The organism is Hyphomonas polymorpha PS728, assembly GCF_000685315.1.
Lineage (GTDB): Bacteria > Pseudomonadota > Alphaproteobacteria > Caulobacterales > Hyphomonadaceae > Hyphomonas > Hyphomonas polymorpha.
The window spans coordinates 1-48,425 of sequence record NZ_ARYM01000025.1; the positions used below are offsets into that span (position 1 = coordinate 1).

Annotated in this window: 38 protein-coding genes and 2 pseudogenes; 24 read left to right on the plus strand and 16 right to left on the minus strand. The window is 59.9% G+C overall.

What is annotated here, in order from left to right; all coding sequences use genetic code 11:
• Window positions 1-439: 439 nt before the first annotated feature.
• The 3 genes from HPO_RS16540 to HPO_RS16550 all read right to left on the minus strand — a co-directional run bounded on the left by HPO_RS16540 (window position 440) and on the right by HPO_RS16550 (window position 2,566).
• Complete coding sequence (locus HPO_RS16540) at window positions 440-1,144, minus strand: IS6 family transposase (protein ID WP_035601287.1); 705 nt, start codon at window positions 1,142-1,144, stop codon at window positions 440-442.
• A 167-nt stretch (window positions 1,145-1,311) separates the two neighbouring features.
• On the minus strand, window positions 1,312-1,686 hold the full coding sequence (locus HPO_RS19965; protein ID WP_051612711.1) for a YdhR family protein: 375 nt from the start codon (window positions 1,684-1,686) through the stop codon (window positions 1,312-1,314).
• Window positions 1,687-2,002: 316 nt separating this feature from the next.
• Window positions 2,003-2,566 carry a TetR/AcrR family transcriptional regulator gene (locus HPO_RS16550; protein WP_035601289.1) on the minus strand — a complete coding sequence of 188 codons (564 nt, stop codon included), beginning with the start codon at window positions 2,564-2,566 and terminating at the stop codon, window positions 2,003-2,005.
• A 28-nt stretch (window positions 2,567-2,594) separates the two neighbouring features.
• Here HPO_RS16550 and HPO_RS16555 point away from each other — a divergent pair, with 28 nt between their 5' ends.
• The 6 genes from HPO_RS16555 to HPO_RS16580 all read left to right on the plus strand — a co-directional run bounded on the left by HPO_RS16555 (window position 2,595) and on the right by HPO_RS16580 (window position 8,846).
• Window positions 2,595-3,116 carry a tautomerase family protein gene (locus HPO_RS16555; protein ID WP_206742179.1) on the plus strand — a complete coding sequence of 174 codons (522 nt, stop codon included), beginning with the start codon at window positions 2,595-2,597 and terminating at the stop codon, window positions 3,114-3,116.
• Between the two features lie 378 nt (window positions 3,117-3,494).
• The gene (locus HPO_RS19970) at window positions 3,495-4,076 is read left to right on the plus strand and encodes a TetR/AcrR family transcriptional regulator (RefSeq protein WP_051612713.1); all 582 of its coding nucleotides are present in this window, start codon (window positions 3,495-3,497) and stop codon (window positions 4,074-4,076) included.
• Entirely contained in the window at window positions 4,073-5,497 is a 1,425-nt protein-coding gene (locus HPO_RS16565; protein ID WP_084324392.1) for a TolC family protein, read from the plus strand. The genes HPO_RS19970 and HPO_RS16565 overlap by 4 nt, the downstream gene beginning before the upstream one ends.
• Window positions 5,494-6,549 (plus strand): HlyD family secretion protein, encoded by a 1,056-nt coding sequence (locus tag HPO_RS16570; RefSeq protein ID WP_084324393.1) that lies wholly within the window; start codon window positions 5,494-5,496, stop codon window positions 6,547-6,549. Before HPO_RS16565 ends, HPO_RS16570 begins: the two co-directional genes overlap by 4 nt.
• 9 nt (window positions 6,550-6,558) lie before the next feature.
• Window positions 6,559-7,713, plus strand: a complete 1,155-nt coding sequence (locus HPO_RS16575; RefSeq protein WP_035601291.1) for an ABC transporter permease — start codon at window positions 6,559-6,561, stop codon at window positions 7,711-7,713.
• Window positions 7,710-8,846, plus strand: a complete 1,137-nt coding sequence (locus HPO_RS16580; RefSeq protein ID WP_035601293.1) for an ABC transporter permease — start codon at window positions 7,710-7,712, stop codon at window positions 8,844-8,846. Before HPO_RS16575 ends, HPO_RS16580 begins: the two co-directional genes overlap by 4 nt.
• A gap of 49 nt (window positions 8,847-8,895) precedes the next feature.
• Here the strand turns inward: HPO_RS16580 and HPO_RS16585 are convergent, their stop codons facing one another.
• Entirely contained in the window at window positions 8,896-9,402 is a 507-nt protein-coding gene (locus HPO_RS16585; RefSeq protein WP_084324394.1) for a GNAT family acetyltransferase, read from the minus strand.
• Here HPO_RS16585 and HPO_RS21270 point away from each other — a divergent pair.
• Window positions 9,396-9,542 (plus strand): annotated as a pseudogene (locus tag HPO_RS21270) (helix-turn-helix domain-containing protein); the annotation flags it as partial. The gene HPO_RS16585 and the pseudogene HPO_RS21270 overlap by 7 nt on opposite strands.
• A 7-nt stretch (window positions 9,543-9,549) precedes the next feature.
• On the opposite strand, the gene HPO_RS16590 reads toward HPO_RS21270, so the two are convergent.
• Complete coding sequence (locus HPO_RS16590; protein ID WP_035601294.1) at window positions 9,550-10,254, minus strand: IS6 family transposase; 705 nt, start codon at window positions 10,252-10,254, stop codon at window positions 9,550-9,552.
• A 14-nt stretch (window positions 10,255-10,268) separates the two neighbouring features.
• Window positions 10,269-10,784 carry a hypothetical protein gene (locus HPO_RS16595; protein WP_157532897.1) on the minus strand — a complete coding sequence of 172 codons (516 nt, stop codon included), beginning with the start codon at window positions 10,782-10,784 and terminating at the stop codon, window positions 10,269-10,271.
• Window positions 10,785-11,610: 826 nt separating this feature from the next.
• On the opposite strand from HPO_RS16595, the gene HPO_RS16600 reads away from it, so the two are divergent.
• The 7 genes from HPO_RS16600 to HPO_RS16630 all read left to right on the plus strand — a co-directional run bounded on the left by HPO_RS16600 (window position 11,611) and on the right by HPO_RS16630 (window position 20,764).
• Window positions 11,611-12,150, plus strand: a complete 540-nt coding sequence (locus HPO_RS16600) for an RNA polymerase sigma factor (RefSeq protein WP_051612714.1) — start codon at window positions 11,611-11,613, stop codon at window positions 12,148-12,150.
• 2 nt (window positions 12,151-12,152) lie between these two features.
• Window positions 12,153-13,169, plus strand: coding sequence for a FecR family protein (locus HPO_RS19975; protein ID WP_051612715.1), 1,017 nt, complete (start codon window positions 12,153-12,155; stop codon window positions 13,167-13,169).
• A gap of 202 nt (window positions 13,170-13,371) precedes the next feature.
• Complete coding sequence (locus tag HPO_RS16610; RefSeq protein WP_162174060.1) at window positions 13,372-16,221, plus strand: TonB-dependent receptor; 2,850 nt, start codon at window positions 13,372-13,374, stop codon at window positions 16,219-16,221.
• On the plus strand, window positions 16,221-17,930 hold the full coding sequence (locus HPO_RS16615) for a calcineurin-like phosphoesterase C-terminal domain-containing protein (RefSeq protein WP_051612717.1): 1,710 nt from the start codon (window positions 16,221-16,223) through the stop codon (window positions 17,928-17,930). Before HPO_RS16610 ends, HPO_RS16615 begins: the two co-directional genes overlap by 1 nt.
• On the plus strand, window positions 17,927-18,751 hold the full coding sequence (locus HPO_RS16620) for a hypothetical protein (protein WP_084324397.1): 825 nt from the start codon (window positions 17,927-17,929) through the stop codon (window positions 18,749-18,751). The genes HPO_RS16615 and HPO_RS16620 overlap by 4 nt, the downstream gene beginning before the upstream one ends.
• Window positions 18,752-19,212: 461 nt before the next feature.
• On the plus strand, window positions 19,213-19,545 hold the full coding sequence (locus HPO_RS16625; protein WP_035601300.1) for a helix-turn-helix domain-containing protein: 333 nt from the start codon (window positions 19,213-19,215) through the stop codon (window positions 19,543-19,545).
• Complete coding sequence (locus HPO_RS16630; protein ID WP_035601302.1) at window positions 19,538-20,764, plus strand: type II toxin-antitoxin system HipA family toxin; 1,227 nt, start codon at window positions 19,538-19,540, stop codon at window positions 20,762-20,764. The genes HPO_RS16625 and HPO_RS16630 overlap by 8 nt, the downstream gene beginning before the upstream one ends.
• An 834-nt stretch (window positions 20,765-21,598) precedes the next feature.
• Here HPO_RS16630 and HPO_RS16640 read toward each other — a convergent pair.
• From HPO_RS16640 to HPO_RS16660, 4 genes are all read right to left on the minus strand, one after another.
• Window positions 21,599-22,785, minus strand: a protein-coding gene (locus tag HPO_RS16640) for an IS3 family transposase (RefSeq protein WP_157532898.1) whose coding sequence is annotated in 2 segments (ribosomal slippage) — window positions 21,599-22,533 and window positions 22,533-22,785 — 1,188 coding nt in all. Because the reading frame shifts where the segments join, the coding sequence is not laid out codon by codon here.
• A gap of 362 nt (window positions 22,786-23,147) precedes the next feature.
• Window positions 23,148-24,983, minus strand: coding sequence for a PepSY domain-containing protein (locus HPO_RS16650; RefSeq protein ID WP_035601311.1), 1,836 nt, complete (start codon window positions 24,981-24,983; stop codon window positions 23,148-23,150).
• The gene (locus HPO_RS16655; protein WP_051612719.1) at window positions 24,980-25,687 is read right to left on the minus strand and encodes a hypothetical protein; all 708 of its coding nucleotides are present in this window, start codon (window positions 25,685-25,687) and stop codon (window positions 24,980-24,982) included. Before HPO_RS16655 ends, HPO_RS16650 begins: the two co-directional genes overlap by 4 nt.
• Before the next feature lie 49 nt (window positions 25,688-25,736).
• On the minus strand, window positions 25,737-28,400 hold the full coding sequence (locus HPO_RS16660) for a TonB-dependent receptor (protein ID WP_051612723.1): 2,664 nt from the start codon (window positions 28,398-28,400) through the stop codon (window positions 25,737-25,739).
• Between the two features lie 319 nt (window positions 28,401-28,719).
• Here HPO_RS16660 and HPO_RS16665 point away from each other — a divergent pair, with 319 nt between their 5' ends.
• Genes HPO_RS16665 through HPO_RS16675 form a run of 3 tightly spaced genes read left to right on the plus strand, consistent with a single transcriptional unit; the run spans window position 28,720 to window position 30,019 of the window.
• A complete protein-coding gene (locus tag HPO_RS16665; RefSeq protein ID WP_035601318.1) occupies window positions 28,720-29,004 on the plus strand; it encodes a hypothetical protein in 285 nt (94 codons plus the stop codon).
• Window positions 29,001-29,444 (plus strand): Spy/CpxP family protein refolding chaperone, encoded by a 444-nt coding sequence (locus tag HPO_RS16670; protein ID WP_035601319.1) that lies wholly within the window; start codon window positions 29,001-29,003, stop codon window positions 29,442-29,444. Before HPO_RS16665 ends, HPO_RS16670 begins: the two co-directional genes overlap by 4 nt.
• Window positions 29,441-30,019: an RNA polymerase sigma factor gene (locus tag HPO_RS16675; protein ID WP_051612725.1), complete on the plus strand. Its 579-nt coding sequence runs from the start codon at window positions 29,441-29,443 to the stop codon at window positions 30,017-30,019. Before HPO_RS16670 ends, HPO_RS16675 begins: the two co-directional genes overlap by 4 nt.
• A gap of 36 nt (window positions 30,020-30,055) precedes the next feature.
• On the opposite strand, the gene HPO_RS16680 is transcribed toward HPO_RS16675, so the two are convergent.
• The 4 genes from HPO_RS16680 to HPO_RS16695 all read right to left on the minus strand — a co-directional run bounded on the left by HPO_RS16680 (window position 30,056) and on the right by HPO_RS16695 (window position 36,380).
• Window positions 30,056-30,451 (minus strand): copper resistance CopC family protein, encoded by a 396-nt coding sequence (locus HPO_RS16680; protein WP_162174061.1) that lies wholly within the window; start codon window positions 30,449-30,451, stop codon window positions 30,056-30,058.
• A 20-nt stretch (window positions 30,452-30,471) separates the two neighbouring features.
• Window positions 30,472-31,809: a multicopper oxidase family protein gene (locus HPO_RS21025; RefSeq protein WP_035601325.1), complete on the minus strand. Its 1,338-nt coding sequence runs from the start codon at window positions 31,807-31,809 to the stop codon at window positions 30,472-30,474.
• Window positions 31,806-33,260, minus strand: a complete 1,455-nt coding sequence (locus tag HPO_RS16690) for a TolC family protein (RefSeq protein ID WP_157532899.1) — start codon at window positions 33,258-33,260, stop codon at window positions 31,806-31,808. The genes HPO_RS21025 and HPO_RS16690 overlap by 4 nt, the downstream gene beginning before the upstream one ends.
• 390 nt (window positions 33,261-33,650) lie before the next feature.
• A complete protein-coding gene (locus HPO_RS16695) occupies window positions 33,651-36,380 on the minus strand; it encodes a protein kinase domain-containing protein (RefSeq protein WP_051612727.1) in 2,730 nt (909 codons plus the stop codon).
• A gap of 187 nt (window positions 36,381-36,567) precedes the next feature.
• On the opposite strand from HPO_RS16695, the gene HPO_RS16700 reads away from it, so the two are divergent.
• The 3 genes and pseudogenes from HPO_RS16700 to HPO_RS16715 all read left to right on the plus strand — a co-directional run bounded on the left by HPO_RS16700 (window position 36,568) and on the right by HPO_RS16715 (window position 39,581).
• Window positions 36,568-37,533 (plus strand): hypothetical protein, encoded by a 966-nt coding sequence (locus HPO_RS16700; RefSeq protein WP_035601328.1) that lies wholly within the window; start codon window positions 36,568-36,570, stop codon window positions 37,531-37,533.
• Window positions 37,534-37,535: 2 nt separating this feature from the next.
• Complete coding sequence (locus HPO_RS16705) at window positions 37,536-38,342, plus strand: hypothetical protein (RefSeq protein ID WP_035601330.1); 807 nt, start codon at window positions 37,536-37,538, stop codon at window positions 38,340-38,342.
• A gap of 77 nt (window positions 38,343-38,419) precedes the next feature.
• Window positions 38,420-39,581, plus strand: a pseudogene (locus tag HPO_RS16715) (IS3 family transposase).
• 293 nt (window positions 39,582-39,874) lie between these two features.
• On the opposite strand, the gene HPO_RS16725 reads toward HPO_RS16715, so the two are convergent.
• Window positions 39,875-44,278 carry an RHS repeat domain-containing protein gene (locus tag HPO_RS16725; RefSeq protein WP_162174062.1) on the minus strand — a complete coding sequence of 1,468 codons (4,404 nt, stop codon included), beginning with the start codon at window positions 44,276-44,278 and terminating at the stop codon, window positions 39,875-39,877.
• 100 nt (window positions 44,279-44,378) lie between these two features.
• Window positions 44,379-44,546: an RHS repeat domain-containing protein gene (locus HPO_RS20755; RefSeq protein WP_162174063.1), complete on the minus strand. Its 168-nt coding sequence runs from the start codon at window positions 44,544-44,546 to the stop codon at window positions 44,379-44,381.
• An 804-nt stretch (window positions 44,547-45,350) separates the two neighbouring features.
• Here HPO_RS20755 and HPO_RS16735 point away from each other — a divergent pair.
• The 4 genes from HPO_RS16735 to HPO_RS16750 all read left to right on the plus strand — a co-directional run bounded on the left by HPO_RS16735 (window position 45,351) and on the right by HPO_RS16750 (window position 48,174).
• Window positions 45,351-46,814, plus strand: a complete 1,464-nt coding sequence (locus HPO_RS16735) for a secretin N-terminal domain-containing protein (protein ID WP_035601336.1) — start codon at window positions 45,351-45,353, stop codon at window positions 46,812-46,814.
• Between the two features lie 145 nt (window positions 46,815-46,959).
• Window positions 46,960-47,373 (plus strand): hypothetical protein, encoded by a 414-nt coding sequence (locus tag HPO_RS16740; protein ID WP_157532900.1) that lies wholly within the window; start codon window positions 46,960-46,962, stop codon window positions 47,371-47,373.
• Window positions 47,374-47,530: 157 nt separating this feature from the next.
• Window positions 47,531-47,950, plus strand: coding sequence for a putative toxin-antitoxin system toxin component, PIN family (locus HPO_RS16745; RefSeq protein WP_206742182.1), 420 nt, complete (start codon window positions 47,531-47,533; stop codon window positions 47,948-47,950).
• Window positions 47,947-48,174 carry a toxin-antitoxin system HicB family antitoxin gene (locus HPO_RS16750; RefSeq protein ID WP_035601342.1) on the plus strand — a complete coding sequence of 76 codons (228 nt, stop codon included), beginning with the start codon at window positions 47,947-47,949 and terminating at the stop codon, window positions 48,172-48,174. Before HPO_RS16745 ends, HPO_RS16750 begins: the two co-directional genes overlap by 4 nt.
• Window positions 48,175-48,425: the final 251 nt, after the last annotated feature.

Genomic DNA, 48,425 nt, shown 5'->3' on the forward strand with positions numbered 1-48,425 from the left:
CACCCGGTACTTCCTGAAGCTGGGCTAAAACCGCTTACGCAAAGAGCGTGACGGTTCAGAAAATTTGGCAGCTAGGCGGCTGAAAGCACAACTACCTGTAAACATTCAATTTATGGCTCGAGTGATGTGCGCCAAGATGAACAAAGGCAATAATATTTTTCAATATGTCATCTGCCCCCCTGCCCATCTGCATCCCCTTGATATCTCAATGCCCGTTGTTGGTCCCGCACCCTCGGCGGGCGCCAATACTCCGCCATATTCCGCACGGACTCAGACAAGCCGGATGTGCAGCAAAATGTGTAGCGAAGTGACATCAGCGCAAGAAGAAAGCATCAGATTAGCAAAAAATATCCAATGATTTCAATGTGTTATGAGAAAAATCTGGCGGTGGTGTCAGGCTAATGCGAACCCGTCTCCGAAATTCGCGCACACGCAGGTGCTAGGCTACAAGAAGGTCGCGCCATTCGCGAAGAGCGGCGTTCCTGTTAACTTTGAAGGTTGATCGCGAGTAGAGATGCCTCTCCAGGTTAAAATGATTGTGTACAGACGAATGGGCTGAGGCGAACTTCTGCAAACTTCGCATTCGCCTGAAGCGCGACATCGCGCGCTCTCGTCGCCGGAATGGCTGGTGTGAATTTTCAGCTCGATTGTTGAGATGGCGGCCCGTCTCGCGACGGCGTACATTGCCAATCTCTTTCATCGCGGCACCGTAGGAGCGGAGCTTGTCCGTGACGACTACCACTGGATTACCATACCGTTTCATCGCTTTTCTGAGGAATTTCAGGGCTGCAGCTTTGTCGCGTTTCTTCGTGACGTACGCTTCAAGCACCTCCCCTTCGTGATCGACCGCACGCCACAGATAATGCGTCTCGCCGCGGATCTTCACAAAGACCTCGTCCAGATGCCAGCGCCACTGCGGCACCTGGCGCATCGCCTCCGACCTCCGCTTACGGATCTTGTTCGCGAAATAGGTGCCGAAACGGTCGGCCCATTGCCTGATCGTTTCGTGACAGATATCGATACCTCGCTCATGAAGGAGGTCTTCGACATTGCGAAGCGACAACGGAAAGCGGATGTACATCATCACGCCAAGCTGGATGATTTCAGGCGAGGTCTTGAAGTAGCGAAACGGATTTTGGGCCATTTACCGAGGTTACGCCTCTGGAATTGCCTTCTCAAGGCCGTTTGCCCTGACACTACCTCGCTGATGCCTGCGAGCCGTGTTCGCCGTCGAGGCCGGTGTAGAAACGCCGCGCCCAGGGGGGCGCGGCGTTTCACTGCCACAAGGGATCTGCGTGCGATCAGGACTGATCAGGCAGCAACATTGTCGATCAGTGCCCGGATCTCCTGCGGCAGTTCACCACGAACCATCTCCGCATTCAGAGGACCGCCGGTCACAGCCGTCTGGTCTTCGCGAATTTCGAAAATGTTGAACGAGTGATTGCTCGACTTCGGGAACTTCTTGATCTGAGCGGCGATCGGTCCGTCGCAATAGGCTTGAGCCGATGCACGGTCCTTGAAGAGGTAAATCCCGCCGCTCAGCCGGGTTTCCGGATTGCGGACCCAGATTTTCCAGAGCAGACCCGGGACCGCCCAGAACACTTTCGCCTTTTCAGCCGTCGAGAACTGGCCAAGCTCTTCCTCGCTGAGATCCCAACCGAAATTCACTTGCAAAACAACCGGCATTTCATCCTCCTTCATCAAGATACGACGTCCCCCACCCAACATTGAGCGCGAGCCTTCTCCGGCCCCAGCCTGTCGGGACTGGCGCAACCGGCAACTTGGAAAAAGTTACCAGCGCACGGTCCCGGGAACGAATGAAAAAATATCCGTTCAGTTGAGTGTGAGTGAATCCTGTATGCATTCTGTTCTTGGAAATATGCCGTCTCCGAGTGGAACAGTCCGGCATTCGATGTCGATATTGATTGGTGCATGGTGCACCGAAAGAACGACGTTAGCGGCGTCCCTCCCATAAGTGACAGAATCTGAAGCGGGGCCGGCGCTACAGTCTGGATCTTCCAAGTGCCGAAGTCAGAGTCGCCTCCAGCATTTCATCGGCAAGCGGGGAGCTGTCCGGCACGGCTCGGGAAAGGATCAGGGCACCAACCATGCTGGCTACGAGGGACGCAGCACGGGTTCTCGAGTCCGGGCCCGGCGCTTCCGGAAGCAGCTTTTGAACAGATCCAATCATTTCTTCGAGGCCGTCTGCGAAGACGTCACGGACGCCGTCCGGCTGCCTGGCAACATCTCCGGCCAGCGCGGCAGCCGGGCAACTCGATCCGGGCGCTTTCCGGGTTTCCCGCGAAAGGTAGGCTTTCATAAGACGCGGCAGGCCGCGCGCTTTTGCGCGTTCAGCCGCCATCTCGGTCCATGCCTGCGCCAGCGCCTCGGATACAAGCGCATCCTTCGTGGCGAAGTGATTATAGAAGCCGCCATGAGTAAAGCCCGCAGCGCTCATCAGGTCCGATACGCCAACGCCATCAAAGCCACGCTCCCGGAACAATCTGGCGGCTGTCTCAACGACGATCTCACGGTTTTTGCGGGCTTGTTCCTTGCTGATACGCATGCGGGTGATCCTCTTCTGAAACGCAATTATGATGACGAATAACATTATTGACAAGGCGGGATTCGAACCATTAATGATGACAATCATAATTATTAATGGTTTGGAAGAAGGAACCAAGCTCATGCCCCTCTGGAACATCTTTCACCCGCCCGGCGCTTTCACACGGGAAGAAAAGCAGCAGCTCTCTGCGGACATCACGGAACTCTACAAACCTCTGCCAAAATTCTATGTCGGCGTGGTGTTCCAGGAAATCGCAGCGGACTCCTTCTTCGTCGGGGGCAGAGGGGCCGTGAGCAATTTTGTGCGGATCTGGGTCGATCATATCGCACGCACCATGCCGAACGCCGAATATCGCAAGCGTTTCATGGACAAGTGCAATGCCGTATTCACGCCATTCATGAACACACGCGGACTCGACTGGGAGCTACACATCGACGAAACCGCCTTTGATCTCTGGTCGCTAAACGGACTGGCCCCTCCTTTACCGAATACGGACGAAGAAGCGCGATGGCGCGATGCGAACCGGCCACTTCCTCCGATCGCCGGATAGCTCGCTGCCTGTTCGAGTATTTTCAGGCTCGACCAAGTCGTGATTATCCTCCACCGGACCGTCTTCTCCCCCCGGCCCGCTTTGCGGGGCTGTCCAGTCGGCGAGAGCCCGAGAGAGTCCTGAAAGCATCTGCCTGGCCCGGCCCGTCTCCGGTCACCGGCCCGCCCGTATGGGCGGACCGGCGCTGCGGGGGCTCGCCGGCCGGGGCCGCGCCGCGCGCTTCCCACTGGCCATTCGGCCAGAGGGGTCGCGGGCGCGTGGCATGTGATCTGAATTTCCTGGCAGGCCGCACTTGCGAGCCATTGTTGCTCACACAACTATTTGACAATTGTAAATTAGATGACTATCTGCAGCCTGACCTCAGCAGGCTGCAAAGACATGAGTCCCCCTCCTTCCGATCCCCGATTCACACGGAGCCGCGCATCCCTCATTGCGGCGGTCATTGATCTTGTCGGGGAGCGCCCCGTCGAGGCAGTGTCCATCATGGAGGTTGCAAAGGCAGCCGGTGTGACACGGCCGACCTTCTACCAGCACTTTCCGGATGTTCCTTCCGCCGCGCGGGCGGCAGCGCTGTACCAGCTTTCCGGCGCCTATCCGTATCTGGATGCCGATCTGGAGGGGATATCACCGGACGAACTCCGGAAAACGCTTGAAGACCGCACCGCGTCTGTCCTCCGGCATTTGCGGCAGAACCGGACCTTCTATCTCAATGTATTCGAAGGGGCCGGGAATATAGACCTCTTCGACGGCCTCGTAGCGATCGTGGCCGACCGGATGATGCTGCCTGGTGCTTCGGCACGCCCGGCAGCGAGCGTGGCAGAGCGGGACCGGAAACTGCTGCTCGCCGGCGGAATCATGTGGCTTTCAGTCAAATGGTTACGGACTGAGACGGGCGCATCGCCGCCCCGCGCCATGGCGCGCCGGATCGTGGAAATCTCCCTGAAGACAGGTGACTCATGACGCTCGCGAACAAGTTCGGCCAAAAGAAAATTCCTGCGCTTCTTCACCCTGCCCGCCTTTTCCGAGCGGGACTTGCAAGTGCCGCCTTCGCCTGGTGCGCACAAAATGGCGCCGCGCAGGCGGCGGATCCCGCCTCTCTAGATTATCTGTCTGCGGAGCAGCAATTCCTGTCGCGTTCTGATGCAATCGATGCGGCAGGAGAAAATGTCCGGGCCAAGCAGGCCCAGGAAAAATCGACCCGAACCCTGCACCGGCCCGATCTCGATTTCGAGCTCCAGCTCCTCGAATACCAGAAAACACTCTACCTCCCGCTCGGACCATTGGAGCCCCTTGCCGCCGATTACGGCATCGCAGATCCGCTTGAGTTCCGCCAGGAATTGCGCAGCATCCGTCCGATCCTGACAGCTTCGGTCCCCCTCTATACCGGAGGCCGGATCGATGCGACCCGGGACGGCGCGCAGGCAGAGCTCGACGCCGCGCTTGCCGAGCGGGACCTCACGACAGATGAAGGCCTCGTCCAGCTGGTCCAGGCCTATTTCGGACAGCAGCTCGCCGAACGCGCCCTCGGTGTCCGGCGCGATGTGCTGATGGGCCTGGAAGCCCATTTTGATGAAGTCCGCCACCTCGAGGAGGTTGGCCTTGCCACTAAGGCACAGCGCCTGCAGGCGGAAGTTGCGCGCGATGATGCGAGCCGGGAATACCAGGAAGCAATTGCCCGGCTTGCGACGGCCAATGTCGTCCTCGCCGGTTTGCTGAGAGCTCCGGCAGGCATTCGCCCCCTCAGCCCTCTCTTCGTGATTTCCGCCCCGCTCGCTCCGGTCGAAGCGTTCAGCCAATCGGCCATGGACAATCATCCCGAGATCAAGCGTCTCGATGCCCTTGCCGGCAAGGCCGAAGCCGGGATCGATATTGAGGAATCCAAGCGCAAACCCACCGTCTTCGGCTTCGCCCAGTACAATCTCGACCGTGAGGATGCCCTGCTGACGGATCCGGACTGGGCGGTCGGGATCGGCATGCGCTACAAATTCTTCTCAGGCGCCGATCGCAAGCAAGGTGTCGCCGCCGCCCGGTTTACGGCCGAACAGGTCCGGGCTGGCCGCCGGGAAGCAAGGACCCGGATCGGCATCGGTGTTGCCAAAGCCTGGTACGAGGTCGAAGCGGCCCGGAAGCGGTTTCTCCTGCTCGATACCGCGATTGTCTCTGCCGAAGAGAGCCTCCGCCTGCAGAAGCTCGCCTACCGCGAACAGCAGGCGACATCACTCGATGTCGTCGATGCCGAACTCGGCCTCGGGCGCGCCCGGATCCGGCAGGACCAGGCAGCATATGACTATGTGATCGCCCTTGCCGAATTGCTCTCGGCCAGCGGCCAGATGAGCGAATTCTCCGAGTACCAGACCCGCGCCGACAGAATCGTCCCATGACCGACCCACATATCACCGAAGACAATCAGGAGCAGACGGCCTCCGAACAGGAGACCGGGACGCGCCGCGCCCCGAAGCTGAAAAACCTCCTTCCATCCCTTGCCGGTCTCGCGGTCCTGTCGCTGCTCGCAACCGGACTGTGGCTGAGCTACCGCCCCATCCCCGACCAGCTCCAGGGCATGGTGGACGCCCGGGAGGTTCGTGCCGCCAGCAAGGTCACCGGACGCATCGAAACTTTTCATGTGGCCGAAGGGGACAGGGTTGCTGCCGGACAGCTCCTCTTCACAGTCGACAGTCCTGAAGTCGCTGCCCGCTCGAAACAGGCTGGCGGCGCCGTCACGGCAGCGCAGGCTGCCGAGGCAAAGGCACAGGATGGCACCCGTCCTGAAGATATAAGGGCCGCAGAGGCCCAATGGCGCCGGGCAGAATCGGTTGCCGAACTCGCCGATGCGACCTATGCCCGGATCCAGCGCCTTTTCGACGAAGGCGTCACCACCGGCCAGCAGCGCGACGAGGCTGAAGCCAATGCCATCGCCTCACGTCAAACTGCACGCGCAGCAAGGGCCCAATATGACCAGGCCCTGGCCGGTGCGCGCGCCGAGGACAAGATCGCTGCAAGCGGCCAACTCGAACAGGCCCTCGGCGCGTACGCTGAAGTGGAGGCCGCCGCTGCCGAAACAAGGGTTGTCTCCCCCGTCGATGGCGAGGTCGGAAAGCGCCTCGCCCAGACCGGAGAACTCGTGCCACAGGGATTTCCTGTCTTCATGGTCACCGAGGTCCAGGATCCCTGGGTTACCGTGTTCATCCGGGAAGACCAGTTCAATGACCTGAAACAGGGCGCGGTCTACACAGGTCATGTTCCGGCGCTCGGCAATCTGGCTGCCGCTTTCCGCGTGACATTCATTGCACCCGCCGGAGATTTTGCGACCTGGCGCGCCACACGCCAGTCGACAGGCTATGACATCAAGAGTTTTGAAGTCAGGCTTGCCCCGACAGAGCCCATCGACCGGCTCCGCCCCGGCATGACCGTGCTTTTCGACTGGCCGCAATGAGTCATGGCGATGCGGGCATTCCTTTCCGCCTTCTGCCGGGAAATCCTTTTCCTGAGGCATAGTTTCTGGGACCGCGTGGTCATCCTCTGGATGCCACTCCTGTTGCTCGGACTGCCAGCCATGCAATTCTCTTCCGGCGTTATCCGGAACCTTCCCATCATTATCGTCGACCAGGACCAGACGCAGGCGTCGAGAGAGCTCGCGCACCGGATCGATGCGGCGCCCGAAGTCCGCGTCCTGGCAAGAATCCCGGACTTCGGCGAAGCAGAAGAACACGTCCGTACACGCAAGGCCTATGCGCTGGTCATGATCCCCGACGGGGCAGAGTCCGACATCCTGCAAGGCGGGTCAGCAGCGATCAGCATCTTCTACAATGCAAGCTACTCCACAGCCTCCGGATCGGCATTGCGCGCGGTCCGGGCGGCCGTACAGGATTATTCGGCCAAGCTTGCCATCGAGCGCGTTGCGGCGTTCGGGACCAGCCAGGCTCGACCTGCCCCCGTCACCGTCCAGACGACGATCCTTTTCAATCCGCAACGCAGCTACGAATTCCAGCTTGTTTCCCTGCTGCACCCGGCGCTCCTGCACCTTGCTTTCATGATTGCCGTGACAGGCGCCCTCGGCCGCGAACTCCGGGACGGGACGATCGGCGACTGGCTGGCAGGACGCCCAGGTGCTGCCAGCGCCATTGCAGGCAAGCTCGCCCCTTATGGCCTGGTCTTCATGGTCTGGAGCGGACTTGCCACGTCCTATCTCGCTGTCCTTCGCGGCTGGCCAATCCATGGCAGCCTGCCGCTGATCATGTCAGGCTACCTGGCGATGTATGCCGCCTATGCCGGGATTGCGCTCTTCATCGTCGGTCTGACCCGCTCCATGCTGCAATCCCTCTCCATGAGCGGGCTTTATGCCGGCGCCTCCTTTGCCTTTGCAGGCGCAATCTTCCCGATCCAGTCCGCATCCTCCTTTGCCCAGTTCTGGAGCGCCATCCTGCCCTATACCTGGTTTGCAAAACTCCTGTCCGAACAATGGAGCATGGCAAGCCCGCCCTCGGTCTCGCTGGGGCATATCGGTATCATGATGTTCATGGCGCTCGCCGGAGGAGTGATAGGTTTGCCGTCTTACATCCGTTCGGCCAGCCAGCCAGCCAGCTGGGGGCGCCGATGATCTGGCGCGCTTTCCTGACGACTTTCAAAACGATTTTCTCTGACCGGCCTGCCATGATGCTGCTGGTCGGATCGACTGTCCTCTATTCGTTTTTTTATCCGTCGGCCTATTCCGGCCAGGTCGCGACGCAGATCCCGATCGCGGTCGCAGATCTCGACAACAGCGCACCCAGCCGGGCGCTCGCCGTCAAGATCGAGGCCGTCCAGCAATCGCTTGTGGTCGCCCGGGTCCATTCCGTACGCGAGGCAGAGCGCCTGATAGAAGACGGGACGGTCACGGCCTTTGTTCTGATCCCGGAAGGATTTGGCGACGACATCCGGCGCGGGCGCCAGGGCAAGGTCTCCCTTTATGGCAACGGCGCATATCTCTTACGCAGCAGTGCCGGACTCTCCGGTATAGCAAACTCCCTTGGCTCGATCGCATTTGAATCGGCCGTCGACCAGTCACGCCTTCTTGGCCGGCCCGCAGCAAGTCCCCTGACGGTCATAGAGCGCCCCTTGTTCAACACGCGCGAAGGCTATGGCAGCACAGTTGTTCCAGGGGTCGTCTTCCTGATCCTGCACCAAACCCTGTTCATGGGTCTCGCCCTGCTGGCGGCAACATTGCGCGAAAAGCAGGGCTGGCTCGGCTTTGAGCTGAAGTCACTCCTTGGCATCGCCCTCGCCTTCTTTGTTCTGGGCGCTGCGGAAATTGCCTATTTTTCCGGCTTTGTCTTCTGGTTCCAGGATTATCCGAGAGCCCAGGCCGAACCGGCGGTTCTTCTCATTGCTGGCGGCCTGTTCGTGTCGGCTACGGTTTGCGGCGCGCTCGCGCTTGGCAGCTTTTTCCGGACACGGGAAAGACCCGTCCAGATATGGATCGTGACCTCCCTGCCAATCTACTTCCTGTCAGGCCTGTCCTGGCCCGTGCAGGCCATGCCGTCCTGGCTCGCTTGGTTCAGCCAGCTCTTTCCGACAACGGCAGGTATTCATGTCATGGTCGGTGTCAACCAGATGGGCGCGAGCCTTAAGGACATCGCTCCGGACCTCATCAACCTTGCGGTCCTGACCCTGGCCTATGGCGGGATTGCCATCTACCGGCTTTCCCTGCGCCCTTCCGGCGAGCCGGTACCCGCCTCGACCGGCCACGGATAAGTCCCTGGCAGCTCGGGTCCGTGTTCCATGGCAGTTTTCATGGGCCGTTTCAGGATGCCTTGCGGGATTCGGCCGCGTCCGGGACCTTCAGCCATTTGCCATAGACCTTGACGTCCTGGCGTTCGAAACCCAGCGCTTCGTAGAATTTCTCCGCGCGGTCATTTCCATCCCGCACCATAAGCTCGATCTTCGGAGCGCCGCGCGATGCAAGCCAGAGGCCTGCTTCTTCCATCAGCTCCCGGCCTGCCCCGCGCCCCTGGTGCGCTGGTTCGACCGCGAGGTAGTAGACCCACCCGCGGTGGCCATCATGCCCTGCCATCACGCTTCCAATCATCTGGTCTCCGCAATAGCCTACAAGAATGGTCGCTTCCCGGGCAGCAACAGCCCGGTCGATATCATCGTTCGGGTCGTTCCAGGGACGGGTCAGCCCGCAGGCTGTTGATTGCCGTTGAGAATTGACCCTGGGAGGGCAGAAATTTCCACTGAGAAGTGACCCATGTTTGAACCGGTCCCGAGCTTTGGCGAGCGGGGGACCATGGAGTGTTGGACATGGCATTATTGAGCGTTATCCGGCGGTGGTATCACCGCGACCAGATGTCGATCCGGGAGATTTCCCGGCGGACGGGCCTTTCTCGAAACACGCTGCGCAAGGTGCTGTCAGACGAATTCGAACCAGTCTCCGTTTTTCCCAGACGAGCAGGTCTCAGGCGGCGAGAAGCTCGCGCCATTCGAGAAGAGCGGCGTCACGCAACGATTTGAACCTGGCCCTGCTCTCGATATTCCTTTGATGATTGAAGTGATTGTACACAGACGAATGGATTGAAGCAAATTTCTGGAGACTTCGCATGCGCCGAAAGCGGGACATAGCTCGCTCCCGCCGTCGAAATGGCAAGTGTGAATTCTCAGCGCGATTGTTGAAATGTCGGCCAGTCTCCTGGCGGCCCTCGTTCCCGATCACTTTCATGGCGGCCCGATATGAAGGACATTTATCCGTCACGACCACCTTGGGATTGCCATATCGCTTCATGGCTTTTCGCATAAATTTCAATGCTGAAGCCTTGTCGCGAGTCTTCGTGACAAATGACTCCAGCACCTCTCCTTCATGATCAACCGCTCGCCAGAGGTAATGAGTCTGACCACGGATCTTCACAAAGACCTCGTCCAGGTGCCATTGCCACTGCGGACTTTGCTTCATCCCCTCCGATCGACGTTTGCGGATCTTGTGCGCGAAGTAAGTGCCGAAGCGATCAACCCAGTGCCGGACTGTTTCATGGCAAATGTCGATGCCGCGCTCGTGAAGCAGGTCTTCCACGTTGCGCAAGGACAGCGGAAATCGAACATACATCATGACCGCAAGCTGGATGATCTCGGGCGACGTCTTGAAGTAGCGGAAGGGTGATTTCGTCATTTCTGGAGCCTAAGCTACTGAATGCGCCGCCTCAAGGTCGGTTCCTTTGACAATCCCCCCGGTAATGCGCCGACCGGCTTGAACGCATCACCGGCGGCCTTCTTCCACGCCCGCCATTCTTCCAGATTGGATTTGGCGATTCCACTGCTCATCAGCTCGATCTTGGCATAAGGGCTCTCATAAGCCTTGTCCGAGAGATAGCCGATGGCGAAGTCTATATTGTCCGCATCAGGATACCACATGATCAGGGGCAGAAAATCAGCAGGCGGGTTCTGAAAAGTCTCGCCATCGATTTTGACCGGCCACCACATCTGCGCGTCACACACGTCCGGCGTGCGTACACCGATCAATTCCCCCGATTCTGTCGGCACCAGCATGACATGCGGTGCCATGCCATAAGTCACGGAAGACGTTGTGAAGCTCCAGCTGCTGACAATCGCGCCGCAGCTGGCCACATAGTCGATCTTCACGATCTCGCCGGTTTCTTTGACCCGGACATCTGCATGCACACGGAAGAATCCGTCTGGCACTACAGATTGTTCGTCGGATTTCGGCACTGCGGCGCCACACGCGGCGACCAAGACCAGCAGACCAGACAGAGCTCCAAAGAAGAGCAACCTACGAGAGAGATTTCTCGCCTTCATGATTACCCTCCGATCAGGATCAGAATTGCGCAAACGCGCCCGGATTTCAACCTAAATTATTGAAGATCGGAACCACAGCGCAGCACAGGTGTCCCCCGAGCGTATAGTAACTCAGCTGCATCTGCTCATTAGCTCCGGATAAAATTCAGAAATTTCATTTCCCTAACCAGGTGACCCTCAGTTCCTCAAGGAACGATTTGGGGATCGACTTCTACACACGTCAAGCCGGCCGCATATCAACTTAATAAAAAATCATTATCGATAAGACTGTAATGCTACTTTTGGAGGCGCATATATATTTGCGCATTCTTACGCTCATGCACTTCCGCGAGACTGAACGTATCCCGGGGCGCAAGAATGATTCAACTTCATCTGTGGACGTACTATAGCCTTCCCGCTCGCGCACGGATCGCAAGCAAGATGCGTCACGCCTAACACTCTACTGTGCTTTTAAGTGTTTGCGCAATTATAGATTGTACAGAGTAGGGTGTATTTTAGGTGAAACCGATTAGCCGGCCCGACCTGTATCGCCTTGTTTGGAGCAGGCCGATCTCTCACGTCGCCAAAGAACCTCTATTTCTCCGACAGAGGACTGACGAAGATTGGCATCCGGCACGACATCCCAGTTCCTTCGCGGGAGGGGGGAGCTAAACTGCACATCGGCTTAAGGATCGTCGCGAGAGTGTCATCAAGTATGTGCAGATAGGCCCGGATGCAGGATCTCGGCGTTTCACCCCGTTCCGACAGAGAAGTCGCGAAGAGAGCGAGCGAAGATTTCGCGGCGCTCTTCGTGCGCCTGCGTCCCGCCATCGTGAAATTCTTCGCCCGGCGCACCCATGACGAGGCGGCGGCCGAGGAACTGGCGCAAGAATTATTTCTCCGGTTGCTGAGGCATCCTGAACTCTTCACGTTAGACAATGTTGATGGGTACGTTTTTCGATCTGCAGTCAATCTTGTGCGCGACCGGGCGCGGCGCGATGTGTCGCGTGGCCCTGTCCTGCATGTTGATATCGAACAACTTCAGCTCGTCTCCGACGCCCCGGATGCGGAACAGGCACTCAACTCCCGCCAGAAGCTTGATGCCCTCCTTCGTGCAATCGAACACCTGCCGCGCAGGACGCGAACCGTGCTGATCCTCAGCCGCTTCGAAAACATGTCTTATGCGCAGATCAGCCAGCGGCTGGGCATTTCTGTAAGCGCCGTCGAGAAGCAGATCAGCAAGGCGCTGCGAGATCTGCAGGCGTGGAGATGAAAATGGGTTCGCCTGACGAGAAAGCCCGGGCAGAGGCTGCCGACTGGTTCGCCAGGATGAACAGCGATGCTGCCAATGCCGGCACTGCTGCTGCGCTGCGCGACTGGCTGGGGCAGAACCGCGCCAATGCTGAGGCCTATCTGGAGCAGGAAATGCTCTGGGCCGAGATGGCCCAACTTGCGGATGATCCGCGCCTCGCGGCCCATCGGCGCGCAGCGCTGGACGAGGAGGCGCCGCAACGTCCCACATTTTGGTCCGTTGGGCGCCTCGCTGCCGCCACAACGGCGCTCGCAGCCTGCCTCGCCATTTCGGTTGCGGTGATACTTCTGCAGTTGCCAGAGCCTGTCGCCATTGTTGATGACTATATCCTGGTGCGACACGAAACCCAGACAGGAGAACGCCTGACCGTCGCCCTCCCCGACCGATCCGAGATCACACTGGCGCCGGCCAGCCAAGTGGAAGTTCTGTACAGAGAACAGACACGCGATATCCGGCTGGTATCAGGACGCGCTTTCTTTTCTGTGGCGCGGGACTTGAACCGGCCTTTCAGGGTTGAAGCTGAGGACCGGGTCGTCACTGCGCTGGGCACACGGTTTCAGGTTGCGCTGGACGAGGCGGCCCCGGAGGTCCTTTTGGTCGACGGCCTAGTGGAAGTGTCCGGCCTATCCGCAGACGGAACCGGGCCGGTTTATCGTCTCCAGCCCGGGCAGCGCCTCAGCGGCGCCATGTCCTCTGCCCTCGTGGAGCAGGTGGATGCTGACGAGGAAACGGCTTGGCGTTCAGGACAACTGGTTTTCCGCAATCAGCCTCTGCGAGATGTTGCTGCCGAGTTCAGCCGCTATGCGCCCGTGAATGTCCGGGTTGCCGACACCTCCATTGGTGATCTGCGGGTATCGGGCGTCTTTCACTATGAGCAGGTCGGGGCATTTGCGTCCGCCCTGCAGCGCACGTTCGATATCGAAGTGGAGCGCGCGGAGGATGGCTCCTATCTGCTGCATGACGCTTCGGAGACACGCTGATCGCGTGAACTTTTAATGAATTTCTGAGGGGTGTGGGAATGGCTGCGTTGAGCCCGTGTGAAGCTGCCGCGATTGGGGCGGGGCTGCAAATCGGGGTACCAACGTGACTGCTCGACCAGACAATTTCACAACTCGCAAATCATTTCGTCGCCGCGCAAACTGTATGGCATCGGCCTGCGTCATCGCACTGCTGAGCGCCGGGATGACCGCGCCTGCTGCGCAGGCCGAGCAGGCAAGGCAGACGGCTTTCGCAATTGCCGCTCAGCCGCTCGATGAAGCCCTTATAGAGTTTGCGCGGGTATCAGGCGCCCAGGTACTTTACTCGCCGGACCTTGTGCGCGGACGCTCAGCGAACGCCGTTGATGGTATTCTGCCACCTGCAGACGCGCTGCGGCGGATTCTTGAAGGTAGCGGCGTGATCATCGCCGACCATGAGCAGGGAAGCTTCACGCTTCGCGCGGCACCCGCGCCGGCGAGCACGCCTGTGCGCACCCAACCGCCGCAACCTGCGCCACCCCGCCGCAGCACCGTGCCCGAACCGGATCAGGCGACGATGGATACCGTTGTTGTCATCGGTGAGCGGTTGATCCTGGAGCGGTCGCTCGATCTCAAGCGCAATGCTGAATATCTGAGCGAAGTTGTCACCAGTGATGGCATCGCCGCGCTGCCGGATGATACTCCCGCTGAAGCCCTGCGCCGCATGCCCGGCCTGTTTTCGCTGGATGACCAGGGTGAGGGCCGGTATGCCGGTATCCGCGGGATTGATCCTGAACTGATGAATATTACGTTCAATGGCCAACCGATCGGCGCTCCGGAAGGTGGCGGATCGGGAGGCAATTCGGGCCGCGCTGTGCGCATGGACAGCATCCCGTCCGATCTCATCGGCACGATTGAAGTCGTCAAGGCCGTGACCCCGGACATGGATCACAATGCCATTGGCGGCGGGATCAATATCACAACGGCCAGCCCGTTCCTGCGGAAGGGAACCTTTCACAGCGGCAACGCTCAGGTCGGCTACAACGACGCGAGCGGCAACACGCTGTGGAGCGGCAGCGCCACCCTCGGCACCAAGCTGGGGAGTGATGAACGCTGGGGCCTGCTGATGTCCGGCAGCTTCTCCCAACGCACCATTGGTTCACATCGCATGAGCACGGATGGATGGCAGAACGTCAATGGCGCTTTCCTGCCTTCGACACGGGATCTGTTCGACTACAACGTTGATCGCCGCCGTTGGGGCGTGACCATGGCCCTTGAGCACCGGCCGAATGACAACCATTCAATCCGGCTGAATGCAAACTTCAACAGCCATCGCGATGATGAAGAACGCCAGAAGACGGCCTATAACTTTGCTCGCAACACGCTGAGCGAGCAGACCGAGGATGGCGGACGTTTTGCCGGCGGCCAGATCACGCGTGAGTTTCGCTGGTACCTGCAGGAAGACACCATCTATGCAGCCTCTCTGACGGGCGAGCACAAGCTGGACGACCGGTCTACACTGGACTGGTCAGCGGGCTATTCCTCTGCAGAGAAAGCAACACCGCGGCGCGTCGACTGGGAGTTCCGGACGACTGGAAACCGCTTTCCCAACACCTACGATACGTCCGGTCGCCTGATCGTTGTCACACCGAACAATATCGAAGCCTATCTCGACCCGGACAACTACCCCTTCCGGCGCGTTCGCCGCCGCACTGACACTGAGCGCGAGGAGATTTTCTCTGGGCGCCTGAATTTCCGCCAGGATATCGAACTGGCGGGGCATCCTTCCTATTGGAAAACCGGCGCCAGCTATCTGCGCCGGGACAAGCTTCAGGACCGGGAGAACGAAAACTATCTGCCGGCCCAAGCCTTTACGCTCGGCGACTTCGATTTTGCCGGGCCGGATATCGATAGCTATTTCGACGGGCGCTACATCTATGGCCCCAGGCTGAACATCCAGAATCTGGAGCGGTTCCTGAACGACCGGCCTGAGTACTTCGTCTACAATGATGAGAACTCCATCCTGGCTTCGACCGGCGGTGACTATGACGGCCGGGAGGAGATTACATCCGCCTACGGTTTGCTGAGCATCAATATGGGGAAGCTGAACGTCCTGGGCGGCGTGCGGATTGAGCACACGCAAGGCAAGTACAGCGCCAATGAAACATTCTTCGAGGCTGGGTCGTTCACAGGCGATATCCGCACCATCAGCGGCGGCGAGAGCTATACGGACTTTTTTCCGAGCCTCCACCTGCGCTGGGAGCCCGCGGAAGATTTGCTCCTGCGGGCAAGCTGGACCAACACGATCGGTCGCCAGCCCTTCATGGACCTGCGCCCGGTACGCTCATTCAACGTGTTCCAGAATGAGGAAAGTGGCGGCCTCGTCGGCAGCGTTTCAGAAGGCAATCCCAACCTGAAGCCCTACCGGTCGACCAATTACGACCTCAGCCTCGAATATTACCCGGCCAGCGGTGGCATCATGTCTGCTGCGCTCTTCCACAAGAAGATCGAAAACGCTGTTTTCCAGCGGAGCTTCGAGGACCTGAATGTCGATTTTGAGGGTTTTTTCTTTGAGCAGCTCAACTTCTCACGGCCAGAGAACGCCGATGCCGGCAGCATCACCGGCCTGGAGCTCAACTATCAGCGCTTCTTCGACTTCCTGCCCGCCCCGTTCGACGGGCTGGGGGCGAGCGTGAACTACACCTATGCGGACTCCTCGCTCGAGGTTTTCTCCCGCCCGGGCGAAACGCTGAACTATATCCGCCAGCCGAACCATATAGGCAACGTCGCGGCGATGTATGAGAAGGGACCGCTCTCTGCCCGCATCGCGGTCAGCTATACCGGCGACTTCCTCACAAGTATTGGCCGGAATGATGACCTTGATCGCTACCGCGCCCGGCGCGCGCCGCTGGACGCGCGGATCAGCTATCAGATGAACAGTAGGCTGAATTTCTTCGTCAATGCGCGCAATCTCAACAATGCCTCTGAATCCGCCTTCAGCGGGCAGCGTGATCGGCTCACGGCGGAGGAAATCTATTCCTGGACGGGCTGGGCAGGTGTGAAATGGCGCCTGTAATGCCGCACATATCTGCCCCGGTGCGGGCCATGCGCTTCGGCGCATGGCTCTGCATAGCCGCATGTCTTTCTGGCTGCGTCAGTGCGGCTCAGGCCTCCGCCCCAACCCTGGCGACCGGCATCGTATTCGAGGATCTCGACGGCAACCGGCAGCGCGATGCCGGTGAGCCAGGGATCGCCGGCGTCATGGTCTCGAATGGCGTGCAGGTTACCGTTACCGACGCGCAAGGGGGCTGGACGCTCCCTGCCAGTCAGGACGAGACGATCTTCGTCATTGCGCCGGGCGGCTGGGCTTCACCTGTTTCCGGTCAGCAGGTCCCGCAATTCTATTATCTGCACCGGCAACATGGATCGCCCGACCTGAAATATCCGGGCATCGACGCAACCGGGCCTTTGCCGCAAAGCATCGACTTCCCGCTTCGCCGTCAGGCCGAGGCCGAGGAGGCCCGCATCCTGCTGATCGCGGACCCGCAGCCGCACCATAGCGTGCATATCGACTATTATCGCCAGCGCTTCGTGGAACCGCTGGCAGGGCGCCGCGATTTCGAGTTCGGCCTGGTGCTGGGCGATGTCGTGCGCAACGATCTCGGCCTGTTCGAGCCTTATCTTGAGGCGAATGCCGGCATGCCCGGCGCAATGTTCCATGTCGCGGGCAATCACGACCTGAACTTCGACACCGCAGAAGCCTATTCCACGGAAACCTATCAGCGGTATTTTGGCCCAACCAATTACGGCTTCTTTCATGGGGCAAGTCAGACCTTCTTTCTTGTCCTGAACAATATCCGTACACCCCTGGAGGATGGGTCCGGCCAGGCGTATCGAGGCGGGCTCAGTGAGGATACGCTGGCTTTTGCACGCAATGTGCTCGCACATGTTCCGCAGGATCAACGCGTCATCGTTGCCGCCCATATTCCCTTCTTTCCCGAAAACGGAGACATTGAACCGGAAGCCGAGCAGGAGCGCGCCGCACTGTTCGAAACACTGAAGCCGTTCCGGCAGGTCCTCATCCTCTCAGGGCATACGCATATGCAGCGCCATTTCCGTGTTAGCGATCCGCACATCTGGCAGGGCAAAGCGCCCTTGCATCAATGGGTCGTGGGCACCGCCTCCGGCGCCTGGTGGACCGGCGCGCCGGATGCGGATGGATTGCCCGAAAGCCTTATGCGGGACGGGACACCGCCGGGCTACGGAATCCTGATCCTGACCAATGCGGATTACCGCATGGACTATCAGGTGGCTGGCGCGCCGGCAGACTTCCAGATGCGCCTGCATGCACCTCGCCACATGACCACACATGAGCGGGATGTGCCGCTCTATGTGAATGTCTTCAATGGCGACGCGGACACAACTGTCCAGGTCCGCTATCTTCCGGATGGGGACTGGCGCTCACTAAGCCCGGTGGTAAGTGTGGACCCGTTTTACAAAAGCCAGACCCTGCTGCGCGATCTGAGCCCCGAGCGGCTTCCCGGCAGCCGCCCACCACCCGCCGCGCTGTCTCACCACCTCTGGTATGCCCGCCTGCCAACCACTCTGCCGCCGGGCAGGCACGCCTTCGAAGTCAGGGCGATTGATGCATGGGGACGTGAGTGGACCGAGCGCTTCGAGATCGAAGCGCACGCGCCGGACTATCCCTATGGCCGGATTACGCCTGAACAGGTTTCCGCCTATCGCCAGATTGAAAGCAAGCCGCAGGAGCGTTCCGAACCATGATCCGGCCACTGATGGGGGTGACAACCCTTTGCCTGATACTTTCCGCGCCGCTTGCCTCCGCTGAACCGGCTGATCCTGCCGCTGTTACACGCCAAGCGTTTGAGCTGCGCCGTTTTCCGGCCGCGGAGGCCCGTCAGGCGGTGGCGGCAGATGCCGGGTCGATCTTTGCGATCAACAACCATGCCATCGGCCGCTATGACAAGGAGACCGGCGCGCCCATCCTAGGCTGGGAGGGCGCTGAGGGCGGCCCCTTCATTCACCTCAATAGCGGGATTGTTCTGGACGGCCGGCTCTATAGTGCGCACTCCAATTATCCTGCCCTGCCCCAGCAAAGTTCACTGGAATGGTTCGATCCGGAAACGCTGGGACATCTGGGATCGGTCAGCTTCGGCCAGTCAGTCGGCTCATTCGTCTGGGCAGACCGGCATGACGGCTATTGGTGGCTGGGCTTCGTGCATTATGCGGGCCGCGGTTCGCCGCCTGATCGCGGGCCGGAATGGTCACAGCTCGTCAAAGCCGATGATGAATTCCGCACACTCGAAAGTTTCGCATTTCCGCCAGCACTCATCGATGCGTTCCACGGTTATAGCGCCTCTGGCGGTGCCTGGGGTCCGGATGGGCGGCTCTATGTCACCGGCCATGATGAGCCGCGCCTCTATGCGCTGAGCCTGCCGGTGGCGGGCTCGGAACTGGTCTGGGAAGAAACCATTGCCATTCCTGCAGAGGGCCAGGGCTTCGCCTGGGATCCCGAAGAGCCCTGGGTGATCTACACGCTGGAGCGCAGCCGGCAGGAAATCGTCGTGAGCCGCATCCCCCATTAAAGCCTGGCATGGGACATTCTTGACCTTCCGGGATTTCGTTGGCGGAACGTGGGATCACCAGCTTGCTGGGATGCAGGTCCGTCGGCCGCAGCCTCGGTGCCCCCCCCCGCGATCACGCTGCATCCCAGCTGGCCCCTCAATGTGATCGTCAAACTTCCGGCCAGACATCTGCTGCGACAGGCAGCAATGACCTGATCTTTAAGGCGCTTTGAGGTGCCGTGAACCGGCCATTTATGCGACCAAACCCGCCCTCATTTTCACTACTCAAACGATCCCAAAGGATCGTTTTATGATCGATAGATCATATTTTCGATTCATGATCTGGAGATCGTAGTTTGATATATCTGAACATATCAAAAGCTTAGAACGATATAAAATTTTATATCACCGCTTGCTTTTTAAGATCATAATTGATATTCTAAAATATATCAATTAATGACTTTGATATAGAAAAAGCTATCATGCCCTACCAATTGGAAGACATCGGCACCAAACTCAAGGCTGCGCGCACGCGCAAGGGCCTGAGCCAGCGCGCGCTGGCCGCGAAGACGGGCTTGTTACAGGCCCAGATTTCCAAAATCGAGAATGGCGCAAGCGACCTCCGGCTCTCCAGCCTGATCGCGCTGTCCCGCGCGCTTGATCTTGAATTGGAGCTGATCCCCCGCAAAGCGCTTCCGGCGGTTGAGGCGCTGGTGCGCGATGTGGAGACGTTCGCGGATCGGAGTGGCAGCATGAAGACCGATGTTCGCCCTGCCTATAGCCTTGATGACGACGAGGAGGACGAAGATGAGTAACGTCACCGTTCTCAACGTTCTGCTCTACGGCAACCCCGTCGGCACTCTGACGCTGCTCTCCGGAGACCGCATCATCTTCGCTTTCAACAAGGAATACATAAACGATCCCAGACGGCCGACGCTCAGCCTGAGCTTCAAGGACAGCCAGGGCAATCTCATCACCTCCTTGCGGCCGACCCAGACCAAGGCGCCACCATTCTTTTCCAATCTGCTGCCCGAAGGGCATATGCGCCGCTATCTGGCAGAGCGCGCAGACCTCAGTGAGGAACGCGAGTTTTTCCTGCTCTGGGTGCTCGGGCGGGATTTGCCCGGCGCCATCACTATCGAGCCTGCAGAAGATGATGCCTGGCCCGATGAAGCATCTGAGAGAAACAGCGAGGAGGCAAGGAAGGCAGCAAAGACGAATGCGCTGCGGTTCTCGCTCGCGGGCGTCCAGCTCAAGTTCTCCGCAATCAACGAGACGCGCGGCGGCCTGACAATCCCGGCATCGGGCGTGGGGGGCTCATGGATTGTTAAGCTCCCTTCCCGCGAATTTGAAGGTGTGCCTGAAAACGAATTCGCCATGATGGATCTGGCACGGCGTGTCGGCATCAACGTCCCGCAAATCCAGCTCATTGACGTGGACGCGATACGCAATCTCCCGGAAGGTATCGGGAAGATCGGCGGAAAAGCATTTATCATTGAGCGCTTTGACAGAGCGCCGGGTTCGCCGATCCATATTGAAGATTTTGCGCAGGTCTTTGGCGTCTATCCCCACAGCAAATACAAGAAAGCCAGCCACCGAAACATTGCAGAGGTTCTGGCGGCAGAAACCGGCGAAGCAGATATCGCCGAATTTATCCGGCGGCTGACCTTCAACACGCTGATCGGCAATGCCGACATGCATCTGAAGAACTGGTCACTGATTTACCCGGATCAGCGTAGCGCGAGGCTTGCGCCTGCATATGATTTTGTTTCGACAATCCCCTACATACAGGATGACTATGCGGCGCTGAAATTCAGCCGCACAAAACGGTTTGACGAGTTTACCCTCGATGAACTGTCTCATCTTGCGGCGAAAGCCAGGCTTCCTGAGAAGGCGGTCCTCGAAGTGGCCAAAGAAACGGTTGAGCGGTTTCAGCAAAGCTGGGCCGCCGAGAAGAACAATCTGCCCCAGCCCAAAGCTGTCACCGAGGCGATTGATGCTCACCTCAAGAAACTGCCTATTGCAAAAGAGTAGCGCTGGATAATTTTGACAGTATACTGAATAAAAAATCCCAACACTCTCATAACGAGAAAAGGTCATTGAGGCTGACTTGCCACTGCACTATCAGGCGAACAGGATGAGGGCATCGACAGTTTGTAAGCCTGCGGGTACGGGGCGCCAAGCAGCCATTTAACCGGCTCCTCAGAGCGCGATCCCCATCATGAGCTTCTGAACCTGGTCCAGCGTTGCGCCCTTCCCATAGCGTTCCCGGTCAAGGCCGTAACCGAAGAGGTCCCGCCGAATCCGGCACATCCTACCGTCCTTTCCACGAGCCATTTCTGGAAGCTGGGCTCCGGAATACAGCGTCGCAAGCTGTGCAAACCTGACCATCTCATTCTGGACGTCGGCGCAGAATTTGGCACCAAAGGCGATGATGAAAGTGCCCGGGCCACTTTCACTCAGTCGCGCAAAAAATGGCGGACAGGGTGTCATCGGCTCCAGGCCAATACCACTCCCCATTGGTCCCGCACCCTCGGCGGGCGCCAATACTCCGCCACACACCGCTCGGCCTCAGATGCAGTGGGTGTGCAGCAAAATGACATCAGCGCAAGAAGCAAGCATCGAATTATCAAGAAAATATTTAATAATTTCAAGGTGTTACAAGAAAAACCTGGCGGAGAGGAAGGGCTTCTCCGCCAACGCAGCAACGCCACACATCATTGTTTTGATTTAATTATTTTGAATCGATGTGTAGCAGCTTGTGCAGCAAAATGTGCAGCACTTCTCAATTCGCGCGACCGTGAGTTTGAATGTGGATCCCTAGATTAAGGTTGGTCAGCCACCATCTGGTGACCTGCCACTGAACTTTCATCCGGACGGGATTAGAGCCTCGGCGGTTTGTACGCCTTCCGGCGCGGGGTTAGCAACGAACGATTGGCGGAGCTTTTCCATATCGCGCAGCCGATCGTTCGTTGCGGGGAACCGGGCCGCATAACTGGCCGGTGTGCTGTATCCGAGCGCCGAATGCGGGCGCCGATGGTTGTAATCCTCGACCCATTCCGCGATGCGTTCGCGGGCGTGTTTGAGGCCATGGAACAGAGTCTCGTTGAGAAGCTCATCCCGCATCCGGCCGTTGAACGACTCGCAGAATCCGTTCTGCATCGGCTTGCCGGGTGCGATGAAGTGCCAGGCGATGCCGTGATCTTCGGCCCAGGCCAGCATCGTGTTCGAAGTGAACTCGGTGCCATGGTCCGAGACGATCATGCCGGGGCGTCCTCGCCGCGCGATCACGGTGCTAAGCTCGCGTGCTACGCGTCGTCCTGAAATCGATGTGTCAGGGATTGCGGCAAGGCATTCGCGGGTCACGTCATCGACGAGGTTGAGGATCCTGAACCTTCGTCCGCAAGCGAACTGATCATGCACGAAGTCGATGGACCACCGCGCATTGGGCCGGGCCTCATCGAGAATGGGCGCCCGCGTGCCGGTGGCGCGCCGCCTGGCTTTGCGCTTGCGCACGGACAGGCCTTCTTCGCGATAGAGCCTGTAGATGCGGTTCACACCTGAAGCCTCCCCTTCGTTGCGCAGCAGGATGAACAGGCGGCGATAGCCGAACCGACGCCGCTCATTGGCAAGATCGCGCAGCCGTGTGCGCAGCTCCGTCTCAGGCGGACGGCGTGAGCGATACCGAACCATCGTCCGGTCTGCTCCGACAATCTGGCAGGCCCGCCGCTCTGATAAATCCATGACGGTCTGCAGATGCGCGACTGCGGCGCGCTCGGCAGCGGGCCCTACCACTTTTTTGACAAGAGCTCGCGGAGCGCCGCGACATCCAGCATCGACTCTGCAAGCAGCTTCTTCAGCTTCGCGTTCTCGTCTTCCAGTGCCTTAAGGCGCCGGGCCTCGGAAACATCCATGCCGCCATAGCGAGACTTCCAGTTGTAGAGGGTCGCCTCCGAGACACCGTGCTTGCGGGAAAGATCCGCCGCCTTCGCGCCGGCTTCCATCTCCTTCAACACCGCAATGATCTGCTCTTCACTGAAACGGGATCGCTTCATCTGTCCGTCCTTCCTGAGGGCCGGACTCTAACTCAATCTGGAGGAAAATCTCAGTGGCAGGTCACTGGGCGAATACTAACGCTGAGTTCCGAAAGCTGGGGCTGCTCACCCTTTTCCCTTTAGAGCGTCGCGCGGTCACGCAGAATCAAAGATTCCCAGTTTGAGCGGATTGTGATTCACTCCTTTCAGGAGGTGGCTCATGGCTGAGGCATATTCGAAGGATCTTCGTCGCCGAGCGGTGGCGTTTGTTGAGCGGGGCAACTCACAGCAACCCGTCGCGCCTCCCGGTGTTTCTGGCACCAACGCCTCCCGTCCGGATTTGAACGCTGCCAACCCGGGACATGGCAGACGGTGGATGCCCGCTAAACACCAAAATCTTCGCATCGGATCCTGTTCCGTGGGACCCCCAGCGCTAACAGCATCTCTCTGGAAGCCTCAATCAGGGCGGGAGGACCACAGATCAGGAATTCTGTGTCCCCCAGGCTTCCCACGACGTTCGAAAGCTCCTCTCTGGCAACTTCGTGAATAAAACCGCGCGGCCCCTTCCAGACGTCCGCATCATCGGGCCCGTCGGATACGGCGACAACCCAGTCAAACCCGGCCGCAGTCTCCCGGAGCTGGTCGAACTCTTCCCGATAGAGAATACCCTTCTCTTCCCGCGCACCGTAAAAGAAGCGCACCGGACGTTTCTGTCCGTGTGCGGAATATTCATGCCGGATGATGGAGCGCAGCGGCGCCATTCCTGAACCGCCTCCGATCAGAACAAGCGAGCTGGCGTCTGCGGAGGGGGCAAACCGCCCGAACGGCCCGCACAATCTTACGGCATCTCCGACAAGCAAGGAGAAGACATAGCTCGATCCGCGCCCCCAAGGAGTCTGTACGCGGCAAGGGGGCACAAGGCGAACGTTTAGCACCAGATCCCGGCTATGTTCATGCGGGGCGATCGCAATGGAATAAATTCTGCGTATCTCCTGTGCCCCGGAGGTAGTGATTTCTTCCGGCAGTTTCGACCAGCTGCAGTGCCATGCGTCTGGCAAGCCGGTTCGATCCACCCGGATATCTCCGGGCGGCACAAGCAGCTGGACATACTGGCCGGCAACGAACGGCCGGCGCAGCGGCTGATCAAGCCGGATGCGGATCTCCTTGATGAAGGGCGCCAGAAACCGCACGCCACTGATCTGCCCACTGATTACTTCATTGTCGATTACCCCGGCAGGTACTTCGACTTGTGCGTCCGGCCGGACACGGTGCCGGCATGCCAGCCGCCACCCCTGTTCCAGGTCAACTGCGGATATATGTTTCAACTCATCCTTCCCTGCCCTGAACTCTGAGCCAAGCCGGATGACGCATTGTCCGCAGCTTCCCGCGCCGCCACAACTCGATGGCAGGTCCAAACCATTTCTGGCGAAGGCATCGAAGTACGAAAGTCCCGGGGCGAAAGCGAGATTACTCACCTCCCTGCCCGGCGCCCCAACGGCGCCGACGACCGTATCCCCTCGAAGCCGCCGGAGAGCAGACCAGACGTCGAAATCACCCCTGCGGAAGCTCGAAAAGAGTAGTATGAAGCCACTCACGGAAAGCCAGAGCGCTGCAAGTCCGGCAACAATCACCAGAGGATTGTTGAAGTTGTCCCGGCCCACATAGTCCATCGTGTGGAGCATCCAGAATACATCGAACACGCGCCAGATATCGTTGCGGCGCTCCAGCACGATGCCGGTGACGGCGTCAATGTAAAGCGTGGTATTGCGGTCATCATCAAAGTTCACACGCCACACTGGCCCGGCATGCTTGCGCAGTTCTGTGAAGGGGGCGGTAAGCGGCTCTGCCGAAACCGGCTTGCCGGGACCGAAATAGTCTGTGGCAGCGGACGCCCGCGCCCGCTCTGCCGTAATTTCATAAGGAGCGCCGGTATATGCATCGAGCAGGGTAATGCCTGCGGGTGTCACGATATGATAGACGGGCCCGTCAGGACCATCGCGCAGCTCAACCGACTGCGCTCCTTCCACAGAGGTCCGGATGGCAGCCAGGGGCTGCACCTTGCGATCGAGCGCCGGGCGCGCGGCTTCGCTGCGACGGTCGCTGCCTTTGACCTGATGCATGCTCATGGCCGCCATGGCGAAACCGCTGAGCATCCATAGCGTCATCTGAACCCCGACAATGAGACCCAGCCATTTGTGGAGCCACCGGAGGAAGATCATCGGGCTGCCTCCGGCCGCTTGCGGCCTCCTAACCGGTAAATCAACAGGCCGATGCCTGCCAGGGCACTGAAGAGGCCGATGGCGGTCATTATCCTCAGCAGCCAGTTGTCCATATCCGTGCGGTCTTTGTAGTCCATTATGTGGAACATCCAGGCGATGTCGAAGCCGCGCCAGAGATTGTGGCGCCGAGACACGAACTGGCCGGTCTCAGCGGAATAGAAGAAGCTCGGCTGGTTCCAGCCTGCGAAATCTACGCGCCAAAGCGGCGGGGTCGCGTTCTGAATTTCCAGAGGTACGTCGTCCTCAATCAGCGAGACAGCGATGATTTCTGCGTCTCCGGCGAAATCTGTTCGCGCGACCCGGCGAACGGACTCCTCGGAAACGGGCGAAACCACCTTCCCCGTTTCAGCACTGATGAGCGAATGGCGTTCACCCATCACCTGATAGACAGGTTCGCCATCAAACATCGTGAGGCGGACATGATGGGCATCAGGATTTGCGAGCAGAACCAGCCCAGGATCGATGTCGACCCGTGCCCAGTCAATTTCCGCTGGCTGAACATCTGACATCATATGCTTGCCATGAATGATGGGAAGCGGGATCACAGTCATGTAGACCCCGCCCAGTGTCCACAAAACTGCCTGCACACCAATGATCAGTGTCGCCCATCTATGCATTTTACGGAACAGGGTTACCGGCTTCATTCCCACCTCCCAAGTGGCGGCCGGGCGGGTTTTCCCGCCCGGCGATCCCTCAGAACCAGCGATAGTTGAGACGCATGTAGAAGCGGCGCCCCATCAGATCGTACGTCATGGTATCGGTATTGGCGTCCGTCCAGCTCGCGATGAACGGAGCGCTTTCGTCGAACAGGTTGTCCACACCGAGCGATAGCGAGGCTTTCTCGGTCAGACGGTAAGTACCCTGGACGTTGTGGTAGAACACGTTTGGCGTGCTATGGCCAATTGCGCCGGGCGCGGCATTGAAGTCGGTCGCTTCGCCGATCCACTGCATCGTGTAGGCTGTCGACCATTTGTCTCCTGACAGGCTGAAGCTGCCGGAACCGCGCCACTCCGGGAAGCCACCATTGCCCCCACCAATATATCCGTCGAACACGAGCGGGGCAGCGCCCGGGAAAGGCGTAACTTCATACGTGTCGAGGTAGGTGATGTTGGCGTTAAGACTGGCATCGAGGCCGCGAAGATCGAAACCGTATATTGCGGCCAGATCGACTCCCGAGACCGTTTCGCTGCCGGTGTTAACCGGCTGGGCGGAGAGGTAGTTGACCTCGCCGGTTACCGGATTGCGCGTGAAATGACTTGCATTGCAGAACGGATGGCTCAGGTTTTGGGAATTGTAGCAGACCGAAAGTTTGGTCGAGCCGGGGATAGAGCGGATCGCATCCTCGATTTCTATGTTGAAATAGTCCGCCGTCAATGTAAGGCCATTCGCGAACGCGGGCTGCCAGACCACGCCTATGGTGTGAGACTCGGCGCTTTCCGGCTTCAGGTTCGGATTGGCTCCCGTCTGCGTAAGGATCGTATTTCCGAGCTGTACATAACCTGCCGGAACGCCCGAGGCTGCACAGTTTACCGCAATGACCGAACCTCCCGGCAGAGATGAATAACCGCTGCACGGATCAGTGGTCGTCAGATTGCCCTCGCCAACCCCTCCGAAAAGCTGGGGAACGCTGGGCACGCGGAACGCCGTGCCGAAGGTTGCCCGCGCGCGAACAGCGGGAGTGACCTGCCAATCCAGTCCCAGCTTGTAGTTGGTGTCGCCGCCGAAGACATCGTAATCCGAATAGCGAATGGCGGCGTCCAGGGTGAGCTTCTCGACCAGGGGCAGATCGGCGAGTAGCGGGGCGGAGACTTCAAGATAGACCTCGCTGGCGGCGATCTCGCCGGAAATCGGTTCCTGCTGGTTGGTGTTGGCAATGCCAAGTACCGTCAGCGGGTCGGGATCACGCCAGCCCTTTTCTTTGCGGTAAACGCCGCCCAGCGCAAAGGCCAGCGCGCCGGCGGGAAGCTCGAACAGGTCGCCCGTGATATCTGCCGTCAGGCTGGTCTGCTCGTTGCCGCCCGTGCCGCGCATCGTGAAGAAGATGTAGTCGAGCACTTCGGGCGTGAGATCGCCATAGCCGAGATAGTCGCCGCAGGGGATCGCTGCGCCGGGCGTGTTGCTGCAGCGCGAAGTGTCAAGTGTTTCGGCGACACGCTGCCTGTTGGCAATGTTCGTTGATCCGTCCACGCCCGTATTTCGGCCGTAATTGGCAGCAACCTCCCAGGCCCAGCCATTCGGCAGAGTGCCATCAAGACCGGCAACGAAGCGCCACGTATTGACATCCTGAAAGAAGTACCGCGGGCCCTGCTCCAGCAGGCGGCGGCTTTCCAGAATAAGATTCTGCCCCGTCGGGTTCGTCGGATGGTCTGCTGCGATGGCAATGTTGGTCAGGCTGCCGGGGCTCGCGAGCTGTTCAGACTGGCGGTTGGTGTAAAGGAATTCGGTGAACAGCCCGATCTCGTCGGTGAGGTTCAGCCGGCCGAACGAGGTGAAAGAGACACGCTCGATCGGGTTGACGGCGTTCAGATACGGAAAGGAGGCGAAGTTGTGCGCGCCTGCTGAATAAGGCTCATAGAAATCGCCGTCACCGCCGGGAACCTGATTGAAGTTGACCCGGGAGCCGTCCGCCAGAAGCGCGCGCCCTCCGATCGTTGCCGAGCTGCCATAGCATTCCAGGCTGCCACTGGCTTCCCGCAGGGAGCAGGCTGCACGGTCGGCCATGTTGACAGCTTCAGTCTTCTGGTAGCTGATCGAGGCGTTCAGGCTGCCGCGATCTGAGACGATACCCCAGATGGCGTCGGCGTTGTATTCGGCGCCATCCCCCTCTCCAGTAATTCCGTATCGTGCGCTGGTGTTGAAGCCTTCGAATTCCCGCGTGATGATGTTGACCACACCGGCAACGGCATCGGCGCCGTAAATCGCCGACGCACCATCCTTCAATACCTCGATACGCTCAATAACTGACACCGGGATAACAGACAGGTCGACCGAACTGTTTGCCCCCGTACCCCCGCTGACGACGCGGCGGCCATTCAGGAGGACCAGCGTGCGGTTAACCCCCAGTCCGCGCAGGTTCACCTGCGTCGTCCCGTAGCCATTGGACGTCCAGTAGGCATTTGTCTGGTTACCCGCAAATCCGGCCGTCGCAGGAAGACGCTCAAGCAGCTGCTCGATGGCCACCACTCCGGTCATCTCGATCTGCGAACGGTCCATGACCGTTGCCGGCCCGAGTCCGGTAATGTCTTGTCTCTGGATGCGGCTCCCCGTGACCCGGACGGCCTCCATGGAGAGCGCGGATGTGTCAGCCTCAGCTTCCTGAGCGAAAGCCAAACCTGTTCCTCCACTTCCCGCAAGCATTGTTGCGGCAAGCAGTCTGGCAGTAATGCAATGCAATGTTTCTATCCTTCTTGAAGGATCCGCCAATCCTTATACGGACTCATGGCAGGATGAATTTGCATGTTTTCATGCGTCAAAAGATGGAATGACCCCTCCCAGGCGGCCACGGCTCACGCAGCACTGAATGTCCGCGTCAATAGGTGTACGTCCGGGTATGAGGCTTCCCTCACGCTTTTGTTACAAAATTGTCGGGTTTGACCACAGGGCCCTACTCGCTGCACAATTTTTGAGGGGGCCGCGCTCCGGCAGCGTACTAATTGAACGAACACAGGATATTCGCATGACTGAGGTTGATCGCCTTCTGACCCGCCTTTCCGAAACACCGGCAAGCACTGATCTTTCTCAACTGGAGGCGGATGTATGGAACCGCATCGACGCACAGCGCGAAAATTTCGCCTTTAGCCTGGTGCGTACACTACCGCTGACGGCGACTTTCTTCGCCTTGCTGATGGGCTTTGCGACCGCCGTGGTCAGCACACCTTCCCAGCAGGACTTCCATGATATGGCCGTTTTCTCCGCTAACACGCCGCTGGCCCCCTCGACGCTGCTTGCGAAACACTCATGATTCAGTCTGCCCGAACTTATCTCCTTGTTAGCTTCCTGCTGGCCACCCTGGCAGGCACTGTTGCCGCCTGGTCTACAACCACCTATTTCGCCTCGCGCGTTCAGGAACCTTCTCTGCACCAGATGATCCACCGGGATCTGCGGCTCACGAGCCAGCAAAGTGCTCAGGTGGCGGAAATCGAAGCGCGTTATTCAGCTCAGCGGCAGCGTCGGGAAAATGAGATGCGGGCCGCCAACGCCCGCCTCGCCGCCAGCATTGAGACAGATCGCCAGCTCAGCGCCGAAGTCCAGGCCGCCATCGAGGATTTCCACCTTGCCATGGGGGAGCTTCAGATGGAAACCATCCGATATGTCTTCGAAATCCGCGAGACACTTACCCCAGAGCAGCAGACGAGGTTTGACGCCACCGTCACGGCCTATCTGACTGAACAGGAATTGTGAGTCCCGAACCCGCCGGGCAGGATGCGGATCTCGTCCGCAGGGCGCGCGCCGGAGAGGAGCGTGCCTATACCCTGCTGATGCGGCGGCACAAGGAAAGCCTCTATCGCTTCGCGCGCCGCTACACCGGTGACAGCGACGAAGCATATGAGGTCGTCCAGCTGACCTTCATTTCTGCCTGGAAAGCTCTTGCCCGCTTCGACACGAACAGATCCTTCGACATCTGGCTGAGAGCAATTGCCCTGAACAAGTGCCGGGATACGGCCCGGCGGGCGAAAATCCGCAGCCTTGTTTTTGGACCGCGCACCAGCCGGCTGGATGAACCCGTTGATCCTGCATCCCCTCTTCCAGGTCCAGAGATCATCGCAGCAGAACGTGATGAGCTGCGCGCTGTGGAAGCCGCGATATTGCAGCTGCCGGACGGGCTCAAGGCGCCCCTCATCCTGACTGCGATGGAGGGCCTTTCAATGTCGGAAACTGCCGCAATTCTCGGGATGACGGCCAAGGCGGTCGAGAACCGCCTCTACCGCGCGCGGAAAGTTCTGGCGGACGCTCTGAAAACAGACCGGCGCCGTTAGAAAGCCGGGGCGATCCCGCAGAACCGCCCCTGCCAGTCATCGAACCGCAAAGGTGAAGGAGCCGGTCATTTCGTGGTCGTCCGCGCCTGCGCGCCAGCTGACCTGGTAACCGCCCGGTTCCAGCGTTTCGCTGAGTGGGATCTCGACACGCTCCACCGGCTTTACCGGCAGCTGAGCGTCGATCTCAATACGCTCCATCCCCTCAGTCATCAGTTGCACGGATTTGGGAACCATGGGGTGTTCGAATTCGAGGACGAGTTTTTCCACCCTGCCTTTGACGATCTCTCCTTTAGCCGGCACCGAGGCGGAAACGCCCTTCATGCCGCCGTGCGACGTATGTGAACTGCCATGCCCATGCCCCTGGGCGATTGCGGGAACAGAAGTAAAGGCTACTGCCGCAAGGCTGATCGCAATAATACGTGTACTAATCATCTGGTGTCTCCTGATTGTGATCATATATCGATACCGTCCTTTTGGATCTCATCGGCGCGTGCGAGGCGCGCAGTTGTATCTTCGGGTGCCTGATACCAGCCCGGATCTTCGTAGCTGGTAATTCCGGGGCGCACCTTCAGCAAAGTGAACATTCCGCCCATACCAATGTGATCGAAGGGGCCCTGCGCGCCCACCATCGGGATAGCATTGTCCGGGATACGCATATGGCCCATTTCGACGTGCTTGCCATGGGCGGCCATGTCATTGCCGTCCATCGCCATATAGCCCGGGACCAGGTCGCCCACGAGGCCGGAGAAAACGGACTGATCCACGCCCACCATATTCTCAAGGTCATGCCCCATCTGGTTCATCACATGGTGGGTCATATGGCAGTGAACCGCCCAGTCTCCGGGATTGTCCGCTACGAATTCGATCGTCCGTGCAGAGCCGACAGGTATGAGGATCGTTGCTTCCGGCCAGCGGGCAGTCTCAGGGATCTCCCCCCCATCGGTACCGACGACCTGAAACGTGTGGCCATGCAGGTGGAACGGGTGATGGTCCATCGCCGAGAGGTTGGCCACACGCATGCGTACCCGTTGATTTTGACGCACCACCATAGGCTCCGTGCCCGGAAATGCCCTGGCGTTGAAGGTCAGAATGTTAAAGTCAGTCATCTCGTTGGGATCAGGCCTGCGCGCACCGGGGCGAATCTTCCAGGTCGACAGCATGATGGCAAAGTCCCTGTCCACGCGGCGCTTCGGACGCCGCGGATGAATGACGAACATACCCATCATCCCCAGCGCCATCTGGGTCATCTCATCATGATGAGAATGATACATGTGGGTGCCGTGCTGCACGAGAGGAAACTCGTAGCGGAAGGTTTCCCCGGGCTGAATCAGGGGCTGGGAAAGCCCCCCAACACCGTCCATCCCTGAAGGCAGGATCAGGCCATGCCAGTGTATGGAGGTAGGCGCCCGCAGCCGGTTTGTCACATAGATGCGCACCCGGTCGCCTTCGACGGCCTCGATGGTGGGGCCGTGCACCCGTCCATTGAACCCCCAGCAGGTCGCCGTAAGACCGGGCGCGAACTCATGTTGCACTTCTTCAGCAATCAGATGGAACACCTTCACCCCGCCAGCGACCTTATAGGGCAACGTCACCCCATTTGGTGTGATCACCGGCGTGTAGTCCTCGCCTGGCGCGCCCGGGGGGTAATTGCCCGGCTCAACTGTCCGGGCATGGTGGAACTGGTTGCCTGCGGTCTGCGCGGATGCCTTGCCCGCTGCCATGCCAGCGCCAGCCACGGCGAGTCCGGCGACTGTCAGGGCATCGCGCCTGCTGAGTTTGATCTTGCTCATCCGTGGTCGTGCCCCTGATGTTGATTGGGATCGGGCGGGCTATGTTCCACTGGCTTCTCCTCCGACTGCGGATGATCATCCTCGTTCCCGGTATCCGCGCCGGACTCGAAGTCGCTGACGCGCACATGACGCTCCAGTTCCGCCCGTGCGCGCCAGTAATCAGTCACGGCTTCAAGATAGTCGCGCCCCGCATCCACACGGTCACGGCGGGACTGCAACAGTTCGAACATGCCGATCTGCATCGCGTTGAAGTCGCGCACCACGCCATCAAAAACCTCTGCGGAAACTGGCAGGGAAACATCACGGTGGAACAGGGCCAGAGCGCGCGCACTTTCTGCGGTCTGGGCTGATGAACGGATATCTGCCAGACTGTCGAGCCGCGCCTGGTGCAGCCTCTGAAAAGCCTGGCGCATCTCAGATGCCACCCGCTGACGGCCCGCCACTCCCAGATCAACCGGCAAAGCCAGGCCGAGGCTGTAGGACTCGTCAGACCAGCTGCCATCGCGCTCAAATTCCGCACCGAACTCCGCATCCCTCATCAGCGCTTCGATATTGCGCAGGCCGCGACCCGCTGCCATCTGTCGCATATCCGCTTCGGCGGCTGCGACCTGAAGGCTGTCATCCATCGCCGCCCCGATCAGCCGCCCGGTATCCAGCGCCGCTTCTGCGGGTGCTGGCAGACGTGAGACCAGCTGCAGCTTTTCCGCGCGTTCCTGCGTCAGGCCCAGTATGGCGATCAGCCGTTCCCGCGTAGGTCCGACCTGCCCCTCGGCGCGCATTCGCTCAGCTGTCATCTGCGCGGCGAATTGTCTCTGACGGTCATAATCCACCCGCGCGATATTACCTGCCTCAAACATGGCTTCAGCCGCCAGCTGCGCCGCCTGCCCGGCCGCCTCGGCCTGCCTGTAAAGGTCGAGTGCCTGCACCGCAGCCGTATGCTCTATGAACGCAATGCGCACGTCTGCCGCGGCGTCTGCCAGGACGGCCGCAGCGCGCGCCTGCGCAGCCTCCATCGCGGCCTTGCCTGCCTGCGCGCGTTGCGGCCAGAAGATCAGATCGAGAAGGGACGCAGATACGTCAAGGCTCAGGATGTTCCCGCTGGTTGGCCTTGAAATTTCAAGAAAAGGCGCAGTAGGAAGCACAGAAGATATCAGATCGGCGCGCGCTATCCCCAGCACTTCGAGTTCCGCCTGCAGACGGGGACTGGTAAGGAAGGCCAATGCCACCGCTTCATCCATCCCGACACGTTCTGCCAGTAACCGGTCCGCTGCGGCGTCAGCCTCTGCCTGACTGGCCTGGCTCCGTGTCCATACAGGCGCTGCCCCTGTCCGCGCCTCAACCACCTTACTTATGTCAGTGAAGCCTGCATCAGGCTGCACACTCGCGCAGGCCGAAGCCGTAAGCAGGAGCAAACCAGGTCCGAGAACCCGTCGCTGACGGAGCGTCTTCATGGGCTGTCCTTCACGTCGTATAGGGCCTTGTTTACTGAGGATACGCGCCCCGACGCCCCCTCCCTCAACTTATATGCAGCAACCGCGCAGTGCCATTCCGGGCGACAAAGGGCTATCAGGCAGACACATATGCGCCGAGCGGAGAGCGCTCGACGGATCGGCAATGCTGACTTGTCAGGAAACCACCACGCGCCGGGGCTTGTCGGGAGAACCAACTCTGCGGCAAACACGCGACACTAATCCTGACCCTTGCACTGCGGATTTCGTTATCAACTTTCTAACGGCTCCATTCAGATCAGTCCCATGCACTCGACGTCGTTGGGGAATCCCGTAGTTTGCTTGATAAAATGTGGAGATTCCGGCCCGGCCATAGCCGGGACATAACCGACCTCAGCCTCCACACGGCGCCGCCGCCAACGCCGCCTCGTAATCCTCCAGTATCCATGGTTGCATCCCGCCCACCTTCATCGCGTCCACCGCCGGCGCCAGCATCGCTCGCCCTGCCGCGCAGTTACCCAGCCGGATCAACGCGATGCCTCTCAGCCCCGCCACCCGCGTATCCCAGCCATCCCCCGGGCTGCCCGCTGCCAGCTTGCCTGCGTCCAGCCCCTCTGCCAGCGCCATCGCCTTGCTTGCCTGCCCCAGCTCAAGCTGCGCCATGGCCAGATAATACGCCATCACATGCACCGCCGGAGAGTCCGGCCCCAGCTGTGCCCGGAACGTGTCCACCACCGGCCCAAGATTTGCTACCGCCCCTTCCGCGTCGCCCAGGAACCACTGGAACACCGCTTCATTGCCCCGTGTCATAAGACAGGTGAGATGGTCTTCGCCATGCAGCGCGCACATTTTGGCGCGCACATCCGTCACCAGCGGCAACGCCGGCTCCCAATTGCCGGACGTGGCATAGAGATTGGCCAGCGCGCTCTGTGCCTCCACCACCTGCGCCGCGTCCGCCCCGAACACATCCGTCAGACGGCGGATCGCATCCTGAAGCACAGGCTCGGCGTCGTCATACCGCCCCGCGTAGAACAGCGACGCGCCAAGGAACATCGTCGCCCGCGCCCGCGTTGCCTCACTCACGCCGGCCGCCGCATGAGAGGGATCTTGCAACCCCGCCAGCAGATCCACCGCGTCCTCATGCCGCCCCACCCGGCTGTAGATCTGCGAAAGATCCATCTTCAGGCGATAGGCCGTCTCCGGATCATCCGGCATTGCTTCTGGCAGCAGGCGAACGGCCTCCTCCAGCAACGGGGCAGACCGCTCCATATCCGCCTGCACCAGATAATACCGCCCCCGCGTCTGCGCCGCCGCAAAGGCCAGCTGCGCGTCGCCCTCGCGGCGCAGCATCAGCGTCTTGTCCGCCATGTCCAGCACGGCGCCCGCTTCTGAAATCCTGGACGCATTCGCCAGCGCTTCGGCCTGCCGGTAGCGTGCCAGCAGCGTGCGCCGGTCGCCCTCCCCGTAAAATTCCGCCAGCAGGTCTGCCGCCCGCCCCTTGCGCTCGGCAGCGGCGTCATACACCGCCAGGCTCGAATAGATCTCCCCCGCCGTTTGCTGAATCGAAGCCTCCGTAAGCGGATCATCTGCAAACCGGGGCCCAATCCCGCCCACCGCCTTGTCCAGCGCCGCGCGCACGGTCACGTCCCCCGCTCCACCCGGCCGGTAAGGATCGGCATTCACCAGCAGATCACGGAGGAACCCGCCGGTCGCTTCGGCCCGCGCCGCTTCCATCTCCGCCACCGCCCTGGCATCGGCTGCCTGCAGGTAGAGCCACACGCTCGCCGCAAAGCCTGCCACCAGCGCCGCAAAGGTCGCCGTCACCCAGGGCCGCCGCGTCTTCACCCGCTCCAACTCGGCTCGCGCCGCGTCCGCCTCCGCCGCCAGCGCCGCTTCCCGCGCGCGCGCCGCCCGCCGTGCCTCCAGCGCCCGCAGCCGCGCCGCCAGTTCCCCCGCCGACGCTATCCGGCGCAGCGGATCGCCATGCGTCGCCTCGGCAATATCCTCCCGTAGCAGCGGGTCGCCGATGTCCTGCTCCCAGCCCGTCGCCAGCGGCTTCCTCATGTTCCCGGTGAGGATCTGATACAGCATCACCCCCAGCGCATAGACATCACACCGCGCCGACGGCGCCTGCCCATCAAGTATCTCCGGCGCGATGTATAGCGGCGTCCCCATGCTCGAACTGCCCGATCCGCCCTCACCGATTGTCATGCCCATCGGCGTGATGCCCAGGTCTTCCAGCCGCCCCTGCTCAACCAGCCCACCCGCGCCGAAATCGGTCACGCGCACCTGCCAGCCCCCGCCCTTGCGGGGCGCCACCAGGAAGTTGGCCGGCTTCAGATCCTTGTGCAGTACGCCGGCCTCATGCGCGGCGGCCACCACATCAATCGTCTGCAGCGCCAGCCCCAGCCGCTCCTCCGCCGGCATCGCCGCGAGCCGCCCCTCCTGCTCGGCCCAGGCCAGCAGGTTCTCCCCGCCATATTCGCATTCCAGGAAGAAGGGCGGGGTCTCGAAGTTCCAGTCGATCACGCGGGCAATGTCGTCCCGCTCGCCCAGGCTCTCGCGCAGCACGCGGGCCAGCGTCGCCTCCCGCTTCAGCGAGGCCAGCCGCGCCCCGTCCGGGCTGAACTTGTAGACGCGCAGCTCCCCGGTCTTGTCATGCCGCGCCAGCCACACTTCGCTGCCCCGCGTGCCCGATAGCTGTTCGCGCAGCATGAAATGACTACGCCCCGGCACCGGCTGCCCGGCTCTCAGGTCCAGCCGGTTGACCAGCCGCCGCCCGGCCGCCACCCGCTCCACCTGACCGGTAAACCGGTAGCCGATGCGCGCCTGTGTCCGGATTTGTCCGGAAAGTGTCTCGCCCAGCCCCTTGCGCAACTTGGTGATGGCATTGGCCAGCACATTCTCGACCGTGATCCGCCCCTGCCAGACCGTGTCGAGCAGTTCCTCCTTGGTGACGACCTCGCCCGCATGGCGCAGCAGCAGGCTCAGCACTTCCAGCGGGCGCCGCTCCAGCTCCACCACCAGCCCGCCCACGCGCAACTCGAAACTCGCCTCGTCAAATTCCGCCGCGCCAAACCGGTAGCGGTAGAGCGGGACTTCTTCACGCTTCAGATCGTCCATCATCCGCCCCGCGTACCCACGCCGCACGCCACCAGAAAAACCAGTGAAATCAAAGATCCTATCGCGGCGTTAGAAATCCGTGATGCCTCCGTGAAGATTATTGCCCGCGCGCGCCTCAGATTTCAAACGAATCTCAAGGTTCCCGCACCGGCCGCTTCCGGGCGGTCGATTGAAAGGCATCACAGTCATGAAATTCGGAAAGCTCGGCCTCGCCCTGGCAATCTCCTCAGCCCTCCTCCTTGCCGCATGCGGGGGTGGCAGCGAAGCCTCAGGCGGCTTTGACGAGAACGGGTATGATGGCGGCGGCGACCTGAGCGCCCCGGCCGCCGCTTCAGCCGATGGCGGCAAGGCCAAAAAGCCCAAATGCCCTGTCAAGCTCAACAAGGACCTCCCCGGCCCGGACATCGCCGGCTTCAGGCTCGGCATGACCTTCGCCGAGGCCGAAAACGCTATCGCCTGTCAGATGCCCGATGGCCTCGTCACCTATGACAACGAGTTCTTCAGCCCCTACAGCCTCAAAACCGGCACGATGCGTCTCGAAAAGCAGAGGATTACCGCCCAGACCGGCGAGAACAAGGAATGCAGCTATGGCTCGTATGACGCCATGCAGAAATGCGGCGCGGGCAATCGCCAGTGGGATTTCATCTCCGAGAAGATCACCCTCGCCACCCCCGGCGTGCCGGGCAACCAGAAAGTCCACGGCGTCTGGCGCACCCAGAACTGGAAGGAAGGCGAAATGCCGGCCAAGGCCGCCGTCCTGGCCGCCCTCACCGAAAAATACGGCCCTTACCAGCAATATGAAGGCCGCGACGCGAACTATTTCGGCTACGTCAATGAATACAACTGGGTCGCCGATTCTGCCGGCAACGTCCTCAGCGAAGCCCACCCCATGCTGAACCAGTGCGCCAATGGCGTGAATGGCCGGGGCGATGAACACCAGTCCTGGAGCAGTGGCTGCGGCATGTCCGTCACTGCCATGATCCGCACCTTCCGCTCAAACCCGGACGTGGTGGAAGAACTCAGCGTCGGCATGTTCGACCAGACCGCCCTCTACGAGTTTGGCGACCAGTTCCAGAACGAGCTCAACGAGATCGAGAACAAGCGCCGCACCGACGAGCTTGAGAAAGCCCAGAACACCAAGGTGGATCTCTGATCATGCGCTGGATCAACACTCGATCATTCTGTCTTCCGGCATTGGCCGCTCTGGCTGCTGCCGTCCTGATCGCAGGCTGTGGGGGCCCGGCCGGAGGTTCCGGCGAAGAAGGCGCGGAGGCTGGCGCGGCCAGCGCCCCCGCTGCCGTCTCTGAGACCGGCGTCACGCCCGCCAAGCCCGCTTGGGCGCCCAAGGAAGATGCCAAGGCAAAGGGCGATACCCCGAAAGCCGCTGCCGCGCCGGGCCCCAGCCCCTTTGGCACGGCCACGCTCGCCTATCCCGATGACTTCCAGATGACACTGCTGGCCTATCGCCTCACAGACCGGGAGCCCCCGCTCGCGGCCTGGGCCAGTGAAGTCTACGAAGTGAAGTATGCGGACGAATTCAGCAAGGCGGCAAAACTCGAAGCGGAAACCGCGCGCCTGGCCGACATCTACGCCTCCACCGAAGGCGTCGGCGTCCTTCAGATCCGCCTCAATTCCCAGCTCAGCCAGTATGACAGCGGCCGGGGCGGCTACTACCTCACCGCCTTCTCCCCCGGCAATCAGGTGAATTTCGGTGGCAGGGAACAGGTCAGCCTGCAGCTCGACAATATGGCCAGCGCCTTCTTCTGGCCGGTGGAGGCAAGCCGCGCCCAGGAAATCCTCCAGCACACAAGCCGCCAGGTGGACCTCGACACAAAGATCGAGCTCACCGGCATCCAGCGGCGCAGCAACGGTCTCGTTATCCAGGGCCGCATCACCGAATACGGCATCTACAGCAAACGCTATAACGACGAACGCCAGTTCGAGTTCATTCAGCTCGACTAACCCCTCAGGCGCTGACTGGACTTGGACTTCCCCCGGTTTGATGGACAATTTTTTCTTCATCGAACAGGATGTTTCTCATACCGAGAACAAGGAGCCCGTACCCGACGGAATTTCGGGAACATATCATTGCGCTGGCCCGGTCTGGGCGCAGTGTCGAGAGCCTCGCGCGGGAGTTTGAGCCGTGTGCAGCGACCATCCACCTTTGGTTTAAGGAAGCCCAGCAGGACAGCGGTGAACGCGATGATGGCGTGACGAGCGCCGAACGCGAGGAGCTGAAGCGCCTTCGCCGGGAGAACAAGGTGCTGCGTCAGGAGCGCGACATACTCTCAAAGGCCGCGGCCTGGTTTGCACAGGGCGAGATACCTTCGTCGAGATCTTCCGGTTCATGACCGCAAACCAGGCCCTTTACCCGATCGAGATGATGGCCCGGGTCCTTGGTGTATCGCGCAGTGGCTTCTATGCCTGGCGGGACCGGGAGCCGAGCCGCCGGGCGCAAGCCGACGCGGTGCTGACGGAAAAGATCGGCGCGTTCCACAATCGCTCGAAGATGACCTATGGCGCGCCGAGGATCCACGCTGATCTTCTCGATGAAGGTATCCGAGTATGTCGCAAGCGGGTCGAGCGGCTGATGAAAGCCGCTGCGCTAGCAAGCGGAAATACGTCACCACCACGATCCGGGACAAACGTCATCGACCAGCAGCTGACCTGGTGGACCGGAACTTCTATGCCGATGCGCCGAATGTGCTCTGGGTCGCCGACATCACCTTCGTCCCGACCTGGGCAGGCTTCATCTACCTGTCGGTCGTCCTTGATACCTTCAGTAGACGGATCGTAGGCTGGGCGATCGGTTACGAGCAGAAAGCCGAGCTTGTTCTGCAGGCCCTCAACATGGCGGTCACGCAGCGAAAGCCCCGGGATGTTATCCATCACTCGGACCAGGGATCGCAATACACATCAGTCGCCTTCGGTCTGCGGTGCAAGGAGGCAGGTGTACGTCCTTCGATGGGATCGGTCGGCGATGCCTATGACAATGCGATGTGCGAGAGCTTCTTCTCGACGCTCGAAGCCGAACTTCTGAACCGCCGGACCTTCACGACGAAAGCTGAGGCTAGGATGGCCGTCTTCGAGTTCATCGAAGGCTGGTATAATCCCGGCCGCCGCCACTCCGCCCTTGGCTACATGTCACCCATCAACTACGAAAGGAGCCGACTGGAGACACTGGAATCCGCTAGCCTGTAACCGTCCACGAAACCGGGGGAAGTCCACATCGCAACGATACTTCTACTTCAATGACTTCCGCAAATGAAATATGACGATTGATTTAATAATCCCAACAAACCAATAGAATAGGGCAACAAATACCAATGAAATCAAACAAAACTGAAACAGATCATCTTTCAAATAGGATGTATTTCCTGCGGCGAAATTGACCATCGCAAAAACAACATACATCACGAGCAACAAAGTGACAATGCAGAGAGGGACAATTACCTGACGCCACATTCGATTCACAAAGCGGATTTTTTCTTCAATCATCCTCTGCATCCTATAGGATCAAAATGATAGTTTATGCTGTACTGGCGGCCGATAGCTCCGTAAGCACCATACGCTCCTCTGGGCCCCATAGACACACCATAGGGTCCGTCGAAGTTCGCTGTGACTTCCACGCCCCCACCATCCCCCCCACCACCTTGCATCACAACGCTTTCGGTGAAAGTAAGCCCGCTTGTTGAGGCCGACTGCGCGTTACCGAACAATACATTGGGCCCCAATCCTGCGAAACCGCCAAAGCCAGCTAGGGGAGTAACTGATCCGGAGGCTCCGAATTGAGTGCCACGAAAACTACCATCACCAATCAACGGCAATGACTCCCACGGGACGGAACCGCTCGTATTCCAACCTGCTGAGCCACCAACAACGCCCCCAAAAAGCGTTCCGCCCGCACCATAGCCAAGATGAAGTCGAGCTCCCGTAGGACACTGCGTTTTATCATCTTGAGAGGTGCTACCGGCAGCCGCCCCGCCGGGTAAGAAGTTTACTCTATACCACAGCGATGCATAGTCAGAGTTCCACAGCAACATCAGCCGGGTGCTTACCTGCCGGGGTGGCGGCTCTAGCTTTGGTGAAGTGACTGTGACTCCCCCGCAAACCAAAACTCCCTCTACATTTTCGCATTCCCTAGGATTGAAACCTTTCAATCCCCACGGATCGATCCGATTCACCGGATCGTTCCCAACATACGCATACAGATTAAGCCCGCCGGCCTGCCCGATCGGATCGGTCTGCAGGAACCTCCCCAGCCTCGGATGATAGACACGATTGCGGTAGGAGTAGAGCTGAACCTCCGCGATCCAGATCTGACCTGTGTATCCGAACCTGCCGGCATTGCCCGACTTCGGGATGCCATACTCATCATACGCATTGATCTGCGTGGCCGCGCCCGTGCCGTTGGTTTCCGCGATCACCGAGCCCCGCTCATCCGTGATCAACCAGTGCTTCGTGCCCGTGCCGCTGCCTGTATAGGCCACCAGTGGTGTGTCGAGACCCGGACCCGGGATGTAGCGCTTCTGAAGCACGTTCGAGCCATTGTACTCAGCTGCAAGATTGGCTCCGTCATACAGAAACCGCGTCGTCGCCCCGCTCACCTGCGCCGTCTGATAGAGACGCCCTGCAGGGTCATAGTTCAGAGTTACCGCCCCGCCTACACCCGTGACGCCGGTGAGGCGGTTGTCAAAGTCATACGCATAGGTCCGCGTACCATCCGAGGTCAGGCTGCCCCGCGTGTCATAGGTGTAGGACGCCGGCCCCGTCAGGTACTGATCCAGCCCGTTGACCGTGAAGTTGTGATCCAGATTGGTCAGCCCGCTCATCTGGTAGATGTTGTTCGTCATCCCCCGCGTCAGGATCTGACCCGCCATGTTGTAGGTGAAGCTCAGCGTCTGATCCTGCGCCGTGCCAGCAAGGTCATGCGCCATGGAGTCCAGCTGAGAGGCAGAGTTGAATACGTTCATGGTGTTCACGCCATTGCCGCGAGCAGTGTAAGCTAGGCGCCCGAGATTGTCATAGGTGTAAGTGACCAGCGCCGCTAATCCGTTCTCGCGGATGCTTGTTACCGCATTGGCGAGGTCATAGTCGTAGGTGACGTAGAAAGCATCCGGCCAGGTTGCCTGCGTGCGGCGGCCTGCGGCATCATACTGATACGACATCATCCCCTGAGGCGACACCTCAGTCAGCTGACGGCCGAGCGCGTCATAGGTAAAGGATACCGTGTGGCCCGTCTGAACGGCTGATGTCATCCGCCCGAAATTGTCGTAAGCATACGTCACGGCTGCCTGGGGGCTCGGCGGCGTGCGCGTCGTCATCCGCCCGAGATTATCATAGGCGAACGAGATCGTCTGGCCGGAGCGCAAACGATGGCCTGTCATCCGGCCGACCGTGTTAAAGCTGTATTCCTCATAGTCAGTCGTTGAGCTGGATCCCAGCGTACTGGGATCGGGATAGCGCAACCGGGAGACGCGATCGAAACCGTCATACACGTAAGTGGTCAGGTTGCCCTTCTCATCCTTCACCGTCGCTTGACGACCATTGTCCGTATACGTGTAGCGGACATCCGGTCCTGCCTCCGCCGTTCCGTATGCACCGGTGATTTCCGTGAGCTGGCTCGCATTGTTGTAGGTGTATTTGCTGATCCGGTCCGGACCATGCGCGCCCGTCGTTCCCAGTGTACAGGCCGCTGGTGCCGAGCCAAACGCCGCCGCATTCATCCGCAGGACTTCGCAGTCGAGACGTCCCCGGCTGTCATAGCTCACCTGACGCAGGCTAAGCGTTGTCGCGCCGGACTTAAGCCGGCTGGCCGAGGGGCGCAGCAGCGTGTCAAAATCCGTCTCGGTCCGCAGCAATGCAGACATGCCGGTCAGATCAGCGAGCGTCGTACCCGTGGCCGTCCCCCGCTCCACTGCGGAGACGAGGCCCGACGCATTATAACTCAGCTTTACTGCGCGGCGCAGCAGCGGCCCGCCGGCATCGGGGTCCGGTGAGATCACTCCAAGGGGATTGCGCATCACATCGTAGAAATAATAGCTCGTGTCCGCCGCGCCCGAGAGCGGCCCGTCAATCGTTGCAACATCACTCACTGTTGTCAGTGTCCGCGTGGTCGTCGAAGAAGTACTCCCGGTTCCATCCGCAATGGTGGTACTCAGTAGAACGCGATTGTTGCCGACGCCGGTCGCGCCATAACCAAGGGTCGTGCGCGTTTCATTCGCTGTTCCGATGCAGCCGGGCGAGGCGCCGCTCGAGCAGGCGGAGGTCTGCGTCAGCCGCCAGACTTGGCTGGGCGCCTGCGCAACCGCTCCCGCCGGGGTGAGTTTATACCAGGCATACATCTGCGTGTAGCTGAATCGCTGCTGCGGGCGCGTTCCGCCGCCTGTTGCTGCAGGCGCTGTAACCGTCAGGATCCCGCCATGGGCGGTGTCATAGGTATAGTCCGTCCGCTGACCGGCCGTATCTTCCGTCCATTCGGGCTGATTACAGGTCTTGGGGTTCGAACACGACGCGGGATAGAAGGCTGTCTGCACGAGATCCGCGAGCCCCGAACCCGCCTTCGCTACCTGTTTGAGTTCTGTAATGTTTCCGCGGCTGTCATACGCGTACTGAACCTTGTTGCCTTCCGGATAGGATATCTGGGTAAGGCGGCCATTTGTGTCATGGGTCAGACTGGTCGTCTTGCCGAGCTCATTGGTCTGCGACACCGGCAGTCCGGTTGTCAGACTTGACACGAGGCTACGGGTCGAACCACCCGGGTTCATTGTTGTGGTCGTGCGCTGCGCGCCGACATCCGCGTATGTGTAGGACCAGCTTGAGCCACCGATGGTCACCAGACTGGCGCGCCAGGACGCATCCAGGGTTACACTGACGGTCGGGGAAGCCGCGCCCGGCGGCCGGTAGGTAAACACGCGTGGTGGCGGGGACAGCGTAGACTGCGTCACACGTCCTAGCGCATCGGTCACTTCGAACCAAAATGGATCGGTCGTGGCAAAGGTCAGCTTCGGCCAATCCCCTGTCGGGCTGCAGGCAGCAGCGATGTTGAGAGGGCAGGCAAATTCCGTCCTGTTGAACGCGGTGACGCTCTGCGGAAGAAAGAAACCGGAATAGTCTTCTCCGAGGAAGTACCGGGGCTGGCTGGATCGGTAATCAAACTGAAGCTGATAACCCAGATTGTTGGTGACCGACTGGAGACGCACCAGGTTTTCCACGACGATCACCGGGCGGCTGCAGGGCTCGCCGGGGCATTGAACCACCTCGCTGGTTCTGTAGCCGAAAGAGACGATCTCACCATCCGGTTTGGTGAGTGAGGTGATCAATCCCTCGCTGGCGCTGTACAACCCTGATCGCTGCCCGAGCGTCCGTGAGAACTTTGCTACGGATCCATCCGCCGCCGTATATGTCCACTCCTGGCTGCCAGTATCAAAGCTGAGCGTCGCCCCGGTTCCCTGGCTGGATACCCACGCGCCTCCCGAAGGTGCGAAACTCTCTGCTGAAAAGCCAATAGAAACAGTCCTCGACGTCCCGCCGCTTCCACTCGTGGTGATGGTGCCCGTTACATTATCCCTGTAGTCTGACGGACCATAGCTGCCGACGTAACTCAGGCCGCCCTGACCAGGCTGGCCTATGGAAATGGACGGCGTTGAAAAACGCACGCTTCCTCCAAGAAGATCGACCCCCCGCTCATCTACTGCAGAGAAAATCGGCGGAGGAGGATAGGGAATCTGCGCTGAAGCCGGCCAGCCAATGACGCCGGACAGAAGCGCGATCAGACCAGACGCACAGATAGCACGACACTTTCTCAGAAGGCCCATCGCGGAGACAAAGTGAAGAACCCGCACGAACAGATCGAGGGCCGCATAACCAGGAGACAAGATATTGAAAGCGCGCAACATGAGCAGCCCCAGCATTTTCAGGTACAGATCAGCATCCGGACAGGAAGTCCGTCTGCGCCGGAAAGAATTGACTCTACAGAGATGGAGAGAGCGGAGACGCCTAAGCGCCCGTCACCTGTTTGCGAACGCGGTTATTCGCCTTGTCATAGGTGTAAGTGGTCACAGCGCCGCTATGCATGCCGCCAGAAAGCGACACCGTCTTTAACCGGCCGCGCGCATCGTAGGTATAGGTAATGGTCGATGATGCCTGCGCCACCGGACTGAGCATCAGGAGGGCCGCACATATTAAAAGCAACGATTTTGAGATTTTCATGCACCACCTCCAGATGAATCGAAAACTGCCATAGATTTTGTTCTCGTCAACCTCAAATCACGCAGAAAGCCAAATCATTTTATCGCCGTGCCGGAAACAGGGTTCTAACCCCGGGCTCGCGCTCGGAGCATGTTCCCGCAGACTGAACAGTGACCCTCCGTACACATACTTTGCGTTGATTTTCTCGGGCGATTCCCGCCAGGCGCCTGACTGCTTGCTTCGTCAGCCCAGTCGGTTTTTGCCTTGAGCTTCCAGGACGCCTCATACGCCGACATCTCACTCACCTTCAAATCTCTCGGGCAACATCGCGCGCCTTTCAAATTCGCGGACCGTCAGCGCCGATACTCCGATCTCCAGAACACAGGCTTCGCGAAAGGCGCCAGCTGCTCGCATCGGCACGCCCGACTGGCGCCTGACTTCCCGCCCGCGGTCCGGACCGGGCTGAAGAAGCGAGCGGCACACTGAGGAAGCCAGGCATAATCTCCAGTCCTGGTAATAGTTGCAGATAGAGAGTGACTTTATTCACGCTCAGAATCATCCGAGCCTGAATTTCAACCGGGGAGTTCAGGCGCGGGCATGAGCATCAACTTATCCATATTTCATGGGCTATTTCTCTGGGTCAGCCCCTTAAGCCTTCTCGCTGTGACCGCCTGTCAGACCAGCGCTTCCACGGCTCACTCCCCCCCTGTTGCTCAGTCATTCAGCCCGCCGCCTGCTGCTCCGGTGGAATCAGAAGGCGCCCCGGTTTCACAACCTCCCGTGGCCGAGCGTTTCCCAGAAACCTGGTATGGATCCGAGCGTTTTTTGTCCCCTGCTCCGGATCGCATCACAGAAGCGCCCCGCCTTGTGCGCCAGGGCGAGGCACGTAGCTTCATGTTCCGGGACGCTCCGATAGACGCGGTTGTAAATCAGATTCTCGGAACCGGGTTTGGCCTGAATTATGTGATCGACCCGGCCGTATCGGGAACCATTACGCTGCGTCTGGAGGATATCTCGGACCCGGCCCAGGCGGTTGCCGCGCTGACTGGCGCGCTTCAATTGCAGGGGCTCGGCATCACGGAGAAGGGAGGCATATACGTCGTGGCGCCGCTAAGCCGGGAAGAAGCCGCCGCCGGAGTACCGGCCTTTATTCAGACCACTGATCTTCCTCCGGCAGGAACCTCACTTGCCGTTCTTCAATTAAAACATGCACGCGTTGAAGACGTGTCCCGCATCGCAACGGCAATGCTTCCCCCCAATACAATACGTCATGGGGATGAGAGCCGCGGACTGATTGTGCTTTCGGGGAGTCCGGATACGGTTGCCGTGGGCGTCGAGATCCTGAAATCCCTGGACGTGAACTGGCTCTCCTCGGTATCGAGCGCCCTCGTGCCGATCAAACACGCGCGGCCCTCAGAGATTTCCGCGGATCTCGCGCCGGCAATCTCGAACATAGGGGGGGCCACGATCATTCCGGTCGACCGGCTTGACGCCCTGTTCATCACGGCGCGCCAGAGGGAGACGGTCGATCAGCTGATCGAATGGATCCGCCGGCTCGACCGGGACGCATCCCCGCAGAGGATGAGCGACCTGCTGGTTTATGAGGCGCGATATGTGAACGCCGGCGATCTGATGGCCCTTACAGGCGGCACATCTCCCGGCATGCGAAACACTCCGGCTGCCAATGATACATTTTCGACGCCCGGGGGTTCTTTTGGTGACCCGTCCCAATCGGGCGCCTCTCTCTACGCTGGCCTTTCCATCAAGGTCGATCCCGGACGCAACGCTATCATCGCACGAGGCAACACTGAAGAACTCACCTCACTGGGAGAGCTCCTGTCTTTGCTGGATAAACCAAAAAAGCAGGTACTGATCCAGGCAACCATAGTGGAGGTCGGTCTGACGGACACCTCGTCGCTGGGTGTGCAATGGGACCTGGTACAGGATCAGTTGAGTGCCCGTTTCACGGAGGCCACAAACGGATCGGTCTCCGGCTTATTTCCCGGGGTCTCAGTCTCCTACATCAACACGGACATAAAAGCGGTGATCAATGCGCTCGCCACGACCGGTGATGTGGAAATCGTTTCCTCTCCCCGCATGCTTGTCCTCAACAATGAGACAGCCAGGCTCCAGATCGGTGATCAGGTTCCGGTGATAACCCAGAGCGCAGTCAGCGTGACGAACCCTGACGCGCCCATCGTCAACTCGACCACTTACCGGGATACGGGCGTCACCGCCCCCTGACGACTACGGGACCCAGTTCCAGAACGAGGTCATCACCCTCGTCTCAAGCCGGGCCGGCCAGATTATTGATATACGGTCGCAACCGGATCTGCTGTTACCGGAACAGGTCCGCGCTTTGCGTCATCAGATTGTGTTCGAAGGTGCGATGGCTGAGACGCTGGAGTCCGGCGGGCCCGCCGTCGAGGCGACGCTGCATGCCAGCGCCACTGATCCGGGGATGTTCTGGCAGCCGGACGAGGCGTTCTTCGATCTTCTGCGCGACCGGCGCGTGACCCGTTCCTTCCTCGCGGAGGTGGTTTCGCCGGAGGCGGCGCGGAAAGCAGAGAGCGCTCCCCTCAAGGCGCAAAAAGCGCAGCTGGTGGCAGCCCTTACGGTACGTAACAGCTCCAAGGGGGATGCCTGGACGCCGGGCTGGCTGCAGGTGCCGCCGACGCGCCATGTCGAAGGCGCAGCCTGCCCGCCTGCCGACGCGTGGGACCGGATCGCCGGGCTGTTCGAAGCAGACGGAACAAAGCAACCCGCCGACCAAGACTTGTCTCGCAAAGTCAGCGCTGCCTGAGTCCTTTGTCGCCTCTCAGGTAAGTTGGAACCGCCCGGTGGTTTTCACCGGGCGGCTTTTTACGCACGGGCCTCAGCAGGCCAGATCGTCCGAGGCGAAGCGGCCCCTTGAGTTTTGACTACACATATGCTATCAGTCTGTCTCAATGGATCGGATCGTGATTGATACAAACGTCTTTGTTTCGGCCCTGCTGAACCGGAACGGCGCGCCCAGAGAGGTGCTCCGCCTGGCTTTGCGGCGGGACGTTCAGCCCGTCTTTTCGGCCGCGCTCTTTGCCGAGTATGAAGATGTTCTGGCGCGCCAAAGCCTGTTTGCGCGCTGCGCTCTCGATGCCGCAGAGCGGGAGGCCTTGTTCGACGCCCTGCTCAGCGTCAGCGAATGGGTGAGGATACATTTCCTGTGGCGGCCCAATCTGCCCGATGAGGCTGACAACCATGTGATCGAACTGGCAATCGCCTCTGCGGCCAGAGCCGTCGTCACCGCCAATCTCGCTGACTTCAAACGGGCCGAATTATTGTTTCCGGGACTCACGATCTGCGATGCGGGAACCTATTTGAAGGAAAGGAAATCAACATGAGTGTTCTGACAATCAGGCTTCCGGACGATCAGCATGAGCGCCTGCGCGCGCTTGCCGAGCATCGCGGGATCAGCCTCAACAAGCTGTTCGAGGAGTTCGCCACACGTGCGGTGACGGAGTTCGACACCGAACTGCGCTTCCGCGTGCGCGCCGCGCGCGGCGACACGGCAAAGGGCCTCAGCCTTCTCGACAAGCTGGACCAGCAGTTCGGCAAACACAGCTAGCGTTGCGCAAGCAGGACGCTGCGAACGACGAACCTCGGTCATGCTGACGTCACCCCTGTCTGGCCGGGGCGCAGGCCATTGCCTCGGCTTGTCTGCGGGTCGGCAACTGACGCGCGCCATAGAAACCCATTGCACTGACGCCTTTTCGAAGAGGCCTGAACTTTCAACGACACCCCGGCGGATGCCAAGCGGGGGCCTCATACGTTTCCGGAAACTGTCCTTTGCGGACCCCTTGTTTTCCGTCTCTTGCC

Excerpts from the sequence above, each read along its gene's own strand:
- HPO_RS16565 (WP_084324392.1), top strand. The coding sequence starts at position 4,073 with ATGACGCTCGCGAACAAGTTCGGCCAAAAGAAAATTCCTGCGCTTCTT.
- HPO_RS16665 (WP_035601318.1), top strand. The coding sequence starts at position 28,720 with ATGACTGAGGTTGATCGCCTTCTGACCCGCCTTTCCGAAACACCGGCA.
- HPO_RS16670 (WP_035601319.1), top strand. The coding sequence starts at position 29,001 with ATGATTCAGTCTGCCCGAACTTATCTCCTTGTTAGCTTCCTGCTGGCC.
- HPO_RS16705 (WP_035601330.1), top strand. The coding sequence starts at position 37,536 with ATGCGCTGGATCAACACTCGATCATTCTGTCTTCCGGCATTGGCCGCT.
- HPO_RS16650 (WP_035601311.1), bottom strand. The coding sequence starts at position 24,983 with ATGATCTTCCTCCGGTGGCTCCACAAATGGCTGGGTCTCATTGTCGGG.
- HPO_RS16725 (WP_162174062.1), bottom strand. The coding sequence starts at position 44,278 with ATGTTGCGCGCTTTCAATATCTTGTCTCCTGGTTATGCGGCCCTCGAT.
- HPO_RS19975 (WP_051612715.1), top strand. The coding sequence starts at position 12,153 with ATGGGTTCGCCTGACGAGAAAGCCCGGGCAGAGGCTGCCGACTGGTTC.
- HPO_RS16590 (WP_035601294.1), bottom strand. The coding sequence starts at position 10,254 with ATGACGAAATCACCCTTCCGCTACTTCAAGACGTCGCCCGAGATCATC.
- HPO_RS16625 (WP_035601300.1), top strand. The coding sequence starts at position 19,213 with ATGCCCTACCAATTGGAAGACATCGGCACCAAACTCAAGGCTGCGCGC.
- HPO_RS16615 (WP_051612717.1), top strand. The coding sequence starts at position 16,221 with ATGCCGCACATATCTGCCCCGGTGCGGGCCATGCGCTTCGGCGCATGG.
- HPO_RS16700 (WP_035601328.1), top strand. The coding sequence starts at position 36,568 with ATGAAATTCGGAAAGCTCGGCCTCGCCCTGGCAATCTCCTCAGCCCTC.
- HPO_RS16610 (WP_162174060.1), top strand. The coding sequence starts at position 13,372 with ATGACCGCGCCTGCTGCGCAGGCCGAGCAGGCAAGGCAGACGGCTTTC.
- HPO_RS16690 (WP_157532899.1), bottom strand. The coding sequence starts at position 33,260 with ATGAAGACGCTCCGTCAGCGACGGGTTCTCGGACCTGGTTTGCTCCTG.
- HPO_RS19965 (WP_051612711.1), bottom strand. The coding sequence starts at position 1,686 with ATGCCGGTTGTTTTGCAAGTGAATTTCGGTTGGGATCTCAGCGAGGAA.
- HPO_RS16695 (WP_051612727.1), bottom strand. The coding sequence starts at position 36,380 with ATGGACGATCTGAAGCGTGAAGAAGTCCCGCTCTACCGCTACCGGTTT.
- HPO_RS16740 (WP_157532900.1), top strand. The coding sequence starts at position 46,960 with ATGGCTGAGACGCTGGAGTCCGGCGGGCCCGCCGTCGAGGCGACGCTG.
- HPO_RS16630 (WP_035601302.1), top strand. The coding sequence starts at position 19,538 with ATGAGTAACGTCACCGTTCTCAACGTTCTGCTCTACGGCAACCCCGTC.
- HPO_RS16655 (WP_051612719.1), bottom strand. The coding sequence starts at position 25,687 with ATGAAGCCGGTAACCCTGTTCCGTAAAATGCATAGATGGGCGACACTG.
- HPO_RS16680 (WP_162174061.1), bottom strand. The coding sequence starts at position 30,451 with ATGATTAGTACACGTATTATTGCGATCAGCCTTGCGGCAGTAGCCTTT.
- HPO_RS16575 (WP_035601291.1), top strand. The coding sequence starts at position 6,559 with ATGCGGGCATTCCTTTCCGCCTTCTGCCGGGAAATCCTTTTCCTGAGG.
- HPO_RS16570 (WP_084324393.1), top strand. The coding sequence starts at position 5,494 with ATGACCGACCCACATATCACCGAAGACAATCAGGAGCAGACGGCCTCC.
- HPO_RS21025 (WP_035601325.1), bottom strand. The coding sequence starts at position 31,809 with ATGAGCAAGATCAAACTCAGCAGGCGCGATGCCCTGACAGTCGCCGGA.
- HPO_RS16660 (WP_051612723.1), bottom strand. The coding sequence starts at position 28,400 with ATGCTTGCGGGAAGTGGAGGAACAGGTTTGGCTTTCGCTCAGGAAGCT.
- HPO_RS16600 (WP_051612714.1), top strand. The coding sequence starts at position 11,611 with ATGCAGGATCTCGGCGTTTCACCCCGTTCCGACAGAGAAGTCGCGAAG.
- HPO_RS20755 (WP_162174063.1), bottom strand. The coding sequence starts at position 44,546 with ATGCTCAGTCCGGTGGCGCAGGCATCATCGACCATTACCTATACCTAC.
- HPO_RS19970 (WP_051612713.1), top strand. The coding sequence starts at position 3,495 with ATGAGTCCCCCTCCTTCCGATCCCCGATTCACACGGAGCCGCGCATCC.
- HPO_RS16555 (WP_206742179.1), top strand. The coding sequence starts at position 2,595 with ATGATGACGAATAACATTATTGACAAGGCGGGATTCGAACCATTAATG.
- HPO_RS16620 (WP_084324397.1), top strand. The coding sequence starts at position 17,927 with ATGATCCGGCCACTGATGGGGGTGACAACCCTTTGCCTGATACTTTCC.
- HPO_RS16580 (WP_035601293.1), top strand. The coding sequence starts at position 7,710 with ATGATCTGGCGCGCTTTCCTGACGACTTTCAAAACGATTTTCTCTGAC.
- HPO_RS16540 (WP_035601287.1), bottom strand. The coding sequence starts at position 1,144 with ATGGCCCAAAATCCGTTTCGCTACTTCAAGACCTCGCCTGAAATCATC.
- HPO_RS16550 (WP_035601289.1), bottom strand. The coding sequence starts at position 2,566 with ATGCGTATCAGCAAGGAACAAGCCCGCAAAAACCGTGAGATCGTCGTT.
- HPO_RS16750 (WP_035601342.1), top strand. The coding sequence starts at position 47,947 with ATGAGTGTTCTGACAATCAGGCTTCCGGACGATCAGCATGAGCGCCTG.
- HPO_RS16585 (WP_084324394.1), bottom strand. The coding sequence starts at position 9,402 with ATGCCATGTCCAACACTCCATGGTCCCCCGCTCGCCAAAGCTCGGGAC.